This is a genomic window from Donghicola sp. XS_ASV15, assembly GCF_041224595.1.
In the GTDB taxonomy this organism is placed as follows: Bacteria; Pseudomonadota; Alphaproteobacteria; order Rhodobacterales; family Rhodobacteraceae; genus Donghicola.
In genome coordinates this window covers 56,294-111,990 of the sequence record NZ_JBGFGN010000126.1, presented here as the reverse complement: position 1 = coordinate 111,990, position 55,697 = coordinate 56,294, and the positions used below count along the sequence as shown (strand labels likewise).

General features: G+C 59.5%; 59 protein-coding genes, 1 pseudogene and 1 riboswitch (2 of these 61 running past the window's edge). Of the genes and pseudogenes, 24 read left to right on the top strand and 36 right to left on the bottom strand.

Annotated elements, in window-relative coordinates; translation table 11 throughout:
* Window positions 1-107: the beginning of a glycine--tRNA ligase subunit alpha gene (locus tag AB9K37_RS07830; RefSeq protein WP_293709019.1), read on the bottom strand. The gene continues 832 nt to the left of window position 1, outside the view; the window shows 107 of its 939 coding nt (coding positions 1-107); it begins with the start codon at window positions 105-107; the stop codon falls past the left edge of the window.
* Between the two features lie 158 nt (window positions 108-265).
* Here AB9K37_RS07830 and AB9K37_RS07825 point away from each other — a divergent pair, with 158 nt between their 5' ends.
* Window positions 266-2,059: a serine protease gene (locus tag AB9K37_RS07825; protein WP_369836819.1), complete on the top strand. Its 1,794-nt coding sequence runs from the start codon at window positions 266-268 to the stop codon at window positions 2,057-2,059.
* Between the two features lie 22 nt (window positions 2,060-2,081).
* Here AB9K37_RS07825 and AB9K37_RS07820 read toward each other — a convergent pair whose 3' ends face one another.
* From AB9K37_RS07820 to metZ, 3 genes are all read right to left on the bottom strand, one after another.
* Entirely contained in the window at window positions 2,082-3,530 is a 1,449-nt protein-coding gene (locus AB9K37_RS07820; protein ID WP_369836817.1) for a TrkH family potassium uptake protein, read from the bottom strand.
* Window positions 3,531-3,575: 45 nt separating this feature from the next.
* Window positions 3,576-4,679, bottom strand: a complete 1,104-nt coding sequence (folE2, locus tag AB9K37_RS07815; RefSeq protein WP_369836814.1) for a GTP cyclohydrolase FolE2 — start codon at window positions 4,677-4,679, stop codon at window positions 3,576-3,578.
* 104 nt (window positions 4,680-4,783) lie between these two features.
* Window positions 4,784-5,974 carry an O-succinylhomoserine sulfhydrylase gene (gene metZ / locus AB9K37_RS07810; RefSeq protein WP_369836811.1) on the bottom strand — a complete coding sequence of 397 codons (1,191 nt, stop codon included), beginning with the start codon at window positions 5,972-5,974 and terminating at the stop codon, window positions 4,784-4,786.
* Window positions 5,975-6,048: 74 nt separating this feature from the next.
* A riboswitch (SAM riboswitch) is annotated at window positions 6,049-6,126 on the bottom strand.
* Between the two features lie 108 nt (window positions 6,127-6,234).
* Here metZ and AB9K37_RS07805 point away from each other — a divergent pair.
* The 13 genes and pseudogenes from AB9K37_RS07805 to purF all read left to right on the top strand — a co-directional run bounded on the left by AB9K37_RS07805 (window position 6,235) and on the right by purF (window position 18,823).
* Window positions 6,235-6,949: pseudogene (locus AB9K37_RS07805) on the top strand (glutathione S-transferase family protein).
* Between the two features lie 299 nt (window positions 6,950-7,248).
* Window positions 7,249-8,208, top strand: a complete 960-nt coding sequence (locus tag AB9K37_RS07800) for a phosphoadenosine phosphosulfate reductase (protein ID WP_369836809.1) — start codon at window positions 7,249-7,251, stop codon at window positions 8,206-8,208.
* A 50-nt stretch (window positions 8,209-8,258) separates the two neighbouring features.
* Window positions 8,259-9,299, top strand: a complete 1,041-nt coding sequence (pyrC, locus tag AB9K37_RS07795; protein WP_369836806.1) for a dihydroorotase — start codon at window positions 8,259-8,261, stop codon at window positions 9,297-9,299.
* A 90-nt stretch (window positions 9,300-9,389) separates the two neighbouring features.
* Window positions 9,390-10,067 carry an orotate phosphoribosyltransferase gene (locus AB9K37_RS07790; protein WP_072706867.1) on the top strand — a complete coding sequence of 226 codons (678 nt, stop codon included), beginning with the start codon at window positions 9,390-9,392 and terminating at the stop codon, window positions 10,065-10,067.
* 232 nt (window positions 10,068-10,299) lie between these two features.
* Window positions 10,300-11,781 (top strand): replicative DNA helicase, encoded by a 1,482-nt coding sequence (locus AB9K37_RS07785; protein WP_369836802.1) that lies wholly within the window; start codon window positions 10,300-10,302, stop codon window positions 11,779-11,781.
* 78 nt (window positions 11,782-11,859) lie between these two features.
* The gene (alr, locus tag AB9K37_RS07780) at window positions 11,860-12,900 is read left to right on the top strand and encodes an alanine racemase (protein ID WP_369836799.1); all 1,041 of its coding nucleotides are present in this window, start codon (window positions 11,860-11,862) and stop codon (window positions 12,898-12,900) included.
* Complete coding sequence (locus AB9K37_RS07775) at window positions 12,897-13,673, top strand: MlaE family ABC transporter permease (protein ID WP_369836796.1); 777 nt, start codon at window positions 12,897-12,899, stop codon at window positions 13,671-13,673. Before alr ends, AB9K37_RS07775 begins: the two co-directional genes overlap by 4 nt.
* Complete coding sequence (locus AB9K37_RS07770) at window positions 13,670-14,416, top strand: ABC transporter ATP-binding protein (RefSeq protein ID WP_293709006.1); 747 nt, start codon at window positions 13,670-13,672, stop codon at window positions 14,414-14,416. Before AB9K37_RS07775 ends, AB9K37_RS07770 begins: the two co-directional genes overlap by 4 nt.
* A gap of 19 nt (window positions 14,417-14,435) precedes the next feature.
* Entirely contained in the window at window positions 14,436-14,822 is a 387-nt protein-coding gene (locus tag AB9K37_RS07765) for a hypothetical protein (RefSeq protein ID WP_369836793.1), read from the top strand.
* Window positions 14,804-15,274 (top strand): paraquat-inducible protein A, encoded by a 471-nt coding sequence (locus AB9K37_RS07760; RefSeq protein WP_369836790.1) that lies wholly within the window; start codon window positions 14,804-14,806, stop codon window positions 15,272-15,274. Before AB9K37_RS07765 ends, AB9K37_RS07760 begins: the two co-directional genes overlap by 19 nt.
* Window positions 15,275-15,287: 13 nt before the next feature.
* Window positions 15,288-16,655 (top strand): DNA repair protein RadA, encoded by a 1,368-nt coding sequence (radA, locus tag AB9K37_RS07755; protein ID WP_303961067.1) that lies wholly within the window; start codon window positions 15,288-15,290, stop codon window positions 16,653-16,655.
* 23 nt (window positions 16,656-16,678) lie between these two features.
* Window positions 16,679-17,245: a CvpA family protein gene (locus AB9K37_RS07750; RefSeq protein WP_369836787.1), complete on the top strand. Its 567-nt coding sequence runs from the start codon at window positions 16,679-16,681 to the stop codon at window positions 17,243-17,245.
* 120 nt (window positions 17,246-17,365) lie between these two features.
* Window positions 17,366-18,823, top strand: a complete 1,458-nt coding sequence (gene purF / locus AB9K37_RS07745) for an amidophosphoribosyltransferase (protein WP_369836834.1) — start codon at window positions 17,366-17,368, stop codon at window positions 18,821-18,823.
* 63 nt (window positions 18,824-18,886) lie between these two features.
* Here purF and AB9K37_RS07740 read toward each other — a convergent pair whose 3' ends face one another.
* Together AB9K37_RS07740 and AB9K37_RS07735 are read right to left on the bottom strand one after the other, a co-directional pair.
* Window positions 18,887-19,501, bottom strand: coding sequence for a glutathione S-transferase family protein (locus AB9K37_RS07740; protein WP_369836784.1), 615 nt, complete (start codon window positions 19,499-19,501; stop codon window positions 18,887-18,889).
* A gap of 15 nt (window positions 19,502-19,516) precedes the next feature.
* Complete coding sequence (locus AB9K37_RS07735; RefSeq protein ID WP_369836781.1) at window positions 19,517-19,660, bottom strand: hypothetical protein; 144 nt, start codon at window positions 19,658-19,660, stop codon at window positions 19,517-19,519.
* Between AB9K37_RS07735 and AB9K37_RS07730 the strand changes: the two genes are divergently transcribed.
* The 4 genes from AB9K37_RS07730 (at window position 19,659) to AB9K37_RS07715 (ending at window position 23,099) form a co-directional block, all read left to right on the top strand.
* Window positions 19,659-20,315 (top strand): SDR family NAD(P)-dependent oxidoreductase, encoded by a 657-nt coding sequence (locus tag AB9K37_RS07730; protein ID WP_369836778.1) that lies wholly within the window; start codon window positions 19,659-19,661, stop codon window positions 20,313-20,315. The two genes, AB9K37_RS07735 and AB9K37_RS07730, sit on opposite strands and share 2 nt — an antisense overlap.
* Window positions 20,316-20,381: 66 nt before the next feature.
* Window positions 20,382-21,173 carry a 5'/3'-nucleotidase SurE gene (surE, locus tag AB9K37_RS07725; protein WP_369836775.1) on the top strand — a complete coding sequence of 264 codons (792 nt, stop codon included), beginning with the start codon at window positions 20,382-20,384 and terminating at the stop codon, window positions 21,171-21,173.
* Window positions 21,174-21,175: 2 nt separating this feature from the next.
* On the top strand, window positions 21,176-21,817 hold the full coding sequence (locus AB9K37_RS07720) for a protein-L-isoaspartate(D-aspartate) O-methyltransferase (protein ID WP_369836772.1): 642 nt from the start codon (window positions 21,176-21,178) through the stop codon (window positions 21,815-21,817).
* A 73-nt stretch (window positions 21,818-21,890) separates the two neighbouring features.
* Entirely contained in the window at window positions 21,891-23,099 is a 1,209-nt protein-coding gene (locus AB9K37_RS07715) for a peptidoglycan DD-metalloendopeptidase family protein (protein ID WP_369836769.1), read from the top strand.
* Window positions 23,100-23,173: 74 nt separating this feature from the next.
* Here the strand turns inward: AB9K37_RS07715 and AB9K37_RS07710 are convergent, their stop codons facing one another.
* From AB9K37_RS07710 to AB9K37_RS07685, 6 genes are all read right to left on the bottom strand, one after another.
* Window positions 23,174-24,013 carry an ATP-binding protein gene (locus AB9K37_RS07710; protein WP_369836766.1) on the bottom strand — a complete coding sequence of 280 codons (840 nt, stop codon included), beginning with the start codon at window positions 24,011-24,013 and terminating at the stop codon, window positions 23,174-23,176.
* Entirely contained in the window at window positions 24,010-24,927 is a 918-nt protein-coding gene (gene tatC, locus AB9K37_RS07705; protein WP_369836763.1) for a twin-arginine translocase subunit TatC, read from the bottom strand. The genes AB9K37_RS07710 and tatC overlap by 4 nt, the downstream gene beginning before the upstream one ends.
* 12 nt (window positions 24,928-24,939) lie before the next feature.
* Window positions 24,940-25,401, bottom strand: coding sequence for a Sec-independent protein translocase protein TatB (gene tatB, locus AB9K37_RS07700; protein ID WP_369836760.1), 462 nt, complete (start codon window positions 25,399-25,401; stop codon window positions 24,940-24,942).
* A gap of 6 nt (window positions 25,402-25,407) precedes the next feature.
* On the bottom strand, window positions 25,408-25,620 hold the full coding sequence (locus AB9K37_RS07695) for a twin-arginine translocase TatA/TatE family subunit (protein ID WP_369836757.1): 213 nt from the start codon (window positions 25,618-25,620) through the stop codon (window positions 25,408-25,410).
* A gap of 182 nt (window positions 25,621-25,802) precedes the next feature.
* On the bottom strand, window positions 25,803-26,894 hold the full coding sequence (locus AB9K37_RS07690) for an ABC transporter ATP-binding protein (protein WP_369836754.1): 1,092 nt from the start codon (window positions 26,892-26,894) through the stop codon (window positions 25,803-25,805).
* Between the two features lie 132 nt (window positions 26,895-27,026).
* On the bottom strand, window positions 27,027-27,806 hold the full coding sequence (locus AB9K37_RS07685) for an SDR family oxidoreductase (RefSeq protein ID WP_369836752.1): 780 nt from the start codon (window positions 27,804-27,806) through the stop codon (window positions 27,027-27,029).
* A 149-nt stretch (window positions 27,807-27,955) separates the two neighbouring features.
* On the opposite strand from AB9K37_RS07685, the gene AB9K37_RS07680 reads away from it, so the two are divergent.
* From AB9K37_RS07680 to AB9K37_RS07655, 6 genes are all read left to right on the top strand, one after another.
* The gene (locus tag AB9K37_RS07680) at window positions 27,956-28,975 is read left to right on the top strand and encodes a Hint domain-containing protein (RefSeq protein ID WP_369836749.1); all 1,020 of its coding nucleotides are present in this window, start codon (window positions 27,956-27,958) and stop codon (window positions 28,973-28,975) included.
* 52 nt (window positions 28,976-29,027) lie between these two features.
* Window positions 29,028-30,635, top strand: coding sequence for a peptide chain release factor 3 (locus AB9K37_RS07675; protein WP_369836831.1), 1,608 nt, complete (start codon window positions 29,028-29,030; stop codon window positions 30,633-30,635).
* Window positions 30,636-30,866: 231 nt separating this feature from the next.
* Window positions 30,867-32,015 carry a GAK system CofD-like protein gene (locus tag AB9K37_RS07670; protein ID WP_369836746.1) on the top strand — a complete coding sequence of 383 codons (1,149 nt, stop codon included), beginning with the start codon at window positions 30,867-30,869 and terminating at the stop codon, window positions 32,013-32,015.
* 59 nt (window positions 32,016-32,074) lie between these two features.
* Window positions 32,075-32,827 carry a hypothetical protein gene (locus AB9K37_RS07665; protein ID WP_369836743.1) on the top strand — a complete coding sequence of 251 codons (753 nt, stop codon included), beginning with the start codon at window positions 32,075-32,077 and terminating at the stop codon, window positions 32,825-32,827.
* Window positions 32,824-33,804, top strand: a complete 981-nt coding sequence (locus AB9K37_RS07660; RefSeq protein ID WP_369836741.1) for a glycosyltransferase family 2 protein — start codon at window positions 32,824-32,826, stop codon at window positions 33,802-33,804. Before AB9K37_RS07665 ends, AB9K37_RS07660 begins: the two co-directional genes overlap by 4 nt.
* A gap of 137 nt (window positions 33,805-33,941) precedes the next feature.
* The gene (locus tag AB9K37_RS07655; RefSeq protein WP_369836738.1) at window positions 33,942-35,357 is read left to right on the top strand and encodes a DEAD/DEAH box helicase; all 1,416 of its coding nucleotides are present in this window, start codon (window positions 33,942-33,944) and stop codon (window positions 35,355-35,357) included.
* A gap of 117 nt (window positions 35,358-35,474) precedes the next feature.
* Here AB9K37_RS07655 and AB9K37_RS07650 read toward each other — a convergent pair whose 3' ends face one another.
* The 24 genes from AB9K37_RS07650 to AB9K37_RS07535 form a co-directional block, all read right to left on the bottom strand.
* Window positions 35,475-37,142 carry a ribonuclease J gene (locus AB9K37_RS07650; protein ID WP_369836736.1) on the bottom strand — a complete coding sequence of 556 codons (1,668 nt, stop codon included), beginning with the start codon at window positions 37,140-37,142 and terminating at the stop codon, window positions 35,475-35,477.
* The gene (locus AB9K37_RS07645) at window positions 37,132-37,914 is read right to left on the bottom strand and encodes a type III pantothenate kinase (RefSeq protein WP_293708030.1); all 783 of its coding nucleotides are present in this window, start codon (window positions 37,912-37,914) and stop codon (window positions 37,132-37,134) included. The genes AB9K37_RS07650 and AB9K37_RS07645 overlap by 11 nt, the downstream gene beginning before the upstream one ends.
* 12 nt (window positions 37,915-37,926) lie before the next feature.
* Window positions 37,927-38,676: a biotin--[acetyl-CoA-carboxylase] ligase gene (locus tag AB9K37_RS07640; protein WP_369836733.1), complete on the bottom strand. Its 750-nt coding sequence runs from the start codon at window positions 38,674-38,676 to the stop codon at window positions 37,927-37,929.
* A 19-nt stretch (window positions 38,677-38,695) separates the two neighbouring features.
* On the bottom strand, window positions 38,696-40,135 hold the full coding sequence (gene nuoN, locus AB9K37_RS07635; protein ID WP_369836730.1) for an NADH-quinone oxidoreductase subunit NuoN: 1,440 nt from the start codon (window positions 40,133-40,135) through the stop codon (window positions 38,696-38,698).
* 13 nt (window positions 40,136-40,148) lie between these two features.
* Window positions 40,149-41,696, bottom strand: coding sequence for an NADH-quinone oxidoreductase subunit M (locus AB9K37_RS07630; RefSeq protein ID WP_369836728.1), 1,548 nt, complete (start codon window positions 41,694-41,696; stop codon window positions 40,149-40,151).
* Window positions 41,696-43,825, bottom strand: coding sequence for an NADH-quinone oxidoreductase subunit L (gene nuoL / locus AB9K37_RS07625; protein ID WP_369836726.1), 2,130 nt, complete (start codon window positions 43,823-43,825; stop codon window positions 41,696-41,698). Before nuoL ends, AB9K37_RS07630 begins: the two co-directional genes overlap by 1 nt.
* Before the next feature lie 7 nt (window positions 43,826-43,832).
* Complete coding sequence (gene nuoK, locus AB9K37_RS07620; RefSeq protein ID WP_072706103.1) at window positions 43,833-44,138, bottom strand: NADH-quinone oxidoreductase subunit NuoK; 306 nt, start codon at window positions 44,136-44,138, stop codon at window positions 43,833-43,835.
* A 221-nt stretch (window positions 44,139-44,359) separates the two neighbouring features.
* Window positions 44,360-44,968, bottom strand: coding sequence for an NADH-quinone oxidoreductase subunit J (locus AB9K37_RS07615; protein ID WP_369836722.1), 609 nt, complete (start codon window positions 44,966-44,968; stop codon window positions 44,360-44,362).
* A complete protein-coding gene (locus AB9K37_RS07610; protein WP_369836719.1) occupies window positions 44,965-45,372 on the bottom strand; it encodes a carboxymuconolactone decarboxylase family protein in 408 nt (135 codons plus the stop codon). The genes AB9K37_RS07615 and AB9K37_RS07610 overlap by 4 nt, the downstream gene beginning before the upstream one ends.
* Entirely contained in the window at window positions 45,369-45,863 is a 495-nt protein-coding gene (nuoI, locus tag AB9K37_RS07605) for an NADH-quinone oxidoreductase subunit NuoI (RefSeq protein WP_072706100.1), read from the bottom strand. The genes AB9K37_RS07610 and nuoI overlap by 4 nt, the downstream gene beginning before the upstream one ends.
* Complete coding sequence (locus AB9K37_RS07600) at window positions 45,863-46,048, bottom strand: hypothetical protein (RefSeq protein WP_369836715.1); 186 nt, start codon at window positions 46,046-46,048, stop codon at window positions 45,863-45,865. The genes nuoI and AB9K37_RS07600 overlap by 1 nt, the downstream gene beginning before the upstream one ends.
* A 1-nt stretch (window position 46,049) precedes the next feature.
* Window positions 46,050-47,087 (bottom strand): NADH-quinone oxidoreductase subunit NuoH, encoded by a 1,038-nt coding sequence (nuoH, locus tag AB9K37_RS07595; RefSeq protein ID WP_369836712.1) that lies wholly within the window; start codon window positions 47,085-47,087, stop codon window positions 46,050-46,052.
* A gap of 6 nt (window positions 47,088-47,093) precedes the next feature.
* Complete coding sequence (locus AB9K37_RS07590; protein WP_369836709.1) at window positions 47,094-47,492, bottom strand: hypothetical protein; 399 nt, start codon at window positions 47,490-47,492, stop codon at window positions 47,094-47,096.
* Window positions 47,492-49,492 (bottom strand): NADH-quinone oxidoreductase subunit NuoG, encoded by a 2,001-nt coding sequence (nuoG, locus tag AB9K37_RS07585; protein ID WP_369836707.1) that lies wholly within the window; start codon window positions 49,490-49,492, stop codon window positions 47,492-47,494. Before nuoG ends, AB9K37_RS07590 begins: the two co-directional genes overlap by 1 nt.
* 4 nt (window positions 49,493-49,496) lie before the next feature.
* Window positions 49,497-49,889 carry a DUF5333 family protein gene (locus AB9K37_RS07580; protein ID WP_369836704.1) on the bottom strand — a complete coding sequence of 131 codons (393 nt, stop codon included), beginning with the start codon at window positions 49,887-49,889 and terminating at the stop codon, window positions 49,497-49,499.
* Between the two features lie 2 nt (window positions 49,890-49,891).
* Entirely contained in the window at window positions 49,892-50,287 is a 396-nt protein-coding gene (locus AB9K37_RS07575; protein ID WP_369836702.1) for a DUF5333 domain-containing protein, read from the bottom strand.
* Window positions 50,284-50,607 (bottom strand): hypothetical protein, encoded by a 324-nt coding sequence (locus AB9K37_RS07570; RefSeq protein ID WP_369836700.1) that lies wholly within the window; start codon window positions 50,605-50,607, stop codon window positions 50,284-50,286. Before AB9K37_RS07570 ends, AB9K37_RS07575 begins: the two co-directional genes overlap by 4 nt.
* Window positions 50,607-51,116 (bottom strand): DUF3291 domain-containing protein, encoded by a 510-nt coding sequence (locus AB9K37_RS07565; RefSeq protein ID WP_369836697.1) that lies wholly within the window; start codon window positions 51,114-51,116, stop codon window positions 50,607-50,609. Before AB9K37_RS07565 ends, AB9K37_RS07570 begins: the two co-directional genes overlap by 1 nt.
* A 7-nt stretch (window positions 51,117-51,123) precedes the next feature.
* Window positions 51,124-52,425 (bottom strand): NADH-quinone oxidoreductase subunit NuoF, encoded by a 1,302-nt coding sequence (gene nuoF / locus AB9K37_RS07560; protein WP_369836694.1) that lies wholly within the window; start codon window positions 52,423-52,425, stop codon window positions 51,124-51,126.
* Window positions 52,426-52,431: 6 nt separating this feature from the next.
* Window positions 52,432-52,659: a DUF5337 domain-containing protein gene (locus tag AB9K37_RS07555; protein WP_303966272.1), complete on the bottom strand. Its 228-nt coding sequence runs from the start codon at window positions 52,657-52,659 to the stop codon at window positions 52,432-52,434.
* A gap of 69 nt (window positions 52,660-52,728) precedes the next feature.
* Window positions 52,729-53,049: a hypothetical protein gene (locus AB9K37_RS07550; RefSeq protein ID WP_369836692.1), complete on the bottom strand. Its 321-nt coding sequence runs from the start codon at window positions 53,047-53,049 to the stop codon at window positions 52,729-52,731.
* A 27-nt stretch (window positions 53,050-53,076) separates the two neighbouring features.
* Window positions 53,077-54,243, bottom strand: coding sequence for an NADH-quinone oxidoreductase subunit E (locus AB9K37_RS07545; protein ID WP_369836689.1), 1,167 nt, complete (start codon window positions 54,241-54,243; stop codon window positions 53,077-53,079).
* Window positions 54,244-54,339: 96 nt separating this feature from the next.
* Complete coding sequence (locus tag AB9K37_RS07540; RefSeq protein ID WP_369836828.1) at window positions 54,340-55,560, bottom strand: NADH-quinone oxidoreductase subunit D; 1,221 nt, start codon at window positions 55,558-55,560, stop codon at window positions 54,340-54,342.
* Window positions 55,561-55,578: 18 nt separating this feature from the next.
* Window positions 55,579-55,697: the 3' portion of an NADH-quinone oxidoreductase subunit C gene (locus tag AB9K37_RS07535; protein WP_369836687.1), read on the bottom strand. It continues 490 nt past the right edge of the window; the window shows 119 of its 609 coding nt (coding positions 491-609); its start codon lies off the right edge, out of view; its stop codon occupies window positions 55,579-55,581.

Below are 55,697 nucleotides of genomic sequence, written 5' to 3'. Positions count from 1 at the left end.
TCCATGTCGTAGGGTTGCAGGACGGCGCATCCTTTGCTGCCCCAGTAATTCTGGAGACGAAGGATGATTTCCTGAAAGCTACGGGGTTTTTCAAGCGGTGCTGACATGCTCATTCCTCTAGGGCTCGTGCGCAACACTCTCTAGTCGCGTAGGCGGTCAGGGTCAATTATATGACCCGCATTATTGACGTATGCCCCGAACGCAGATTTGTTGGGCGTCAAAAGCGCGCAAGCGGACATAACAAAAGACTTTTCAAGGACACTGTATGAATCGGTATCTTTCGCTTCTGACCTCGGTTTCGGTTTTTGCTGCCACGGCCGCGATTTCCCAAGAGGTCGCGTATATCCAGATCGAAGCACAACCCACCCTGAATGAGGCACAATTCCGTGCGCAAGCCTACGCGGGCGCCCTGCCCCAAGTGAACGGTTTCTCTTTGGGATCAGGATGGTACGCGATCAGCCTGGGTCCGTTCGACCGCGAACAAGCCGAGCAGTTGCGCCGTGAATACCTGCGCAATGGGCAAATCCCCCGCGATGCTTACATTACGGATGGCCGTGAGTATCAGAATGCGTTCTGGCCCGTAGGCGCAACTCCCCTAACAACTCAGGAAACTGAGGTTACAGGAGAGCCCCCAGCCCCCGAGGTCGAGGTGACACCTCTGGATGCTTTGCCGCAGCTCGACGACGCTCCGGCCGATGCCGCACCCGAAGTCGTGGCAGAACCCGAGCCCGTTATTATCGACGAAACACCCTATCAAGCCCGCCAGAGCGAAGCGCTTTTGACCGCAGAAGAGCGCAACATGCTGCAAGTGGCGCTAAAATGGGCAGGCTTTTACAATGGGCGGATCGATGGCGCATTCGGTCAGGGCACCCGCGGTTCCATGGCGAACTGGCAGGCCGCGAACAATTTCGAAACCACCGGAATTCTGACCACCCTTCAGCGTGCGGAACTCTTGGCGCAGTATAATGCTGTCTTTGATGGTTTGGGCTTCGAGACAGTGCGCGACGACAAAGCGGGCATCCAGGTCGAACTGCCGATGGCTGCCCTGCGCTTTGATGGGTACAGTGCTCCTTTCGCGCGCTACCTGCCTGTTGGAGAACCAGCGGTGCAAGTCCACCTGATCAGCGAGCCGGGGGATGAGCGCACCCTTGGCGGGCTATATGAGATCATGCAAACGCTGCAAATCATTCCATTGGATGGTCCGCGTTCACGGAACCGTCGCGACTTCACCATCGAAGGGACGAATGACGAGATCGCCTCGTACACCGAGGCGACCTTGGTGGACGGCGAGATCAAGGGCTTTACGCTGGTATGGCCCGCTGGCGACGAGGGTCGTCGCACCCGCGTGCTAGAGCGCATACAGGCCAGCTTCTCTCGGACACCCGGCGTCCTGAGTGGTGCGCTGAATTTGGATGTCGAGCAAAGCATCGATCTGGTTGCCGGTCTCGAAGTGCGCAAGCCGTCCTTTACACGCTCCGGCCTCTGGGCAGATGGTTCGGGCAATGTTGTGACCCTGGCCGAGGGACTCGACACCTGTACCAGCATCATTCTGGAAAGCGAACACGAGGCTACTCTGGCCGCTGTTGATGCGCAAAGCGGTCTGGCGCTTTTGCGCCCCACAGAATCCTTGGCCCCTGCTGGATCAGCGCTCTTGCAGAAATCCCCCCCGCGCCTGCAGACCGAGGTAGCTGTGGCGGGCTACAGCTTTGGCGGTCAGCTTGGCGCACCTTCGGTCACCTTTGGCACCATCGAGGACATGCAAGATCTGGCTGGTGACACCGAAAAGATGCGCCTCAGCGCCCACACAACGCCCGAAGATCTTGGCGGCCCGGTTCTGGACATGAGCGGCGCAGTGATCGGCCTTCTGGTCGACCAAAACGACCCGAACCGTACTTTGCCCGAGGATGTTCGTTTCGCGATCAAGGAAAGCGGGCTTGAAGCGTTTCTTGCGGCACAGGGCGTGACTGCACAAGTCACATCAGACGTTGGACGCATGGCCGCCGAAGACCTGCGCCTTGCCGCCGGCGACCTGACCGCACTGGTAGAGTGCTGGAAATGATGGAACTTGCTGGCGCGCTGCTTCAGGCGCGCCAAAACCGCAGGGTAAACAGGGTATAGACTGCCAAAAGCTCGAGCCGCCCTGCCAACATACCAAAGGCAAGCAACCATTTGGCAACGTCATTCAGGCTCTGGAAATTGCCCGCAGGACCGATCGTGTCGCCAAGCCCCGGTCCGATATTCGCGAGCGCCGTCGCAGCCCCCGAAATCGCCGTGACCAGATCGAGCCCCGTCAAAGACAGGGCCAGTGTCAGAATACCCAAAGACACCACGAACATAACAAAATAAGCCATCACCGAACTGATGACATCCTCGGACACCGGACGTCCGTCATACCGAGGCAAAAACACGCCGGACGGCGCATAGATTTGCCGGATCTGCACCTTGAGCGAGGACAGCAGCAGCTGATAGCGGAAAATTTTGATCGAACAGGCGGTCGACCCCGCGCAGCCCCCGATCAAACCGATGAAAAAGAACATCGTGATCAGGAACGGACCCCATTGCATGTAGTCCACACTGGCGTAGCCTGTGCCACTGATGATTGAGGTGATATTGAACAGTCCCTCTCGGAACGCATCCTCCCAGTGGTGGGGAAAGACCGACGTTAGTACCGCAGTGGTCATCAGGGTCAAAAACAGAATGACCCCGAGAAAAGCCTTGACCTGACTATCCTGCCAGATCGCTCTGCTGTTGCCATTCAAGAGCTGCACATACCGCACGAACGGCAAAGCCGCGAGGATCATGAAGATTGACGCGATATACTCTGGCGCACCAGAAAATGTCCCGAAGCTCTCGTCATAATTGGCGAAACCCCCGGTCGAGATCGTGGTCAAAGAGTGCACTGTCGCGTCGAACGGTGACATTCCCAGCACGAGATAGCACATGCCACACAGCATCGTCAGGCCAAGGTAGATCACGGAAATCTGCGCGGCAATCGCACTTGCGCGCGGCAGGATCTTCCCCATGGTATCAAACGCTTCAGCGCGAAAGATCTGCATCCCGCCAACACGGAGCTCTGGCAGGAAGACCATCGCGACGACAATGATTCCGATCCCGCCAAGCCATTGCAGCGTACCCCGCCACAGCAAGATGCCCTTGGGCAAGGTGTCCAGCCCCGAAAGCACAGTCGATCCTGTGGTGGTCATACCCGACATGGCTTCGAAAACCGCATCCACGAACCGAGCGTCTGTTGCCCCCAGCATAAACGGGATCGCTCCGAACAGGGGAAGCACGACCCAGACAGATGTGGTGAGCAGGAATGTCTGTTGTAGGCTCAGACCTTCTTGGACCGCATTTGCGCAGGCCAAGGCAAGCAACGCCCCGAAGGTCATTGTAATAAAGGCACTTTCGAGAAAGACAAAGCGGTGCCCCTGCCCTTCGGCCAAATCGACCAGAAAAGACGGAAGCATGGTGACGCCAAGAGCCAACACCAAAAGGCCGATCACATATCCAACGGGTCGCAAGTCAAACATAGGTGCGACCCTTGGGCTTCGGCCCGCAAACTGTCAAGCGCCCTCTCAGCCGACGTGGAAGAGAGAGGCAAACATTTTCGGATCGATGGACGCGCTGGCGAAAGTCTCACCTTCCGTCAGCACACTGACGGCGTCGTGGCTGTGCAGGCTTTCCTGATGGCTGGCGATCACGCGGAAATCGCCAATGCGCGGATCTTTCTGCATCTGCTCGCAGAAAAGACGTGCGGCATCTTCCACAAAAATCGGGTTGGCGGCATTCAGTTCGGCAAAGGCCTGTTCATCTTCGCGCTTGACCATCACCTGCGTTTCGGTCGGCACCGCGTCGCGACACAGGCCAATCAGATCTTCGAACCACAGGCAGTCCTGCTCTGGCTCTAGGACCACCGAAACCCGCGCAACGGACCGCTGAGAGTGCGGCGTCGCCAACTGACCGCGCATCATACGAGCGTGTTCGGACAGTTCCAACGAACACGGGCAGGTCGAGCTGTAGACGTAATCTAGGTGAACGATCTTGCGGCGCACACCGTTCTGCTCAATCAGTTCGAGCGCGATATCGTAATACTGGTAGCCCGACAAGCAAGAACGCAGACTCTCAACTTTCACAGGATAGCTCAGGCGCATCTGAATGCGGGCATCAAAGCTCTCGAGGTCCGATTTGTAGTCGTCCAGCGCTGCCTCGATCACCTCGAAGCTAAATGTCTCGTCCGCGTGCTTGTAGAAGCTGCGCATGATGCGGGACATGTTGATGCCCTTTTTCTCGGCATCGAGGCTCACTGTACCCGTGACGCTGGTTTCCAGCATCAGGTCACCGTTATCACGGGTGTGATAGCGGATCGGCAGGCGGAAATTCGAAATGCCAACATGCTGGATTTGCTTGCGGGCGCCCTTGATCAGGCTCGACGGGCCATTTTGCAGGTCCGGCAGGTCGGCGCGGTATTCGGCATCAACCGCGAAATCCTGCGGATAGACGCGGGATAGGACGGGGTAATCCACGGGGCGCGCCTCGGGCAGCAGGGCACGCAGCTCGGGGTCCAGAGCGGCAATCTCGGTGTCAGAGGCATGCACAGCCCAACGGCGCAGCACAGCCAAAGCTTCCTCTGCCTGACGCTCGGTCGGTTGCTGGTCCAACTGCGGAGTATGAATATTCATGGACGTCGTCCCTCGCATTCTGGTGCCTAATACAATGTAGGAGCGCCGCCCCTACATTGCCATGATCGACCCATTATACGCCCCAACCGTCATGCCAGATCAGTTTACGCCTGCTCAAGTGCTTGCAGAACGTCGTTGATCAGATCCTGACTGTCTTCGAGGCCGGCGCTCATACGGATCAGTCCAGTAGTAATGCCCAGATGGTCTTTTTGTTCCTGCGGCAGGCGCTGGTGTGTGGTGGTGAACGGATGGGTGATGATGGTTTTGGCATCGCCCAAATTATTCGAAATGATGCACACTTGCAGCGCGTTCATAAAGCGGAACGCAGCATCGCGGCCACCCTTGATCTCGTAGGCGACCATGGTACCGCCCGCGCCCATCTGCAACATGCACAGGTCGTGCTGCGGGTGGCTCGGCAGACCGGGATAGCTGACACGTTTTAGCTTCGGGTGGCCGTTCAGCGCCTCTGCGATCGCTTTCGCAGTTGCCGCTTGCGCTTTGACACGCAGATCCAGCGTCTCCAGGCCTTTGAGCATGATCCACGCGGTGAACGGGCTCATCGCCGCGCCGGTGTGCTTCATGTAGGGCTCCAGCGTGCCGCGGATGAAATCCTTGGACCCCAGAACCACGCCGCCCAATGCACGGCCCTGACCGTCGATGTGTTTGGTGGTCGAGTAAACGATCACGTCTGCGCCCTGCTGGACCGCGTTGGAAAAGACCGGGGTCGCGAAAACGTTATCCACGACGACCAGCGCGCCGACCGCGTGGGCCAGCTCGGCGACGGCTTTCAGGTCCACCACTTCGAGGGTCGGGTTCGAGACAGACTCAAAGAAGACAGCTTTGGTGTCGGGGCGGATCGCCGCCTTCCACTGCTCCAGATCGGTACCATCTACGAATGTGGTTTCGACACCGTAGCGGCCCAGAATTTCTTCGATGATATAGAGGCACGAGCCGAACAGAGCCTTGGCGGAGACCACGTGATCGCCTGCCTTGAGCATCGACATCATTGCGCCGTTCACAGCTGCCATGCCGCTGGCGGTGGCAAAGGCGTCTTCGGCCCCTTCGAGCGCGGCAATCCGCTCTTCGAACATTGCGACGGTGGGGTTGCCGTAGCGGGCATAGATAAACTCGTCGTCCCCCAGCGCGAGGAAGCGCTGCTCTGCGGCTTCGGCCGTGTCGTAGACGAAGCCTTGGGTCATGAAAATGGCCTCGGAGACTTCATTATACTGGCTGCGGCGCGTGCCTGCATGCACGGCCTTGGTCCGAGCGCTCCAGTGCGAGGTGTCCTTTTTCATACCGTCTCTCCTTCGGCCCCGCGAGAAGAGCACGCGAGGCAATAAAAAATCCCCCGGTCGCGGTCAGCAACGGGGGACGCCCTATTCTGACCTCTTTAGCGGCTTGTTTAACGTGGCCCGCAATCCGGTAACAAAGCGCCACTTGGTGCCCGCATACGCGCCTTGGTCCGTTGCGTCAAGATATCCGACAGGGTGGCAGCCTTGACGAGAGCGGGACAATCGCCACCTGATAAAGGCTGAGTTTGGCGGAGAAGACCCTGATGAGCGCACCGATTGATCTGTACTACTGGTCCACGCCCAATGGCTGGAAAATCTCTGTCGCTCTCGAGGAATTGGACCTGCCCTACACGGTGCACCTGATCAACATCGGCGCAGGGGATCAGCACACCGACGATTTCAAGGCGCTGTCACCAAATGGCAAGATGCCCGCGATTGTCGATCCTGACGGGCCGGATGACACGCCCATCAGCATTTTTGAGTCCGGAGCGATCCTGCAGTATTTGGCGCGGAAGACGGGGCAGCTGTACGGTCAGACAGAACGCGACCGGATCACGGTCGACCAGTGGCTCATGTGGCAAATGGGCGGTCTGGGCCCCATGGCGGGCCAAGCGCACCACTTTCTGAAATACGCCCCCCCAAATGGAGCCACCGCAAGTCATCCCATATGCCAAGGCCCGCTATCGCAAAGAGGTCTCGCGGCTTTATGGCGTGCTGGACGCGCAACTTGGGCAGCATCGGTATGTGGCAGGCGACTTCTATTCGATTTCCGATATCGCGATCTATCCGTGGGCCAGCCTGTGGGAAGGGCAGCAGCAGACGCTGGACGATAAACCAAACCTGAGCCGCTGGCTCGAAGAACTGGCCGCGCGCCCCGCGGTCGCCAAGGGGATGGCCTTGCACCTGGACAAACGCACAGCGCTACAATCCAGCAAAGCAGCTGTACAAGGCATGTTCAGCAGCCCCAAGAGACGCTGAAACTACTTCTCCGCATCAAAACACCCATCGCGGTGCCAACCCGCGCGCCCTGCAAGCCGATACACCTCAACCACCCGCAAAAGTCGATCTATATTTTTGCATAACACTCTTAAGGTGCATACTTACGCCAAAGTGGGTGTACGCACCCCCTTAAAGCGATATAGACATGTCTTATCGAGAGGTTAAACCACACTTTATTTGTAAGCTTGTCTTTGATTTAACCTTCGATTTTCGCAATTCTGCCCCAATTGGGAATTAGTGCCGTTACAAAAGAGCAGAAACCGGCCCAGGAGAGCGCAATGCAAGACACAGCCAGTGCATTTGACGATTCAATGCTCGACTTGTCAGATGACGAGTGGCTGGCAAGGCTGGTCGAGATCGGAGAGGAACACGGGTACTTCCAACCATTGGGAGACCGGCACGTTTCTGTGTTCATCGACAAAAAGCCCCAGCTTCTGGTCACTTTCGAAACACTGAACAGTGCGCAAACCTCGACAGATCTTGGGCAGCCGATGGGATTTGACCTTGTGCGTGCTTTGGGCTGGTCCCACCTTGCGCTTATCAGCGACGGCGACACATGGTTCCGTGCTGACCCTGTCTATGGTCTTTTTGACCGCCTCATCGACGACGGGTTCTTCGAAGAATTCGAGAACGTCGTCTTCTATGGCAAAGGAAGTTGCGGCTACGCAGCGGCGGCATTCTCGGTTGCCTGTCCGGGCGCGACCGTCATTGCCATTCAACCCCAAGCCACCCTAGAGCCCCGTCTGACCAACTGGGACGAACGCTTCCATCCGATCCGGATGACATCCTTTACGGATCGCTACGGCTTTGCGCCGGATATGCTCGAAGCGGCAGAGCGTGGATACGTCATCTACGATCCGTCTAATACCTTTGATGCGATGCACGCCGCCCTGTACCGGCGCCCCAATGTCACCCCTATTCGTATGCACCACATGGCAGATGATCTGGAAAGCCATCTGGTCGAGATGCAGATCCTTTACCGCATTCTCGCCAAAGCAATGTCCGGCAAACTCACGCCGCAAGCGATGTACCAATTGGTGCGGGCACGCCGCGAGTATTTGGTCTATTTGCGCGCCCTGGCGCTGGACTTGCGCCACCGCGAACGCCACGCCTACGAGGCATTGGTCCTGCGCAACATCACGCGCAGGATGCGCGCGCCGCGCCTGGCCCAACGCCTGCGCGAGCTAGAAGCCGAAGCAGAAAAGGGCAAGCTCCACATCCCCGGCCTCGTGGTCTGAACCCTGTATTTGGACTAGCGCAACAGCCCGACTTGGGCTAATCCGCGCCCATGACCCAGAGCATCACGATCCGTCGCCCCGACGACTGGCACCTGCACCTGCGCGATGGCGCTATGCTGCAGGGCATCGCACCCGAAAGCGCCCGCCACTTCGGTCGGGCGATCATCATGCCAAACCTCGTGCCCCCTGTGGTCACGGGCGCTCAGGCCGCTGCGTACCGCGAGCGGATCATGGCAGCGATCCCTGCGGGCGCGGATTTCAAACCCCTGATGACCTGCTACCTGACCGAGGACACCGACGCGGATGACCTGGCGCAGGCCCACGCGGATGGCATCATCTCCGCCGTCAAACTCTACCCCGCAGGCGCGACCACCAACTCGGCCAGCGGCGTGACCGACTTTGACAAGGTCCGACCCGTTCTGGAAAAGATGGCAGAGATCGGCCTCCCCCTCTGCGTCCACGGCGAAGTCACCGACCCCGCCATCGACATCTTTGACCGCGAAGCTGTGTTCATCGACCGCGTTCTGGACCCGATCCGCAAGGCCACCCCTGACCTGCGCGTGATCATGGAGCACATCACCACCAAGAACGGCGTCGACTACGTGCGTTCGGGCGGCGATAACCTTGGCGCGACGATCACCACGCACCACCTGATCATCAACCGCAACCACATCCTCGTGGGCGGGATCAAGCCGCACTACTACTGCCTGCCTGTCGCCAAACGCGAAGAGCACCGCATCGCCCTGCGCGAAGCCGCCACAAGCGGCGAGGCCAGCTTCTTCCTTGGCACAGATAGCGCCCCCCACGCGGACGCCGCCAAAGAATCCGCTTGCGGCTGCGCGGGCTGCTTCACGGCCACCAACACAATGTCCCTCCTCGCCCACGTCTTCGAAGAGGACGGCGCGCTGGACAAACTCGAAGCCTTCGCCTCGCTGAACGGTCCTGCCTTCTATGGCCTGACGCCCAACGATGCGACGCTCACCCTGACCAAACTGGACGCCCCCGTCGAGTTCGCGGACAAAATTGACACCGGCGCAGGCCCCGTCACCGTCTTCCAGCCCGGTTTCCCGGTCTTCTGGGCAGCCAGCTAACTCTTTCTTGGCCAAAATACCCTCGGGGGGAGGCGCGCCAGCGCCGGGGGGCAGACAGCCCCCCCTCCGCAGCCACAAGGACCCACACCGATGATCCCCACTTCCTACCCCACCCGCGAAGAGATCGCCCGCCTGACCGCCCGCATGCTGCTGGAGATCAAGGCCGTCCACTTCAACGCGCGCGAGCCCTTCACTCTGGCGTCCGGCCTGCCCTCGCCGACCTATATCGACTGCCGCAAGCTGATCAGTTTCCCCCGCATCCGCTCGACCCTGATGGACTTCCTGACCGTCACCGTCATGCGCAACGCAGGGTTCGAGGCATTCGACAACATCGCTGGCGGTGAAACCGCAGGCATCCCGTTCGCGGCTCTTGTCGCGGAACGCATGGCCCTGCCCATGACTTACGTGCGCAAAAAGCCCAAAGGCTACGGCCGCAACGCCCGCATCGAAGGCGCCATGACCGAAGGCGAACGCGTTCTGCTGGTCGAGGATCTGACCACCGACGGCGGCTCCAAGCTGTCCTTCGTGGATGCGATCCGCGAAACCGGCGCGACCTGCGGCCACACTGCGGTGATCTTCTACTACGGCATCTTCCCCGAGACAGAAAAAACCCTCGGCGATCACGGCGTGGACCTGCACTATCTCTGCACCTGGTGGGACGTTCTGGCCGAGGCCAAGGAAAGCGGCGCGTTTGACGAGGAAACTCTGACCGAGGTCGAAAAATTCCTGAACGCGCCCCGCGAATGGCAGGAAGCCAACAAGAAATGATTCCGCCGCGCTCCAAAAGCGCAGGGACAACATCGTAAATCAGACAGACCGGCGATCCCCCGCCGGTCTTTTCCGTTCCGGCACGCCGGACTGCCTACGCCTTGCCCCAAAAGGTCAGAAGCCCACCACATCTGGTAGGCAGCTATTCACAACTTCTCCACAGACTTATACAGTTTGCCTGACAGGTCCGGCTTCGGTTAACACGGGGCCTCACTATCATTCGAGGATCACGATGAACGAGATTGCAGCCATCAAAGCGCAAGTCGACGACTCAAACGGTCTGCCGCACTCGATCGAGGCAGAACAGCAGCTGCTTGGGGCGATCCTGACGAATAACGAGATTTACGATCGGGTTGCGACCCTGATCAAACCCCACCATTTTCACGACCCTGTGCACGCCCGCATCTTTGAAGTGGCCGCAGCGCGGATCGCGAAAAACACCCTCGCCTCGCCTGTGACGCTCAAGGCGTTCATGGAAAATGACGAAGGGCTAAAAGAACTGGGGGGCGCCGCCTATCTGGCCCGTCTAGCAGGCAGCGCTGTGGCCGCCTATGCGGCGCGCGACTATGCCCAGATGATCTATGACATGGCGATCCGCCGCGAGCTGATCCAACTTGGCGAAGAGATCAAGGGCAAGGCCTCCAAGGTCGAGGTCGAATCCGATCCTCGCGCACAGATCACCGATGCCGAGCAAAAGCTCTATAAACTCGGCGAACAGGGTAAATCGGAAACGGGCTTCCAGTCGTTCTTGCGCGCCGTGACCGAGGCTGTGAACACCGCCAACATCGCCTACCAGCGAGAAGGTCAGTTGGCCGGTATTTCAACGGGTCTGATGGACTTGGACGGCAAGATGGGCGGCTTGCACAAGTCTGACCTTATCATTCTAGCGGGTCGTCCCTCGATGGGGAAAACCTCGCTGGCTACTAACATCGCTTTCAACGTGGCCAAGGCGTTCCGGCGCGGCACGCGCCCCGACGGGACTGATGGCACTTTGGACGGCGGCGTCGTCGGCTTCTTCAGCCTCGAAATGAGCGCCGATCAGCTGGCGGGCCGTATTCTGGCCGAAGCCTCGGAAATCAGTTCGCACAAAATCCGTCAGGGTGACTTTACCGAAGAAGAGTTCCGCCGGTTCGTCGAGGCCGCAAAAAGCCTGGAATCCTGCCCCCTGTTCATCGACGACACCCCCGCTCTGCCCATTTCGCAGGTCGCCGCCCGTGCCCGCCGTCTAAAACGGACCCATGGTCTGGACGTGCTGATGGTCGACTATTTGCAGCTGCTCCGCGGATCGCAGTCGGAAAACCGCGTGAACGAAATCTCGGAAATCACGCAGGGCCTGAAGGCCATCGCCAAAGAACTCCAGATCCCCGTAATCGCTCTGTCCCAGCTGTCGCGTCAGGTGGAAAACCGCGAAGACAAACGCCCGCAGCTGTCGGACCTTCGTGAATCGGGTTCGATCGAACAGGACGCCGACGTGGTGATGTTCGTGTTCCGCGAAGAATACTACAAAGAGCGTGAGAAACCCGGCGAACACGATCTAGAACGCTTGCAGGTGTGGCAAGAAGAGATGGAGCGCCTGCACGGCAAGGCCGAAGTCATTCTGGGCAAACAGCGTCACGGTCCGATTGGCACGGTCGAGCTGTCCTTCGAGTCGCAGTTCACCCGCTTTGGCAACCTTGTGAAGCCGTGGCAGCAGAGCCAGCAGGACAATTATTAAGCTGTCGCACACATCTTTGTGGATCAACCCATCTGCGATTTCACTTGACCCTATCATAGGGCATGGCATCTAGGCGCTATGGCACGCTCTGTACTCAAGATTGATCTCGACGCCCTCGCGGCGAACTGGCGCGACCTCGCTGCAGCTTCGGGCTCTGCCGAAGCTGGCGCGGTCGTCAAAGCTGATGGATACGGGCTGGGGGCCACACAGGTCGCCACCCGACTGGCGCGCGAAGGCGCCAAGCGTTTCTTCGTCGCTATCGCCGAAGAAGGCATTGAGGTGCGCAAGGCCGTTGGCACCGACGCAACCATCCATGTTTTCGGCGGACATATGGCAGGCGACGCGGCCGTTCTGCGCGACAACGGTCTGATCCCCATGCTGAATTCTGGCGAGCAGTGGCAGCGGCATCAGTCCGAGTGCCCTGACCTGCCTTTTGGCATTCAGCTGGACAGCGGCATGAACCGTCTAGGCCTAGAGCCTGAGGACTGGGCCGACATCCGCGACGCCGTGATGGCCAAGGGCCCCGAACTGGTGATGAGCCACCTTGCCTGCGCGGATGAACCTGATCACGCGATGAATGCACAGCAGCTGGAAGCTTTCCGCGATATGACCGCTGGCATCGACGCGCCCAAGTCTCTGTCTGCAACCGGCGGCATTTTAATGGGCCGCGATTTTCATTTCGACGTCACCCGCCCAGGTATCGGCATGTACGGCGGCGAGCCCTTTACCGGTGCGCGTCCTGTGGCCTACCTCAACATCCCCGTGATCCAAGCCCGCACCGTCGGCATTGGCGAAAGCGTGGGATACGGCAACACGTGGGTCGCCCACAAAGAAACCCGTGTCGCGACCATCGCTGCAGGTTACGCGGATGGCATCATCCGCGCGCAGTCTGGCAAAGGTCAGGTTTTCGTGGGCGAAACGCCCTGTGACATTCTGGGGCGCGTGTCGATGGACCTGATCGGCATCGATATCAGCGAATTGGACCACACCCCCGAAAGCGTCACCTTCCTTGGTTTGCGTCAGACTGTGGACACAGTTGCAACCTATGCGGGCACCATCGGGTATGAAATCCTGACCTCGCTCGGCGCGCGGTATCAGCGGGAATACCTCGGCGCATGATCCAATTTCTGGCATCCATCGGTCGCGCGGTCATGGCCGCGCTGGCCAAGGTCGGCTCGGTCGCGCTCTTTGCGCTGGAAACCATTAGCCACCTGTTCCGCCCGCCCTTCTATGGGCGCGAGTTCTGGCACGCGCTGATCCAGATCGGATGGCTGTCTTTGCCCGTCGTTGGCCTGACCGCATTCTTTACCGGCGGCGCGCTGGCGCTGCAGATCTTTGCAGGTGGATCGCGCTATGGCGCCGAAGCGGTCGTGCCCTCAATCGTGGCGATCGGCATGGTGCGCGAACTTGGCCCCGTTTTGGGCGGCCTGATGGTTGCGGCACGTGTGGCCAGTTCGATCGCCGCCGAGATTGGCACCATGAAGGTTACCGAACAGATTGACGCGCTTGTCACCCTGTCCACCCACCCGATGAAGTACTTGACCCTGCCCCGCGTTCTGGCGGCCACTCTGGCCGTACCGGTGCTGGTGGCTGTTGGTGACTCGGTCGGCATCATGGGCGGCTATCTGGTCGGCGTCGGACGTCTGGACTTCAACGCGGCGACCTACCTGAAAAACACCGTCGATTTCCTAGAGCCTTGGGACATCACCAGCGGCCTGTTCAAAGGCGCAGCCTTTGGCTTTATCGTTGCGACCATGGGCTGCTATCACGGCATGCAATCAGGCCGCGGTGCCCAAGGCGTTGGCGCGGCCACAAAATCTGCTGTGGTCTCGGCCTCGGTGTTGATTTTCGCGGCCAACTACATTCTCACTGAACTGTTCTTTGCCGCATGATCGAGCTTCGCGATATCCACAAGACCTTCGGGGCCAACCACGTTCTGCGCGGGGTTGATTTGACCGTGACCAAGGGCAGCTCTTTGGTGATCATTGGCGGGTCCGGCACGGGGAAATCCGTGACGCTCAAGTGCATTCTGGGTCTGATCAAACCCGATCAGGGCCAGATTTTTGTGGACGGGCAGAATGTCGAGGACGCGAGCCGCGACGCCTTCCTTGCTCGTTTCGGGATGTTGTTTCAAGGCGCTGCCCTGTTCGACAGTATCCCTGTCTGGCAAAACGTGGCCTTTCGCCTGATGCGGGGAGCATTGAAACGCCCCAAAGACGAAGCCCGCGAAGTTGCGATTGAAAAGCTGCGGCGCGTGGGCCTGAAGCCCGAAGTCGCGGACAAGTTCCCCGCTGAACTTTCTGGCGGCATGCAAAAACGTGTTGGCTTGGCCCGTGCGATTGCCGCAGATCCCGAAATCATTTTCTTTGACGAACCCACCACTGGCCTCGACCCGATTATGTCGGGTGTTATCAATGACCTGATCCGTGAAATTGTGACGGAGATGGGGGCCACCGCGTTAACGATCACCCATGACATGACCAGTGTGCGGGCCATTGCCGATAACGTGGCGATGCTGCACGATGGCGTTGTGAAATGGACCGGACCCGTTAACGATATGGACACGTCTGGCGATCCATATGTGGACCAGTTTATTCACGGCCGTGCCGAAGGGCCTATTGCCGCGGTGCGCTAACTACCGAGGAGGGCGCATATTGCTAGAGCCCAGTTATCCAGTTCTGATTTTCTTTGCCCTGCGAAATGGTCTGTACCTCGCTGGTCTTTTACCCATCGCTCTGGCCAAGGCGATCGTTTGCCGCAGCCCCGCCCGTTTTTGGGCCATTGGTGCGCTGATCCTCTGCCTCATTAGTGCGGTCGCGTATTATGTCGTCCCCGCGCTCGGGCTCTACACCGCACCGATTGCGGTCTGGGCCTCTTCGATCAAAACCTACGGCGGCGGTGTCATGGTGCCCTTGTCCGCGTCGGTGATGATGCTGGCCTGCGCCACATCCCACGGGTCGCGCTGGCCTTGGTTCGATTACCTACACGGGATTGGCTTCGTCGTCTGGCTGGTGCTGTGGGGATGGACCACTTGGTTCTGATCCGGCGGTGGGCCAATCTGGCCTGCCTGTTCCTGTACCCCGTGGCGTGGTGGGCTCCGCTGGCCCGCGCGGGGGTCCTGCCGCTCTTTGGTCTATCAGAAATCTCAGTGCTGTCCGGCATTGCCAGCCTCTGGTCAACAGACATTGTCCTAGCCGTTGTCGTCGCGCTGTTTGCAATGGTCGCACCGATGGCCAAGTCTATTGCAATCGCTCTGGCCGATTTTGGCATCGTTCGCGGTGCCCCACGCTGGGTTACTTTGCTGGGGCGCCTCGCCATGGCCGATGTCTTCCTGATCGCCCTATACATTACTCTGGCCAAAGGCATCGGGATCGGCCGGCTTGAGACCGGGTGGGGCCTCTATCTCTTTACAACGCTTGTGATAATCCAGTTCATTCTAACGCTCACCAAATCGGAACATAAAAAGAACACTTGCGCTTTGCCCCCTGAATAGGCACATCTGCACTATGGCAAAGAAAGCGATTTTCAAATGCTCCGAATGCGGGGCGTCCTACACAAAATGGTCGGGCCGCTGCGATGGCTGCGGTGCATGGAACTCCATCGAAGAAGAGGTGCCCCTGTCCACTGCGGGCCCCGCTAAGAAAACCCTTGGCGCGATGAAGGGACGAAGCATCCCCCTAACCGACCTGGGCACGACCGAAGCCCCCCCGCCCCGCACCATGAGCGGGATGAGCGAATTGGACCGCGTACTCGGTGGCGGACTGGTGGATGCCTCGGCGATTCTGGTGGGCGGCGATCCGGGCATCGGGAAATCGACCCTGCTGCTCCAAGGGGCCGCGCGTTTTGCCGAAGCAGGACTGAAGGTCGTGTATATCTCGGGCGAGGAAGCCAGCGCTCAGGTTCGTATGCGCGCTCAACGCTTGGGCCTGTCCCACGCGCCGGTCCTGCTCGGGGCAGAAACCAACCTGCGGGATATCCTGACCACTCTGGAAACCGAAAAGCCCGATCTGGCCATCATCGACTCGATCCAGACCATGTGGGCCGATCATGTTGAGAGCGCACCAGGAAGCGTGAGTCAGGTTCGGGCGGCCGCGCATGAATTAACCACCTTCGCAAAACAACGCGGCATGGCGGTGATTCTGGTGGGCCACGTGACCAAAGAAGGTCAGATCGCAGGCCCCCGCGTCGTGGAACACATGGTCGACACCGTTCTTTATTTCGAGGGCGAGCGCGGTCATCAATTCCGCATCCTGCGCAGCGTAAAAAACCGCTTTGGTCCCGCGGACGAAATCGGTGTGTTCGAGATGACCGGCGGCGGTCTGTCCGAAGTGTCCAATCCCTCTGCCCTGTTTCTGTCCGAACGCGGGGAACCGACGCCCGGTTCTGTTGTGTTCTCTGGGATCGAAGGGACGCGTCCTGTTCTGGTCGAAATGCAGGCGCTGGTCGCCCCCAGTCCGCACTCCCAACCGCGCCGCGCAGTGGTCGGATGGGATTCGGCCCGCCTCGCCATGATCCTCGCCGTTCTGGAGGCGCGATGCGGCATCGCCTTTGCAGGACTGGATGTTTACCTGAATGTTGCGGGCGGGATGAAGATTTCTGAACCAGCCGCAGATTTGGCCGTTGCAGCAGCGCTTTTGTCTGCCAGAGAAGACGCGGCCCTGCCCAAAGACACTGTGGTATTCGGGGAAATCAGTCTCTCTGGCGCCATACGTCCCGTAGGTCAGACGGAAAACAGGTTGAAAGAAGCCCAAAAACTTGGTTTTTCAACCGCAATCGTCCCTAATGCGAAAAAGGACGGGGACACAGCCGGCATGCAAACCCGCACCTTTGCGGATTTGACCGGATTTGTTGGTGACATTTTCGGCGCTGGATAACGCGCCCAAGGCGGGGAATACGCATGGAAGGTTTCACGATAATTGACGCAGTCGTCGCGGGCGTGGTGGTCCTATCGGCGCTGCTGGCATTCTCTCGTGGGATCGTCCGCGAAGCGTTGGCCATCGCGGGCTGGATCGCGGCCGCGGTTCTAGCGTTCATCTTTGCTCCTGCGGTCGAACCATTAGTCACCGAAATCCCTGTTGTCGGCGACTTCTTGTCGGACAGCTGCGAGCTCTCGATCATCACGGCCTTTGCTTGCGTCTTCGCGCTGGCTTTGGTCGTCGTGTCCCTATTCACCCCCCTCTTTTCCAGCCTCGTGCAGGAAAGTGCCCTTGGCGGTGTTGATCAGGCGCTTGGCTTTGTGTTCGGCGTTGTGCGCGGCATCCTTCTCGTGGGGATCGCATTCTTCCTCTATAACACGGTCATGACCACCCAAACCGTCGAGGTGGTAAACAATTCGCGTTCGGCCGTTGTCTTCAGCAAGATGACTGGCCAAATCGAAGAGCAGAACCCCGAACAGGCGCTTGGCTGGATCACCCAGCAGTACGAAGGTCTGGTTGGTCGCTGTGGCGCCCCCGCGGGTAACTGAACACGAAATGATAAACTTCTATTCACGAATGTAATCCTTTCGTGACACTTCTGCGCACGGCCCTTATATGGGGCCGTGCTAGGCCATTCTTGGATTCGGAGACCCCTCTTGACCGCCCAGATGCCCCCCGCCCATCCGTTCGATGATGACAAACTGCGCGAAGAGTGCGGTGTTTTCGGTGTTGTTGGTGTAAAAGATGCAGCAAACTTTGTTGCTCTTGGCCTTCATGCGCTGCAGCACCGTGGTCAGGAAGCAGGCGGTATTGTCAGCCACGATCCGGAACAGGGTTTCAATTCGGCACGCCGCTTTGGCTATGTCCGTGACAACTTTACAAAACAGAGCCTCATGGAGACGCTCCCCGGTCCGCTCGCGATCGGCCACGTGCGCTACTCTACCGCTGGCTCCAAAGGCAACACCGCGATCCGCGACGTGCAGCCGTTCTTTGGTGAATTCTCGATGGGTGGCGCTGCCATTGCCCACAACGGGAACATCACCAACGCAAACGCCCTGCGCCGCGAACTGATCGAGCGTGGGTCGATCTTCCAGTCCAGCTCGGATTCGGAATGCATCATCCACTTGATGGCCCGTTCGCTGCAACAGAACGTGCCCGAGCGGATGAAAGACGCTCTGCGCCGAGTCGAGGGCGCGTTCAGCGTCGTCGCCATGACCCGCACCAAACTGATCGGTGTTCGTGATCCCTTGGGCGTGCGCCCGCTGGTGATTGGCCGCATTGGTGATGATGGCTACGCGCTGTCCTCGGAAACCTGTGCGCTGGACATCATCGGTGCAGAGTTCGTCCGCGAAGTCGAACCCGGCGAGATGGTGGTGATCGAGCATGGTCACCTGAAGTCGCACCGCCCCTTCGAAGCCGCGAAATCGCGCTTCTGCGTGTTCGAGCAGGTATACTTCTCGCGCCCCGACTCGATCCTTGGGGGCCGCTCGGTTTATGAGACCCGCCGCCAGATCGGTGTGGAACTGGCGCGCGAAGCGGCCGTTGATGCAGATCTGGTCTGTCCCGTTCCGGACAGCGGCACCCCCGCTGCAATCGGGTTCAGCCACGAATCTGGCATTCCCTACGGCATGGGCATCATCCGCAACCAGTACATGGGCCGGACGTTCATTGAGCCGACAGAGCAAATCCGGAACATGGGTGTGCGCCTGAAGCTGAACGTGAACCGTGCCCTGATCAAAGGCAAACGCGTCATCCTCGTGGACGACTCGGTTGTACGCGGCACCACCAGCCGCAAGATCAAGGACATGCTGCTGGACGCAGGCGCGGCCGAAGTGCACTTCCGCATCGCGTCGCCGCCCACCGCGTGGCCCTGCTTCTACGGTGTGGACACCCCCGACCGAGAGAAGCTGCTGGCGGCCCGCATGAGCGAAGAGGAAATGGGCGACTACCTCGGTGTCGACAGCCTCAAGTTCATCTCTCTGGATGGTCTGTACCGCGCTGCAGGCGAACCCGATGGCCGCAACAACAGCTGCCCGCAGTTCTGTGACGCGTGCTTCTCGGGCGAATACCCTGTGCGCCCGCGCGACATGATCGAAAAAGGCTTCGAGCTGAAGGCCGCTGAATAAGTCCTTTTGATCGCAAGACAATCCGCCCTTGGCCTTCCGGCCGAGGGCTTTTTTGTTTGAACATTAGGCCGGAAAGAAATCCGCGGGCGCGCGCATCGCGGGCAGTGCCAGCATCTGGTCCATCCACTCTTGCATCTTTTCGGTCGGCTCTTGGCCCGCCTCGCGCACCCACTGCACATAACCCCAGACCTGCACATCACCAAAACCCGGCGCATCCCCGTGCAGAAACGGCGCATCCCCCAGCAGCACATCGAAATTCGCCGCATCGACCGCAAAGCGCCCTTCGAGCCATTTGATCACCGCAGGGTCCCAGCCCACGAACTGATCCACGTGGGCCTGCTTCAGTTGGGGCAAGCACATCCCGATACGGTTCGCCTCCCACATCAGGATGCTGCGACCGCGCGCCGTGCCTTCGGCGCTTTCTCCGCCCAAAACACCAAAACGTTCCGCGATCTGCATCAGGATCGCGCCTGACTGGAAGTACGGCGTGCCGTCAATGACCAGCACCGGCACCTCGCCCAAGGGGCTGACCGCCAGAAAATCGGCGGGCCGCGTGGCGCGTTCGGCCCAAATATCCACAAATACAGTCCGGTGGGGAATGTCCGCCAGCGACAGGGCCAAGGCGACTTTGCAGGCGTGGCCGGAATCAGGATGGCCGTAGAGAACAATTTCAGTCATTGGGAATTTCCGCAGTTAATCTGTGGCGTTCAGTTCCGCGCAGGCCAGCGCTTGTGTCAACCAAAGAGCGCGGTTCGCCGCTCTTTTCGCCGCAGGGCCGACAATTTGCAGCAATGCCATCTTGATCCCGCCGCCAAAGCCTGAAATCTGATCGCCCATGGAACAGACCAACGCACCCAAGATCGCCCTTGTGACCGGCGCCTCGCGCGGCCTCGGGGCCGCCCTGTCCGAGCTCCTCTCGGCCGAGTACCACATTGTTGCCGTGGCCCGCACCACCGGCGCGCTCGAAGAGCTGGATGACCGCATTCAGGCTCGGGGCGGCAGCGCCACGCTGGCCCCGATGGACATCACCAACCGCGACGCGATGGCCCAACTGTGCCGCAGCATCTATGACCGCTGGGGCAAGATCGACCTATGGGCACACACTGCGGTGCACGCGACCGCGCTGACCCCCGCTGACCACATCATGGCCAAGGATTGGGACAAGTCGATGGCGGTCAACGCCACCGCAACCGGTGTGCTGATCCCTTACATCTCGCCGCTTCTGGGTGACAAAGGCACGGCTGTGTTCTTTGACGACCCCAAGGCGGGCGAGAAGCTGTACGGTGCCTATGGCGCGACCAAAGCCGCGCAGATCGCCCTTGCCCGCAGCTGGCAAAAAGAGACTGAACGTCTTGGCCCGCGTGTCGTAATCACCCAGCCCGATCCGATGCCAACTGCCACCCGTGCGCGTTTCCACCCGGGCGAGGATCGCGAAGCGCTGAATGCGCCAATGGATGTTGCCAAAAAACTGTTGGATCAGCTTTTCGCCTGACCCACCGCTGGACCTGCCCCTTTGCCTGAACTATTCACAAATTAAGAAACAGTTCAGGGGCAGGTCATGCGCATTCTCATTACCAACGACGACGGCATCAACGCGCCCGGTTTGGTCGTGCTTGAAGAGATTGCCGCCACACTCGCCGGAGCTGATGACGAGGTCTGGGTCGTTGCCCCCGCATTTGAACAGTCGGGTGTATCCCACTGCATCAGCTACACCCATCCCACGATGATCGCACAGATGGGCCACCGCCGGTTCGCGGCAGAGGGCAGCCCAGCCGATTGCGTGCTGGCCGGTGTGCACCATGTTCTGAAAGATACGCCTCCGGATCTGATCCTGTCTGGCGTTAACCGTGGTAACAACTCGGCCGAGAACGCGCTGTATTCTGGCACCCTTGGCGGCGCGCTCGAAGGCGCCCTTCAGGGCATACCGTCTTTTGCCCTGTCCCAGTACCTCGGTCCAGAAAACTACGACATCGAAGACCCGTTCGAGGCATCGCGCACCCACGGCGCCGCGACCATCCAGAAAATTCTGGACGCCAGTCTGCCCGATGGCCCCACCTACCGTACGTTCTACAACGTCAACTTCCCGCCCGTGCCGGCAGCAGGCGTCAAAGGCGTGCGCGCGGCCCCCCAAGGTGTGCGCCTTGGCACCAGCTTCGCGGTCGAGCCGCACAAGTCGCCCTCTGGCCGGATGTTTCTGTGGGCCCGTGGCGGCGACCAGCGCGCTATGACCCAAGAGGGCTGCGATGCGGATGTGAACCTGAACGGCTACATCTCGGTCACCCCCATGCGCGCGGATTTCACCGCCCATGACATGATGGGCGCGCTCGGCGACGCTCTGAATCAGGGATGATGATGGACGAATTAGCTCAGCAGAAGATGCAGTTCATGTTCGCCCTGCGCTCGCATGGCGTGACGGATATGCGCGTGCTGTCCGCGATGGAGGCCGTCGACCGCTCTTACTTTGTCAAAGGCATCTTCTCGTCTCGCGTCTACGAAGACACCCCCTTGCCCATCGCCTGCGGCCAGACAATTTCCCAGCCCTCCGTCGTCGCAATGATGACCCAAGCGCTAAAGCTGTCCCCGCGCGACAAGGTTCTGGAGATCGGAACAGGCTCTGGCTATCAGGCAGCGATCCTGTCGCAGCTGGTGCGCCGCGTCTATACCATCGACCGCCATGCGCGGCTGGTGAAAGATGCGCAAAACCTCTTTAGCCGACTTGATCTAAACAACATCACGGCTCTGAACGGCGATGGCAGCTTTGGGCTTCCCGAGCAGGCCCCTTTTGATCGGATCATTGTGACCGCAGCGGCCGAAGATGCCCCCGGTCCGCTCTTGGCGCAACTCAAGGTCGGCGGTATTATGGTGTTGCCCGTGGGGCAATCGGATGCGGTCCAGAGCCTGATCCGCGTGACCAAGGCCGAAGACGGCCTGCACTACGATGAATTGCGCCCTGTGCGCTTTGTGCCTCTCGTCGAGGGGCTTGGAAAAGACTAGGCTATTTTTTAGTACCCAAGGGCCCTGCTATTTGGCCGCAGACCACAAGAGCCCGCACGAGAGGATGATCGAGATGACCCGCTTCACCCAAACGCGCTTTCCCAGAGCGTTGACCGCCGTTCTCGGCGTCGGACTGCTGTCTGCCTGTGATCCGAACAGTCTGGATCTGGATATGCGCAGCGTCGGCAAGGGGTTTGATACCTCGTCCGCCGTCACCAGCGGTACCCTAAGACGCCCCACGCCCGACTCGCGCGGCGTGATTTCCTATCCCAGCTACCAAGTTGCCTTGGCCCGCAACGGCGAGACCGTGCAACAAGTGGCAGATCGACTAGGCCTGAATGCGCAGGAGCTTGCCTCGTATAACGGTCTGACCGTGGGCGACAACTTGCAGCGCGACGAACTGCTTGCGCTGCCACGCAAGATCGACGCCACCGTCAGCGCACCCTCAGGCATCGAGACCACATCGCTTGGTGCGCCTTCATCGGTAGACATCACAACGCTTGCTGGAAATGCTATCGACAGCAGCCCGAACGCCATCTCGCCGCCAGCAAACGCAGCCCCTGCCCCCGCACCAGTGATGCCTGCAGGGCAAACGCCTGTTCGCCACAAAGTCGTGCGCGGCGAAACCGCCTTTATCATCGCGCGCCAGTATGGCGTGTCGGTCCGGAGCCTTGGCGAATGGAACGGTCTGGACAGCAATTTCACCGTCCGCGAAGGTCAGGTTCTGTTGATCCCCGTCTCCGAACAATCCGCTGCGGCCCGCACAACGTCCACCACAGCCGTTGCCTCGAAACCCCAATCGCCTGGCAATGGCTCGCCGACTCCGACCCCGCCGTCGGCCACCACGCCATTGCCCAAAGAGCAGACCAAGCCCGCCGCTGAACCGGTTGAGGCCCCAGCAGCACCCAAAGTCGAGCAGACGGCCAAAACCGGTGGCCGTCTGGGCTGGCCGGTTCAGGGCAACATCGTGCGTGACTACAAAAAGGGCAGCAACGAGGGTATCGACATCGCCTCGTCCGCAGGCACATCAGTCAAGGCTGCCGAATCCGGCACCGTCGCTGCGATCACCGCAGACGCGAACCAAGTACCGATCCTTGTGGTTAAGCACGCCAACAACCTGCTGACCGTCTACGCCTATATCGATGACCTGCAGGTCAAAAAAGGTGACACAGTCAGCCGTGGCCAGACCATCGCCAAGGTCCGTGCAGGCAGCCCTGCGATCCTGCACTTCGAGGTCCGCGATGGCTTCGAGAGCGTCGATCCGACAGATTACCTGAACTGATCTGGCATCACCCAGAGATGCAAAAGGCCCCTTCACTACGAAGGGGCCTTTTTGTTTGAGAGCTGAGGTAACGGTCAGAGCGAAACGCCGTGCCGTCCTGCCAGATCGGTAAAGAACTGCCACGCCACGCGGCCAGAACGGGCCCCTCGTGTTGCTGTCCATTCAATCGCCTCGGCGCGCACGGTCTCTTCGTCTACGGTCATGTCATGGGCCGCCACGTAGCCAAAGATCATCGACATGTACTCGTCCTGCGAACAGGGATGGAAGCCTAGCCACAGGCCGAAACGGTCCGACAGTGAGACCTTTTCTTCGACCGCTTCGGCGGGGTTTATCGCGCTAGAGCGTTCATTCTCGATCATGTCCCGCGGCATCAGGTGACGGCGGTTCGAGGTCGCGTAGAAAATCACATTGTCCGGACGCCCTGCGATACCGCCATCCAGAACGGCCTTGAGCGATTTGTAGTGCTGGTCGTCGTGGCTGAAGCTGAGGTCATCGCAGAACAGAATAAACCGATGCTGTGGCGCGTCGCGCAGCAGGTCCATCAGACGCGCTACGGTGGGCAAGTCCTCGCGGGCGAGTTCGACCACTTTCAGTGGCAAGCCTTCGTCCAGCAGCTTGGCGTGCACAGCCTTGACCAGACTGGATTTACCCATGCCCCGCGCGCCCCAAAGCAGCGCGTTGTTCGCAGGATAGCCCTTGGCGAACTGGCGGGTGTTCGCCAGCAACGTGTCGCGGCTGCGGTTAATGCCGACCAGCAGGTCGAAATCCACGCGGGACACTTTGTTCACGGGGGTCAAACGCTCTGGCGCAGTCTGCCACAAGAAGGCATCGGCACTGTCAAAGTCCGGAGCGGCCAGCGGCGCCGGAGCCATCCGCTCCAGCGCCGCTGCTATACGTTCCAAAGGATCGGTCACTTGCGGTCCTCTTCGTCCTCGTCGAATTCTTTCATCAGAGGATCATTGGTGTGCAGGGGATCTTCGGCCAGATCCTCTTCTTCTTCGTCGTCATAGTAGCCTTCGGCCCGCAGACGCGCTTCGCGCTTCTTCTCAACACGGGCAACAAGGAAGATCGAGATTTCGTACAGACCGTAGACCACGACAAACAGGATCACCTGCGTGATAATATCCGGCGGCGTCACCACAGCGGCGAGGATCAGGATCGCCACCACCGCGTATTTCCGCACCGCACCAAGGCCCTCTGCGCTGACAATGCCGGCCTTCCCAAGCAAGGTCAGCAAGACAGGCAGCTGGAAACACAGACCAAACGCCACGATGAACTTGATGGTCAGGCTCAGGTATTCCTGCGCAGAGCCCATAAAGGCGATCGCGCTGTGCTGGGTCTGCTGCACTTCGCCATCTGTCACGAGACTGCCATCCTGTTGGAAGCCAAGGAAGAAGTCGAATGCCAAGGGCGTTACGACGAAATAGGCAAAGGACGCACCCAGAAAAAACATAAAGGGCGACGCCACCAAGAACGGCAGAAACGCGCCCTTCTCGGATTTATACAGGCCGGGCGCAACAAAGCGCCACAGCTGGTAGCTGATCATCGGGAAGGACAGCACCAAACCGCCCAAGAGCGAGATCGACACAGCCACAAAGAAACCCTCTTGCAGCTTGATCAGGACAAGGCCGCAATCCTCCTGCCCGCGCGCCGCGAGCGCCGAGCACAGAGGTTCGGTCAGGAAGTTGAAGATCGGGTTCCACACGGTGAAACAGATCACCATGCCAACCACAAAGGCGAGCATGGCGCGGATCAGTCGGGTACGAAGCTCAGCCAGATGCTCGATCAGCGGGGCCGAGGAATCTTCGATCTCGTCGGTTTTGGTCATGTACGGGGTCCGTTATTCCCTGTCGCCGCTGGTGCTGGCCGGTGCTGGTGCAGGGCTGGCAGGCGCGTCGGCGCTGGCGGCATCTGCTGCGGCCTTGGCTTCGGCGTCCTGACGGGTCTGCGCTTTGCGGGCAGTTGCGTCATGGATCTTGCGTGCGGCGTCCGCCCGCTTTTCGTCCATGCCCCGCGCCTCGGCGTCAGGGTTCCAGTCGGTGAAGCTCTTGGCCGCATCTTTGACGCTGTCGAGGCCCATGTCCTTGTAGGACGCGGCATTCTTGAAGCTGTTGGCAGCATCTTTGACGCCAGCGTCGTCGGCAGCCTGTTCCATCGCCCGAGAGAATTCGCGAGCCATGCCTTTGGCCTTGCCCACGAACCGTCCAACGTTGCGGAACAGAACAGGCAAGTCCTTGGGACCGACGACGATCAGCGCCACGATTCCGATCAGCAGCAACTCGCTCCAGCCAAGGTCAAGCATGTGGGCTTACGCCTTGTCTTTTTCTTCGGCGGGGGTCACGTCGCGCGCTTCGTCGCTTTTGTCATCCAGCTCTTCAGAGCCGTCTTTGACGCCCTTTTTGAAGGCGGTGATGCCCTTGCCAACTTCGCCCATCAGCGAGCTGATCTTGCCGCGTCCAAACAGGACCAGCACAACAACAGCGATCAGAAGAAGACCGGGCAGCCCGATGTTATTCAGCATGTATTCTCTCCCTTGCAGGGGCCCGATCCATTATTTCGCCGAGCCTCGCACAAACATCGAAATAATATGTATGGAGTCTGTCGCAGGGTTAAAAGCGCGAAACGGTCCAAAAGGTCGGTTTTTTTGCATTTGTTTCGCCAGCCCCTTGATACGGGCAACTTTTTGCTGGCACGCGACTGTCTTTAGGTGGTTGCCGGGTAGACGAAACACCGGTCACGGCGCAGCATAAGCCACAGGGGTTTGCCCGGCTTAGGCAGGAACACACCCGGCACAGTGGCCCGCATGATCGACCCGTCGAAATCCATTCGAAATTCTACCAAACTTTCTTTGCCCATAAATCTGGCACGCTCGACCACACCGCGCGCTGGCGTGCCATCTACAGGGGTCGGATTCGGCCCGCGTCCCCCGCGATCTAGGTCAATCCGGATGTGCTGAGGGCGGATCACAATGTCCACCTCTGCGCCATCAGGCACACCGGGCGCAAGGAACTGGCCAAAGGGCGTCTCGGTCAGGGCTCCGTTCACAACGCCTCGGATTACGTTGATATCACTAAAAAAAGAGACCGCCCGCTTGTCGATCGGATTGTTGTAGATGTTATAGGGCGCGCCCTGTTGAACGATCACCCCATCGCGCATCAACGCGATCTCGTCCGCCATGCGCATCGCCTCTTCGGGCTCGTGGGTCACGAGCAAGACGGCGGTATCCTCGTCCTTGAGAACGGCCAAGGTTTCATCACGAATATCATCGCGCAGACGGTTATCGAGGCCCGAGAATGGCTCGTCCATCAGCATGATCTTCGGGCGCGGTGCCAAGGCGCGGGCCAAGGCCACGCGCTGCTGTTCCCCGCCCGACAGTTCGTGCGGATAAGAGTCGTAGTAGCGGTCCATCGCGACCTTGCTCAGCAGTTCTTCAACACGACCACGCTTTTCGTCTTTGCTGCCCTTCAGCCCGAAAGCAACGTTTTCGGCCACGCTCAGATGCGGGAACAACGCGAAGTCCTGAAACATCAAACCGATCGAGCGGCGTTCTGGCGGCACGCGAAAGACCGTGTCACAGATCAGGTTTCCATCCACGTAGATTTCGCCGCTGTCCTGCATCTCGACGCCCGCGATCATGCGCAGGGTCGTCGATTTGCCACACCCCGACGGGCCAAGCAAACAGGTGACCTGACCTGGCAGGACCGTCAAAGAGACCCCTTTCACGACCTGCTTTCCGTCAAAGCTGCGGATCAGGTTACGGATTTCAAGGCGGGGTGTCGGAGCGGGGTGATGCAAAGGGAACCTCGTACGTTTCCGACAATTTCTGTCGGGTCATCTGCTGATAGCAAGCCGCCCCCTACCCTGCAAGCAATCCAGCAGGTTAGACCGCACCACGGGGGTGCGGCCAATCAGAGCAGGTTGCGCCGTTTACATCGTGACGTTTGTCGCGCCGCCATCCAGCAGAACGTTCTGCCCCACCATGAATTTTGCGTACTGAGAACACATAAAGGCGCATGTGGCGCCGAAATCTCGGGCATCTCCGTAGGTGCCAGTAGGAATACCGCCCAAGCGACGCGCCTTGGCCTCGTCGGCGGTGATACCCTCTGCTTTGGCCGTGTTGCTGTCGAGCGAGGTCATGCGGTCCGTCGCATGGATGCCCGGCAGCAGGTTGTTCATGATCACACCGCTCGGTGCGACCTGACGCGAGGTGCCTGCCACATAACCGGTCAGACCCGCGCGAGCCGAATTCGACAGACCCAAAACTGCGATCGGCGATTTCACCGAAACGCTGGTGATGTTGACCACACGGCCCCAGCCGCGCTCTTCCATACCCGGGACGAGCGCTTTGATCAGCGCGATCGGTGCCAGCATGTTGGCATCCAGCGCCGCGATGAAGTCTTCGCGATCCCAGTCCTTCCAGCTGCCTGGGGGCGGTCCACCCGCATTGTTCACCAGAATGTCGACCTGTCCGGCCACTTCCAACAGTTGTGCGCGGCCCTCTTCGGTCGTGACATCCGCTGCGACGGTCTCGACACTCACGCCATAGGTTTCGCGAATCTGTGCGGCAGTGGCCTCTAGGGCCTCTGCACCGCGAGCGTTCAGGACCAGATTGACCCCCGCCTCAGCCAGCGCTTCGGCGCACCCGCGCCCCAGACCTTTGCTGGATGCACAGACCAGAGCACGTTTCCCTGCGATACCTAAATCCATTATTCTCTCCCCTTGAGCTTATTTGAGCGGACATCTCGTCGTTATTTAAGGGAACTTCAGGGGTTCGCCCTGTTCCATCATAAAGCTGACCTAGATTCGCCCTCATTCCTTGAATAAGTAATCAGAAGCGAGACAAAGGAAACCGTCCTATGGGCAATTCGTCCCGAGTTATGTCACTGCCTCCTCAGAGTTTGCCCGTTTACCGGAGCGAACAGTTCATCGTGGTTTCTGGGGCGAACATCGGTGACACGCTTTCTTTTGCCGAAGATCTAACTCTCGATGACGTATACTGCCTTGAAAAAGGGGTAGCAGAGCGCCTGTCGATCCTTCCCGAAACCCGCAACAGAGCGCGGATTGCGCCGGATACCGAGGTCGGACTGGCGGGAAACCTGACCGTGCTAGACAGCTCGATCACCCTGATGTCTCCGCGCGGCGACACCACCGAAGCACTGATTCTCGTCGAACTGGACGAGGAGATGAATGTCCAAGAAGTCTACCTGCTCCCATTGGCGCGGCTGGTTCCGGGCGATGATTACGCGCTGGTGGGCATCAACACCGACGATGCGGCGCAGAAACTGGCACAAGTGGCCTGTGTGGCGTTTTCACGCGGCACCCATATCACTCTGGCATCGGGCAAGCAGGCCCGCATCGAGACCCTGCAAGTGGGCGACCGCGTCCTGACCCGTGACGCTGGCATTCAGCAGATTCGCTGGATTGGCCAGAGCACCGTGCGCGCTGCCGGAGCTTTTGCACCAATTGTCATCACCGAAGGCACATTGAACAACGAACACGACTTGGTTGTCAGCCCAGAGCACCGGCTCTTTATCTATCAGCGTCAGGACCATCTTGGCGCGGGCCGCTCGGAAGTGCTCATCAAAGCGCGCCACTTGATCAACGGCGACACGATCTTTTGGCGCGAGGGAGGCTTTGTGGATTACTTCCAGCTGCTGTTCGACGAACATCAGATTATTTACGCAGAAGGCATCGCGGCAGAGACGCTGCTGCTGGACCTGAGGACCGAAGCCGCCCTGCCCGAAGACGTCATCCAAAGCGTGACCGAAAACGCGCTTGGCGATGCGGGCCTCACGACGCAATCTCTGGAAGTGCCCGAAAGCCTGCTGCAAGCGCCGGACATCCTGAAACGCATTCGCAGCGCCTCTTCGGGCTAGGGGCTGCAAGGCAGGCTTGCCGAAATCCAGCGGGCGCTGTATGCGCGAGGCCATGCTGGATACATCGACCAATCGCCCCGCCCTACCCCCTGAGATCGCCCGCCGCCGGACGTTTGCGATTATTTCGCACCCCGACGCCGGCAAGACGACTCTGACGGAAAAATTCCTGCTATACGGTGGTGCGATCCAGATGGCCGGTCAGGTCCGCGCCAAAGGCGAAGCGCGCCGCACGCGTTCGGACTTCATGAAGATGGAACAAGATCGCGGGATTTCGGTCAGCGCCTCGGCGATGTCGTTCGATTTCGAAAACTATCGCTTCAACCTGGTCGACACCCCCGGTCACTCGGACTTCTCCGAAGACACCTACCGCACCCTGACGGCGGTGGACGCGGCGATCATGGTGATCGACGGTGCGAAGGGCGTGGAAAGCCAGACCCAGAAGCTGTTCGAGGTCTGCCGTTTGCGCGACCTGCCCATCCTGACCTTCTGTAACAAGATGGACCGCGAGAGCCGTGACACCTTCGAGATCATCGACGAGATTCAGGAAAACCTCGCCATCGACGTGACGCCTGCCAGCTGGCCGATCGGCGTGGGCCGCGATTTCTTGGGTTGCTACGACATGATCAACGACCGGCTGGAACTGATGGACCGTGCCGACCGGAACAAGGTCGCCGAGTCGATCAAAATCCAGGGTCTGGACGATCCCAAACTGGGCGAACACATCCCCGCCGACATGCTGGACCAGCTGTGCGAAGAGGTCGAGATGGCCCGCGAACTGCTGCCTGCGCTCGACCCTCAGTCGGTGCTCGAAGGGCACATGACCCCGATCTGGTTCGGCTCTGCGATCAACAGCTTTGGCGTCAAGGAATTGATGGACGGGATTGCCAACTACGGCCCCGAGCCCCAACCCCAGAGCGCCGATCCCCGTCAGATCAGCCCCGATGAAACCAAGGTCGCCGGCTTTGTGTTCAAGGTGCAGGCGAATATGGACCCCAAGCACCGCGACCGCGTGGCGTTTGTGCGCTTGGCCTCGGGCCACTTCAAGCGTGGCATGAAGCTGACCCATGTGCGCACCAAGAAGCCCATGGCAATCTCGAACCCTGTGCTGTTCCTTGCCTCGGACCGCGAGCTGGCCGAAGAGGCTTGGGCTGGTGACATCATCGGCATCCCGAACCACGGCCAGCTGCGCATCGGCGACACTCTGACCGAGGGTGAGGCGATCCGCGCCACCGGTATCCCCAGCTTTGCGCCTGAACTGCTGCAAGGCGTCCGTGCGGGCGACCCGATGAAGGCCAAGCACCTAGAAAAGGCGCTGATGCAATTCGCCGAAGAAGGCGCGGCCAAGGTGTTCAAACCGAACATCGGCTCGGGCTTTATCGTTGGCGTTGTCGGCGCGCTGCAGTTCGAAGTTTTGGCCAGCCGGATCGAGCTGGAATACGGCCTGCCCGTGCGTTTTGAAGCGAGCCAGTTCACCAGCGCCCGTTGGGTGTCCGGTGCCAAGGCTGACGTGGACAAGTTCGTCAACACGAACAAGCAGCACATCGCGTTCGATCACGATGGCGACGTCGTGTACCTGACCCGCATGCAATGGGACATCGACCGCGTGGTCCGAGATCACCCTGAACTGAGCCTGACGGCAACCAAAGAAATGATGGTCTAAGTCACGAAAGCCCCGGGCACTGCGCCGGGGCTTTTGCTTTTTGCAGCGTCGACGGCATTTCCAAATCTATTTTTCGCAACACGCAGCCGGACGCGCGTCAGAAAACCTCCCGCCCTTTGGCTTTCTCGTTGCCCAACCCGAAACGGCTGGCTAGGGATAAAGGCAAACCCCATCGGAGTGCTGTGGAGTAGCAGGAAAATGCAGGGAATTTCTCTGACGCGAAGCGTTTCCATGCCGGATGAACTTCGCGTCTCACGCTGCCTGAGCGCGCCGCACAAAGGGCCACGACTGCTCTTTTTCAGCGGCGGCAGCGCGCTGAACAGCATCTCGCGCAGGCTGAAATCCTACACCCATAACTCCGCCCATCTGATCACGCCATTCGACAGCGGCGGCAGTTCCGAGGTGTTGCGCAACGCGTTTGGGATGCCCGCAGTCGGTGATCTGCGCAGCCGGATCATGGCGCTGGCCGAAGAAACCGATCTGGGACAGCCTGACATTGTGCGGCTTTTCTCCCACCGCTTTCCGTCGGACGCCGCACCGCAGGCGCTGGAACGCGAAGTCGAATTGGTACTATCGGGCGAGCATGACCTTGTCCGCGCCGTCCCGCAGCCCATGCGGATGCTCGTCATCTCTCACCTTCGGTCCTTTGCGCAGCGGGCACCGATCGATTTCGACTATGCCGGAGGCAGTGTCGGGAACCTCGTGATCGCGGGCGGCTATCTAGAGCATGAACGGCTTATGGAGCCCGCGCTGTTCATGATGTCCAAGATGATGGATGTTCTGGGCACCGTGCGATCTGTTATCGACGCCAATCTTCACATCGGTGCAGAGTATGACGATGGCCGCATGGTGATTGGTCAGAAACAGATCACCGGCAAAGAACTGGACGCGCCCAAAGCGCGGATCACGCGGCTCTTCCTGTCGGACGGAGATCGCGAGGTTCCAGCCAATGAGATCACGTTACCCAAGCGCAACCGACGATTGATCGGCAAGGCCGACTTGATCTGCTACCCGCCCGGAAGCCTGTTTTCGAGCGTCGGCGCGAACCTCTTGCCCGCGCGGACGGGCAAGGAAATTGCCGCGCGTCAGGTCCCGAAAATCTATGTCCCAAGTCTGGGGGCCGATCCGGAATGCTATGGAATGGATCTCGCTGATCAAGTTGGGGCGCTGCTTTCGATCCTAAGACAGGATGCTGGCAAGAGCGCGGCGGCAACAGACCTGATCACCCATGTGCTGTGTGACCTGTCGGTGCAGGAACAGCAGTGCGCCCATGTCACCGACACTTTCGGCATCCCGTGCGTTCGGCTGCCCTTGGCCGATGAAAGTGGCGCTCGCTACGATACAACCGCATTTTGCGAAATGCTGGTTTCTCTGGTCTAGCCTCTCTCAAAAAGCAATGCGGGCTTGCGCCAGAGACGCGCAAATCGCACCATGAGCTTATGGCCAAAGAACTTACATATCCCGAAGGATTCGAAGGCGTTACGACCCGATGGGAAGAGCGCCGTGATCCTTTGACCGCCCGCGATGACGAAGGTTTGCCACCGCTGAACTGTGACCTGGCAGCGATGGTCCAGCGCAGAATGCCCGACCCAGCAGACCCTCTGATCAAACCCGCCTCACGGTTTGGTTTCAAGTCCCATGCGCTGGCTGTGGAACTGGCTGGAGCATCGGAACTGGCTCATCTGAATGCTCTGCTGATCGCCTATTTGCGGCGCAGACAATGGCCGGACCATGCGCCCGCCCTGTTCTGCCGGATTTGGGCAGAGCATTCGGATGTTCTGTTGGCAGAGCTGAACGCACGCTGGCTGGTCTCTTCGTTGCAGACCTTCGCCGATCATGGCCAAACCGAAGAGCAGCGCCGCACGGGTGCCTCTCTTGGTCTGCTGTTCTCAATGATGAAGCTCTACGAATTTGAACGCACCTTTGGCGGAACAAGCCCGACCGAGGCCTATCGGCTCGGGAAGCGGGTCAAAGAACCGCTTCCCCTAGAGATGGATGACTTTTCGCTGAAATCAGGCGGGCTTGACTACAACATGCTCGCACCTCTCTGGCGCGATGCCGGCGCGGACCCTGTCACCGCACCGCTTGCAAGGCATCTGCTTGAGATGCTGAACCGCGATCCCGGAACGGTCTTTCGCCGCATCCAGACCATGCGCGAACGCCTCGCCCGCCGCGAGGAGCGAAAGAAATGACGCGCTGGGGTATCGTCGCGACGATCAAAGCGACCGCGAAAGAGATCATGAGCTTTGCTGCCCACCATTTGGAACTAGGCGCGGACGAGCTGCATCTTTACCTTGATAGCCCCTGCCCGCGCGCAGATCAGGCATTGTCCGGCCACCCGAAGGTCACTCTCATCAACACCGACACCAAGTATTGGCGAATGCGCCGCCCCAGAGAAGAACACCAGCGCCCGCCCATGCATCAGGCCCGCCAATTCGCAAACGCCAAGTGGGCCTACATGCACAATGATGTTGATTGGTTGTTTCACATCGACGTCGACGAGTTTTTGTGGGCTGACATCGATGTTCGCACACAACTGGCGGCTCTGCCCCCAGAAGCACTCTGTGCCCGCATTCGCCCCCTCGAGGCGCTGTCGACCGAGGCGCAGGAGTTCCCTGACGGTCAGCTGCCCTTCAAGTCTGCGGCGCTAGAATGGGATCTGCGGCGCCGGCAAACCCGCGAAATCTACCCAACCTATGGCGATTTCCTGAATGGCGGGTTCCTGTCGCACCTTGCTGGGAAAATGGCCGTCCGAACCAAACAGCCCGACATGATGGTTCGGATCCATAATGTCATCCAGAACGGCGTTCACAATCCCGGAGAAGCAGAACTGCCCGACCTGACGCTCTGCCATCTCCATGCGCACACTTGGGATCAATGGCGAAAGAGCCTGTCCTATCGCCGCCGCAAAGGGTCCTACCGCGCTGAACTTGCGCCTCCTGTCGCCCCGCCGGGTACGAAACCGGATCCCGATGCCCCAAACCTGAACCGTCTCTTTGACGAGATCGAGGCCAGCGGTGGTGAAGCTGCGCTAAAGGCCTTTTACAACGAGGTATGCCTCGCCACGCCCGAACTCCAGAGCCGTCTGGAACGCTTTGGCCATTTCCATTTACGAAATCTGGGCCTACAGGCCGCCCGCATCCGTCAGTTTGGTCAGGATTGGGGATAAAAGCCGCTCTCATTGACCGCTTTGGCTTTTTCGGCTATGTCGCCCACGGAAACTGCCCTCACCGGGGGGCGTTTGGCACGATTGGTGCCTCCTGAAACCGCTACGGGCCCAGTTGTGTCCGTAAACCACGGATACACATGACGAAATTTTCTGACCTGTCGCTCGACCCGAAAGTCCTGAAAGCTATCGACGAGGCCGGCTACGAAACGCCGACGCCGATTCAGGCCGGAGCGATTCCGCCCGCTCTCGAAGGGCGTGACGTTCTTGGGATCGCCCAAACAGGCACAGGCAAGACCGCCAGCTTCACGCTGCCGATGATCACCTTGCTTGGCAAGGGCCGCGCACGTGCGCGTATGCCCCGCTCCTTGGTTCTGGCGCCGACCCGCGAACTGGCGGCACAGGTGGCCGAGAACTTCGACACCTACACTAAGCACATGAAGCTGACCAAAGCGCTGCTAATCGGTGGTGTGTCGTTCAAGGAACAAGAGGCCCTGATCGACAAGGGTGTGGACGTTCTGATCGCGACCCCGGGCCGTCTGCTCGACCACTTCGAGCGTGGCAAGCTGCTGTTGACCGGCGTACAAATCATGGTGGTGGACGAAGCTGACCGTATGCTCGATATGGGTTTCATCCCCGACATCGAACGCATTTTCAGCCTGACGCCTTTTACCCGCCAGACCCTGTTCTTCTCGGCGACCATGGCGCCCGAAATCGAACGGATCACCAACACCTTTCTCTCGGCCCCTGCCAAGGTCGAAGTCGCCCGTCAGGCCACTGCGTCAGAGCGGATTGCGCAGAACGTCTGCATTTTCGAAGGGGCCAAGCGGGACCGTTCCGGCACCCGCAAACGCGCCCTGCTGCGCAAATTGATCGATGCCGAAGGCGATAACGTGGACAACGCCGTTATCTTCTGCAACCGCAAGTCGGACGTGGATATCGTGTCGAAATCGCTCAAGAAGTATGGTTACGACGCAGCGCCTATCCACGGTGATCTGGACCAGTCGCAGCGGAACCGTACGCTGGATGAGTTCCGCGAAGGCAAGATCAAATTCCTCGTAGCATCTGATGTGGCTGCCCGTGGTCTGGACGTTCCCAGCGTGACCCATGTGTTCAACTTTGACGTTCCGACCCACGCGGAGGACTATGTTCACCGCATCGGCCGGACCGGTCGCGCAGGCCGTGATGGCAAAGCTGTCATGATCAGCGAGCCCCGCGACGACAAGAACTTGGCGGCAATCGAAGCGCTGCTGCAAAAAGAAATTCCGCGTCTGGAAAACCCGCTCGCGGACGAACCAGAAGAGCAAACCAAAGAGCCGCGGAACAGCCGCTCCAAGTCGCGCTCGGATGATCGTCCCAAGGCAGCGGCAGACGCCGCACCCGAAGGGCAGCCCAAGCGCAACCCGCGCAGCAGCAAGTCGCGCAAGCGCGGTGGCAGCCCTGCCGATCAAGTGGCCGAGAGCAACAAAGGCCGCGGCGTGATCGTTGGCATGGGCGACCACATGCCGAGCTTCATCGCCATGAGCTTTGACGAGCGCCGCGCAGCCGGCCTCTGATCAAGCCACCAAAGTGAAACGCAAAAAGCGCCCCCGTTTCGGGAGGCGCTTTTTTCTTGTCCGTGTCTCTGACACAAAGCACATGAAAAAGGCCGCCAGAGGCGACCTTTTCTAATCTTATGCGAGGCGGCTGATGACCACGGTGACCTCGGGCTTCTTGCCGATCTCATCCAGAGCGGACTTGCGGGCGGCACGGCGCAACGCCTCTTCCAGCGCGTCATCATCGACCAAGGTTTTGTTCCCTGCCCGTCCGATGGCCTGCGATAGGTCCTCTTCCAGAACGTCGACTAGCGGCGCACCGCTACGCCCCATCTGAGGCAAGCCTTTGATTTCGCACCAAGGTTCGCCAAGAGGTTCATCCTCTTCGTCCATAATCACAGTCACAGTGACATGCCCGTTCAGCGCCATGCGGATACGGTCACGAACGACGCCGTCCATCGCGCCGATCTGCACGGAGCCATCCAGATAGGTACGGCCGGTGTCGATGTACTCGGCGACCTTGGGCGCATCGCCGGTGAGATCCAGCATCATGCCGTTAACCGCAACGATCCCTTGTAGGCCACGCTCGGCGGCGACCTTCACATGCTCTCGCAGGTGGCGGTGTTCGCCGTGCATCGGCACCAGCATCTGGGGTTTCACCAGATCATGCATGGTCACCAGATCGGGGCGGTTCGCATGGCCCGACACGTGATACAGACCACCTGCATCGTCCACGATGTCCACGCCCATCTCAGAAAACTGGTTCATGATGCGGATCACGCCGCGCTCATTTCCCGGAATGACTTTGGACGAAAAGAGGAATGTATCGCCCTCTTTCATAGTCAGGCCCAGATACTTGCCCTGCGCCAGCTGCGCGGTTGCGGCCCGGCGTTCGCCCTGCGATCCGGTCACGATCAGCATCAGGTTCTCGCGCGGAATGCTGTTGGCATCTTCGGCGCTTACCGTCTTGGGGAAGTCCGTCAGAATACCGGTTTGCACGCCCGTTTCGACCATGCGGCGCATGGCGCGGCCCAGCAGACAGATAGAACGCCCCGCAGCCTGACCCGCTGTCGCAAGCGACTGGAGACGGGCGATGTTCGACGCAAAAGTGGTCGCAACGACCATGCCTTTCTGCGCCGCGATCAACTCTTCGAGGTTCGGCTTCAGGGTTGCTTCGGAACGGCCAGGATTGTCACTGAACACGTTGGTGCTGTCACACATCAGCGCCTTGACGCCCGAAGCGCCAATCTCGGCCCACATCTGATGATCAAAGGGGTCGCCGATCACTGGTGTCGTGTCGATCTTGAAATCGCCCGAGTGCACGATCCGGCCTGCGGGGGTATCGATCACAAGACCCGAGCTCTCTGGAATCGAGTGCGAAATCGGGGCAAAGCTGACCTTGAACGGACCAATCTCGGTCGTCTCGGGATAAGCCGACGCAGTACGGACCGCGCCTTCGTGCACGCCGTATTCCGCCAGCTTGTGACGTGCAATCGCCGCAGTAAATGCACGCGCATAGATCGGCGCGCCCAACCGGCCATAGAGGTGCCCCACCGCGCCCACGTGGTCTTCGTGCGCGTGGGTGATAAAGATCGCGTCCAGCTGGTTCTTGCGTTCTTCGAGCCACTGGATGTCGGGCATGATCAGGTCGACACCGGGGGTGCTGTCCATGTCCGGAAAGGTCACACCCAGATCAACGAGGATCAGGCGCTCGTTGTCCTTGGGGCCGTAGCCGTACACATAGGCGTTCATCCCGATCTCCCCCGCGCCACCGAGGGGAAGATAGATCAGTCTCTCACTGCTCAAGCGTTTTATCCTTGTTGTAGTCATGGATGACGGTCAGGCCGTGCATCGTCAGAAATTCGTCAAACACGTCAAATAGGGTATCACCCTGCTGGAACAAGGGTGCAAGCCCACCCGTGGCAATTACTTTCATCGGGCGTGCTCTTTCTGCCTTGATCCGGCTGGTTATGCCGCTCACCAGACCAATATAGCCCCAAAACACGCCGGACTGCATACACGCGACTGTGTTCGTCCCAATAACACGATCAGGCTTGCTGACGTCCACATGGGGCAGTGCTGCGGCGGCTTGGTGCAAGGCTTCAAGGCTCAGGTTCACGCCGGGCGCAATCACACCGCCGATATAGGCACCATCACTGTCGACCACGTCAAAGGTCGTCGCAGTTCCGAAATCAACCACGATCAGATCGCCGCCGTAGCGGTCATAGCCCGCAACCGTATTCACCAGACGGTCTGGACCGACTTGGGTGCCGGCGTCCACGCGGGCCTCAACCGGCAACTCACATCCCGGCTTACCGACAACCAACGGGCGAGTGTTGAAATACCGGTCTGCAAAGACGCGCAAATTGAAAACAACCCGTGGCACGGTGGTCGAGATAATCACATCGGTGATGTCAGCCTCGATCCCACGATGCTTCATCAGTGTGGTCAGCCAGACATAGTACTGATCGGCAGTCCGCTGGTGTTCAGTGGCAGTGCGCCAAGTGGCGATGAATTCGCTACCGTCCCAGATCGAAAACACGGTGTTTGTGTTTCCGCAGTCAATCGCAAGGAGCATACGCTGGTCCTCTTAGAAAAAGACGTCGGCAGCGGGGATCGCTTCGCGCCCCTGTGCGGTCCTTAGAACCAAGTTGCCGTGTTCGTCCAAAGTCTCGAATGTGCCGACCCGCTCGGTATTGCCGGTGCGGGCGGTAATGACGTCGCCAAGCTTCGCCGCGCGCGCAAGCCACGCTTGGCGGATGGGCTCAAAGCCATAAGTTTTAAACTGTGCCTCGTAACTCGCGTAGGCCTCTGCCAGCGCGTCCAAGAATTCTTCTGGCGTGACTTGCGCCCCGGTCCCTGACAAAAGGGACACAGGCCCAACAGCGCGCCCTTCGACTTGAGCTGCAGACGGGGCAGAGATCAGATTCACTCCGATCCCGATGGCCAAATAGCTGGCGCCACGGAATGCCCCAAGGCTTTCAAGAAGAATCCCTGCGACCTTCCCACCGTTCAAAAGCACGTCGTTCGGCCATTTCAGCGCAAAGGCTTCGGGACGGCCACTGACAGTCACAAACGCATCATGAAGCGCCAAGGCCGCTACGAAAGACCGAAGGGCAGTCAGATGCGGTGCTTCGGTCGGATGAAGAACCAATGTCGCGGCGAAATTTCCGGGTGGGTCCGTCCATGGCCGCCCTCGCCTTCCGCGCCCGGCGGTCTGCTCTAGCGCAAGGATCCATGTGGGTTGGGTCATGTCGGGCGCGATCCGCGCCGCTTCGGCGTTGGTGCTGTCTACTGTGGACAGCACCCGCCTTGCGTATTCAACGGGCCAGCCGCTCATGCACTCTGGCCCGCGATCATTAGTTAACCAGCGACGCGGCGGCTGCCGCTGCTGCACCATCGATGCCGAACATGTTCAGCAGGACAGCGGCGATCATCACGACAGCCGAACCAACCAGCAGACCCGACAGAATGGGGTTGCGGGGTGTGTCCAGCTCTTCGGTTTCTTCGCCAAAATACATGAAGAACACGATACGCAGGTAGTAGTAGGCACCGATCACCGATGCGACCACACCAGCCACGGCCAGCCACGCCAGACCACCCTCGTAAGCGGCACGCAGCACGTAAAGCTTACCGAAGAAGCCGAGCATCGGCGGGACGCCGGCCAAGCTGAACATCAGCACGAGCAGCGAGAACGCGCGGCCGGGTGCATAGCTGGACAGGTTGCTAAGCGATTTGATGTCGGTCACGGGGGTGCCGTTGCGCTCCATCGACAGGATGAAGGCAAAGGTACCAACGTTCATGGTAACGTAAATCGCCATGTAAACCAGCATCGATTCAACACCGAGCGCGGTGCCCGACGCCAGACCCATCAGGGCATACCCCATATGAGCGATCGACGAGTAGGCCATCAGACGCTTGATGTTCGACTGACCGATCGCAGCGACCGAACCAAGGAACATCGACAGAACTGCAAGGAACGCGATGACCTGCTGCCAGTCGCCTACAGCACCGCCAAAGGCATCGTGCATGACGCGCGCGAACAGACCCATCGCAGCCATCTTGGGCGCGGTCGCGAAGAACGCGGTGACGGGGGTCGGCGAACCCTCATAGACGTCAGGGGTCCACATGTGGAACGGAACTGCCGACACCTTGAACGCCAGACCCGAGGTAATGAACACCAGACCGAACAGTACGCCGAGCGACAGGTGATCGCCCTGCACCGCTTGGATGATGCCCGAGAACGATGTGGTGCCAGAGAAGCCATAGGTCAGCGATGCACCGTAGAGCAGCAGACCGGAGCTAAGCGCGCCGAGGACAAAATACTTCATGCCCGCTTCGGTCGACTTTGCGCTGTCGCGGCGCAGCGATGCCACAACGTACAGTGCCAGCGATTGCAGCTCGAGACCCATGTAAAGCGCGATCAGGTCACCAGCAGAGACCATCACCATCATGCCCACTGCAGATAGCGACACGAGGATCGGGTATTCGAAGCGCAGGATGTCCCGGCGCTTCATGTATTCCTGGCTCATGACCAGAACGATGGCCGCCGAAATCAGGATCACGACTTTGGAGAAACGGGCGAAACCGTCATTGATGAAAGTGCCGTCGAATGCGATCTGGGTGGTTGCGTCCCCCAGACCGATCCACGCGGCCAGCACCAGCATCACGGCGCTGGTCAGCCAGACCAGAGCGGATGCCATTTTGTCCTTGCCGGTGTAGACGGCAGCGAGCAGTGCAGCCAGAGCGAACAGCGACAAGAGGATTTCGGGCAGAAGGATTGCTAGGTCAGCCTGCATCGGGCCACCCTCCTCAGTGTTGGGCCACTTGGCCGGCGGTCTCAAGGGAAACCGCTGCCAGTGCCGTGTCGTAGTTGTCGATCAGAGCCGAAACGCTCGGCCCGATGATGTCGGTGATCAGTGCAGGGTACACACCCAGCAGCAGGGTCATGATGATCAGCGGCGCGAAAATGGCACGCTCGCGGGTCGACATGTCGGTGATCGCCTTCAGGCTCTCCTTGATCAGGGCGCCCATGACAACGCGGCGGTACAGCCACAGCGCATAAGCCGCCGAGAAGATCACGCCCGATGCCGCAACTGCCGCAACCCAGGTGTTCTCTTGGAAAATGCCCATCAGGACTAGGAATTCACCGATAAAGCCCGAGGTGCCCGGCAGACCCACGTTCGCCATGGTGAACAGCATGAACACCAGCGCGTATTTGGGCATACGGTTCACAAGGCCGCCGTAAGCGTCGATCTCGCGGGTATGCATTCGGTCATAGATCACACCAACGCACAGGAAGAGCGCGCCAGAGATGAAGCCGTGCGACAGCATCTGGAAGATCGCGCCGTCGATACCCTGCTGGTTCGCAGCAAAGATACCCATGGTCACATAGCCCATGTGCGCGACCGACGAGTACGCGATCAGCTTTTTCATGTCTTCCTGCACCAGCGCGACCAGCGAGGTGTAGACGATCGCGATGGCCGACATCCAGAAAACCACAGGGGTCAGGATTTCAGCGCCAACGGGGAACATCGGCAGGCTGAAGCGCAGGAAGCCGTAACCACCCATTTTCAGCAGGATCGCTGCCAGAACAACCGAACCAGCAGTCGGCGCCTGCACGTGTGCGTCGGGCAGCCAGGTGTGGACGGGCCACATCGGCATTTTCACCGCGAATGACGCGAAGAAGGCGATGAACATCAGTGTCTGCATGCCGCCGATGATCTGGAAGCCAAAGAGGTTCAGCGTCTCAGAAGCAAAGGTGTGGTTCAGCAGGGTCGGAATGTCGGTGGTGCCCGCGTCGGTGTACATCGCAACCATCGCCACCAGCATCAGCACCGAGCCGAAGAAGGTGTAGAGGAAGAACTTGAACGATGCGTAGATGCGGTTCGCGCCACCCCAAATCCCGATGATCAGGAACATGGGGATCAGCGAGGCTTCGAAGAACAGGTAGAACAGAACCAGGTCCAGCGAAACGAATACGCCGATCATCAGGGTTTCCAGCGCAAGGAACGCAATCATGTATTCCTTGACGCGCTTGGAGACGTCCCAGCTGCAGGCAATAACCAGCGGCATGATGAAGGTTGTCAGCAGGACGAACAGAACCGAAATCCCGTCCACGCCCACTTTGTATTTCAGGCCCAAGAGCCAGTCACGCTCTTCAACATACTGGAAGCCGGTGTTCGCAGGGTCGAATTCGGCCAAAATGAAGAGCGAGATTAGGAAAGTGACAGCGGTGGCAACGAGCGCGAGCCATTTGGCATTGCGCTGCGCAGCCTCGTCATTGCCCCGGAGGAAGACGGCGAGAACAATTGCCGCCACCAGAGGCAAGAAGGTTACGATTGAGAGTAGGTTTCCCATTAGTTCGCTCCCCCGGTGAGCGTCATCCAGGTGATGAGTACGGCGATACCCAGCACCATGGCGAAGGCATAGCCAAAGATGTAGCCAGACTGCGCACGGCCAGCGAGACGGGTGAAGAACGGAATGATACCCATCGCCAGGCCATTGATGGCCCCGTCGATGACCGTCCCGTCACCCTTCTTCCAGAAGAAGCGGCCGATGGCTTTGGCAGGCTGAACGAAGATGAAATCGTAGATTTCGTCGAAGTACCATTTGTTCAGCAAGAACTGGTAGAGCGGACGCTGGTTTGCAGCCAAACGGCCAGGCAGCGACGGGTTGATCAGGTAGAACCAGACCGCCATCAGCAGACCACCGAGCATTGCGACAAAGGGGCTAACCTTGACCCAAGCCGGAACAGCGTGCGCGTCATCCAACACAGTGTTGTCTGCACCGATGTAGATCGCGCCCTCGCCCGGTTGACCGGTGAATGCATAGTGATGCTCGCCCTCGGCCGCGTCGCCATGATGCTCTTCGGCTTCGGCGGCGTGATCGTCCGCAGCGTGGGTTTCGTCCGTGTGACCGTCCATCTCATGCTCACCCTCGGCAGCATGTGCCGAAGCCTCTGCTACGGGGATGCCAAAGAACTTACCAACCTGATCGGCATGGCCGAAGAAGCTGTTGTACCACAGCATACCAGCGAAGACCGCACCAAGGCTCAGGACACCAAGCGGAACCAGCATGACCATCGGGCTCTCGTGAGCGTGGTCGTGGGTGTGCTTGTCGCCGCGAGGCTTGCCGTAGAAGGTCAGGAACATCAGACGCCAGCTGTAGAACGAAGTGAACGCAGCAGCGATGACCAGCATCCAGAAGGCATACATGTTGCCGCCCGCAAATGCGCTTTCGATGATCGCGTCTTTTGACAGGAAGCCAGCGAAACCGATGTGGGTCAGCGGGATACCGACGCCTGTGATGGCGAGTGTACCAATCATCATCGCGTAGAAGGTCATGGGGATCTTCTTACGCAGACCGCCGTATTTCATCATGTCCTGCTCGTGGTGCATCGCGTGGATGACCGAGCCGGCACCAAGGAACAGCATCGCCTTGAAGAAGGCGTGCGTGAAGAGGTGGAACATCGCCGGACCATAAGCGCCTACACCAGCGGCAACGAACATGTAGCCGAGCTGCGAACAGGTCGAGTACGCAATCACGCGCTTAATGTCGGTTTGAACCAGACCAATGGTCGCGGCAAAGAAAGCAGTGGTGCCACCAAGGAAGGTGATGAAGGTCGTCGCGTTGGGCGCGAATTCCATGATCGGCGACATACGGCAGACTAGGAAAACACCCGCGGTCACCATGGTCGCCGCGTGGATCAGAGCCGACACAGGTGTCGGGCCTTCCATCGCGTCGGGCAGCCAGGTGTGCAGCAGCAGCTGAGCCGACTTACCCATCGCGCCGATGAACAGCAGGAAGGCAATGATCTCGGCCGCGTTCCAGTCCTGCCAGAGGAAGGTAATCGTGGTCTGCGAGATGGTCTCGGCGTTAGCGAAGATGTCGTTAAAGTTGATGCTGTCGGTCAGCATGAACAGCGCGAAGATACCCAGAGCGAAACCGAAGTCACCAACGCGGTTCACAACGAACGCTTTCATGGCCGCCGCGTTTGCCGAAGGCTTGCGGAAGTAGAAGCCGATCAGCAGGTACGAGGCCAGACCCACGCCTTCCCAGCCGAAGAACATCTGAACGAGGTTCGAAGCGGTGACGAGCATCAGCATCGCAAAGGTGAACAGCGACAGGTACGCAAAGAAGCGCGCCTTGTAGTGCTCGTGGTGGAAATTCTCGTCATGCGCCATATATCCAAGGCTATAAAGGTGCACGAGCGACGAGACGCTGGTGATCACGATCAGCATGATCGCGGTCAAGCGGTCCAAACGGATGGCCCAAGATGTATCGAGCGAGCCGGACTGAATCCAGCGCAGCACATTGATGGTCTCGGTGGTGCCATCGAAGCTAAGAAATACGATCCACGAAAGAAGCGCGGTGAAGAACAGCACACCTGTTGCGAAGTAACAGGCGATTTGTTCGCCGATGAAGCGCCAGCCGAAGCCGGCGACAATCGCCCCCACTAGCGGGGCAAAGAGAATGATGGTTTCCATTGGCCCCTTAGCCTTTCATCACATTGACGTCTTCCACGGCGATGGTGCCGCGGTTCCGGAAGAAGCAGACCAGAATGGCCAGACCAATCGCGGCCTCGGCTGCAGCAACCGTGAGGATGAAGAGTGTGAAGACCTGTCCGACGAGATCGCCCAAGTGGCTGGAGAAAGCCACCATGTTGATGTTCACGGCCAGCAGCATCAGTTCGATCGACATCAGCAGAATGATGACGTTCTTCCGGTTGAGGAAGAGGCCGAAGATGCCAATGACGAACAGCGTCGCCGCGACCACCAGGTAATGTTCCAAACCAATCATGTCGTCCCTCGGGTCTTGTCCTTGGTGGTGCCCGCCGTTCGTTGCGGCGGACGTTTCAGTTCTTGGTATGGGCGCCGACCTCAGCCGACGCGCCGTCTATTTCTAAACCAGCGCAAACCAATCCAAGTTGCGCCCGCTTTCAGAGCCCACATCGCTGCCACACCAACCACGCCAAACGTAGCCCAAAAGCGCTCGAGCAGCAGCGCAAGCTCGTGCATGTATCAGAGCCCTTGGCCGGGCTTCACGTCCTTCAGTTCCATCGCCTTTGCAGGGTCGCGGTACATCTGGGCCAGAACGTTCTGGCGCTTAACGTCCGGACGGTGGCGCAGGGTCAGCACAATCGCGCCGATCATCGCGACCAGCAGGATCAGGCCCGCGAGTTGGAACAGCAGGAAGTATTTGTCGTAGATCAGACCACCGAGTTGCGCGGTGTTCTGCGTGTCAGCGGCAACTGGAGCTGCGCGCAGCCCCTCGGCCAGTTCGCTGCTGTCCCACGCACCGAACGCCATGGCGAACTGCATCATCAGGATCACAGCGATCAGAAGGGCGACCGGCAGATACTTGGCCATTCCGGCCTTCAGCTCTGCAAAGTCGACGTCCAGCATCATGACCACAAAGAGGAAGAGCACGGCGACCGCGCCCACGTAGACGATGACCAGCAGCATCGCCACAAACTCAGCGCCCATCAGTACAAACAGCCCCGCCGACGAAATGAACGCCAGAATGAGCCAGAGCACCGAGTGAACAGGGTTGCGTCCAAGCACGGTCATCAGACCGCCGATCACGGTGCTTAGCGCGAAGAGGTAGAAGGAAAGTTCAGCTACGCTCATTTCGGTTCGTCCTTTATCTCTGCCATGACCTCTTGGGCGATGGACGCCGCTTTGGACATGGCGGGAATACCCGCGAACATCGCCATCTGGCCAATAGCCTCGGCGATCTCCTGTTTGGTTGCGCCTGCCTCGAGCGCGTGGCGCACGGACAGACGAATTTGGGGTTCGGCCACTGCGCCCTGACAGGTCAGGCCTGCCAGCGTCAAAAGCAGCCGCGTCTTGCTGTCCAGCCCTTCGGGATTCATGGTCTTGCCAAAAGCAAGTTCCATCATATCCCGCGGGACCGTCGGCCACATTGCCTCGAAGTCTTTGGGCGAGAAGTTCTCAAGCGCGGGGTTGATGGCCTTCGCCATTTCCAGCGATTGAGCCATCATCTGCTCGAAGATATTCTTGGCGTCGGTCATCGGTAAGGTGCATCCAGCTCGAGGTTACGGGCGATCTCTGCTTCCCAGCGTGCACCGTTCTCAAGGAGCTTTTCCTTGTTGTAGAACAGTTCTTCGCGGGTCTCGGTCGCGAATTCGAAGTTCGGGCCTTCGACAATGGCATCCACCGGGCAAGCTTCCTGACAGAAACCGCAGTAGATGCACTTGGTCATGTCGATGTCGTAGCGCGTGGTGCGGCGGCTGCCGTCATCGCGGGGCTCGGCGTCGATGGTAATAGCTTGGGCGGGGCAGATCGCTTCGCAGAGTTTGCAGGCGATGCAACGTTCTTCGCCATTAGGATAACGGCGCAGAGCGTGTTCACCGCGGAAGCGGGGCGACAACGGGCCCTTTTCGTGGGGGTAGTTCACGGTCGGCTTGGGCGCGAAGAAGTACTTCATACCCAGTTTGAACCCTTTGAAGAAGTCCGCGAGCAGGAAGTATTTGGCTGCGCGGGTGTAGTCGATATCCGCCATTAGCTCTCTCCGTGTGTGCCGGTCATCGCTGCCCAACGAAAGATGGCAGCGGCGAGTTCAGATTGTTGCGGCAGTGGATTGCCGTCCTTGTCCTCGGCCGGAAGGTTGCAGTCGGTGACAATGAAATCGGCCAGCGAGATCATGTCTTTGTATTTTGCGTCGATGATTGCGTCACGAAGATCCATATCAGCCCCCTACTGTCCAGCGCGCATAGGCGCCCCAGAACAGTTCGAACTTGGCAAAGAAGGAGACGATCACGACCCAACCCAGCGACAGCGGCAGGAAGACTTTCCAGCCCAGACGCATCAGCTGGTCGTAGCGGTAACGCGGGGTGATCGCCTTGACCATTGCAAAGAGGAAGAAGAAGAACGCCATCTTCGCAACCATCCACAGAACGCCATCGGGCAGCCCGGGGATCGGCGACAGCCAGCCACCAAAGAACAGCAGCGAGGTCAACGCGCACATCAGGAAGATCGCGATGTATTCACCGGCCATGAACAGCAGGAACGGGGTCGAGCTGTATTCTACCTGATACCCGGCAACCAATTCGGATTCCGCTTCGGGAAGGTCGAACGGAGGACGGTTGGTTTCGGCCAGCGCCGAGATAAAGAACAAGAAGACCATCGGCAGGTGCGGCAGCCAGTACCAGCTGAAGAAACCAAAGCGTCCATCCTGAGCCGCGACGATGTCGCCGAAGTTCATCGAACCGGTCGAGATGATCACACCGATGATGATCAGACCGATAGAGACCTCATAAGAAATCATCTGCGCCGCCGAGCGCAAAGAGCCAAGGAACGGGTACTTTGAGTTCGACGCCCAACCGCCCATAATCACGCCATAAACTTCGAGCGAGCTAACGGCGAAGACATATAGGATCGCGACGTTGATATCCGAGATCACCCAGCCATCCGCGAAGGGGATCACCGCCCAAGCAATCACCGCCAGAACAAAGCTGGTCAGCGGGGCCATCATAAAGACGACCTTGTCCGAGCCCGCCGGAATGACGATCTCTTTGGTGACGTATTTCAGCGCGTCAGCCACCGACTGCAGCAAGCCAAAGACGCCCACCACGTTGGGGCCACGGCGCATCTGGACCGCAGCCCAGATTTTACGGTCGCCGTAAACGAGAAAGAGCAGCGAAACCATCACGAACCCCAGCACGGCAAGGCACTGAGCTAGGATGATGACGAAGACGCCCAAAGGGGTGGTGAAAAAGTCAGCCATAGGTCCTCACACCGTCGGTATTCCGTTTTCTGCGCAGTTCTGCACGGTGACTTCGGCGTCAATCGTGCTTAGGCCGCGCGGCAGCGCCGGCGAGATCGTGTAAACCGCATCTGCTCGCCAAAGGCTACCCTGATTATCTACATTCGTCCGCACATGGCGGGCAAAACCATATCCGCGGATCAGCGCATATTGCGCGGCCGCACACTCTGCATAGGCTTCCACATCACTTGCGCCCCGCGCACCCTTCATTTCGACCAAGAAATTCACTAGGTCGCCCTCGAGTAGCGCGGTGCGAACACCGCTATACTCGGGGGTAAAGGGCACAGGTGCAGCCGCGTCGGTCGAGGCACAGGCCGCAACCGACAGGGCCATCAGGCCGCAGGATATGGCAACCGCGCCGCGCATTACTCGGCGGCGATCTTCTGGTCGCGGCGCGCTTTGGCATTGGCCGACAGTTCGGCCATCAATGCGCTTGCGCGGGCAATCGGGTTGGTCAGGTAGTGATCCTTGACCGCGTAGACGAAGGTCGCTTCGCCCTTGCCCAATGGTTTGTCCTCGAGGCTCGGCGCTTCGTTTTCAATCACCTGATCCACCATCGCGAGGTGCGGCACTTCACCGACAAGCGCCTGACGCAGCTGAACAAGTGTGTCCCACGGCTGGGTTGCATCCAGATGCGCGGAGAGCGCACGCAGGATGGCCCAGTTTTCTTTGGCTTCACCCGGAGGGAAGGCTGCGCGCAGCGCCAACTGCGGACGACCTTCGGTGTTCACAAACAGGCCCTGCTCTTCGACATAGGCTGCACCGGGCAGGATGATGTCCGCGCGGTGAGCCCCGCGGTCGCCGTGGCTGCCCTGATAGATCACAGTCGCGCCCGCGTCGATTTCGACTTCGTCTGCGCCAAGGTTATAGATCACCTCCGCGCCTTCCAGAGCCGCCTTCAGGCCGCCCTCGGTCACAGCGTTCACGTCCATCGCGCCAACGCGCGACGCTGCGGTGTGCAGAACCAGAACCTTTGCGCCGGATGCAGCGGCCATCTTGAAGACTGTCGCCAGAACCGCTTCGCCGTCCAACTCGTTCAGAGCGCCCTGCCCCACGATGATCACGCCACCGTTGACAGACGCACCGGCCAGAGCCGCGCGGTCGGTGCCGACGTGAGTGTAGTCATAGGTCAGGTCGACACCTTCGCCGATCACCGACACGTTCGCGCCGCGCAGCCAAGCCTTGCGGATGCGTGCATTCAGAACTGGTGCTTCGGCGCGGGGGTTGGTGCCAACCAGCAGGATCTCTGCCGCGTCATCCAGATCCTCGATTGCTGCAGTACCAGCATAGGCGCCGCGAACGCCTGCGGGCAGTTTCGCACCATCGGTGCGGCATTCAACGTTGCCACCCAGACCTTCGACCAATTGCTTCAGAGCGTAGGCAGCTTCGACGGGAACCAGATCACCGATCAGACCAGCAACCTTCTTGCCCTTCATCGCTTCGGCAGCAGCGCTCAGCGCTTCTTCCCACGATGCGGGGCGCAGCTTGCCGTTCTCACGGACATAGGGCCGATCCAAACGCTGGCGGCGCAGGCCATCCCAGACGAAACGCGATTTATCCGACAGCCACTCTTCGTTCACGCCGTCGTTGTTGCGCGGGATAATGCGCATAACTTCGCGACCTTTGGTGTCCACGCGGATGTTCGAGCCCAGAGCGTCCATCACGTCGATGGTTTCAGTCTTGGTCAGTTCCCAAGGACGAGCGGTAAAGGCGTAGGGCTTCGAGGTCAGTGCGCCAACGGGGCACAAGTCGATGATGTTGCCCTGCAGCTCGCTGTCCAGCGTCTCGTTCAAGTAGCTTGTGATCTCTGCATCTTCGCCGCGGCCGGTTTGGCCCATCTGGGTGATACCAGCGACTTCGGTGGTGAAGCGCACGCAGCGGGTGCAGCTGATGCAGCGTGTCATTGCGGTGCCGACAAGCGGCCCAAGGTTCAGGTTGTCCACGGCGCGCTTGGGCTCGCGATAGCGCGAGAAGTCCACACCATAGGCCATCGCCTGATCCTGCAGATCACACTCGCCACCCTGATCGCAGATCGGGCAATCCAGAGGGTGGTTGATCAGCAGGAATTCCATCACGCCTTCGCGGGCCTTTTTGACCATGGGCGAGTTGGTTTTCACGACGGGCGGCTGGCCTTCGGGGCCAGGACGCAGGTCACGCACCTGCATCGCGCAGCTTGCTGCGGGCTTCGGCGGACCGCCAACAACCTCGACAAGGCACATGCGGCAGTTGCCCGCGATGGTCAGGCGCTCGTGATAGCAGAAGCGCGGAATTTCGACCCCAGCCTCTTCACAGGCCTGAATCAAGGTCATGGCGGGATCGACCTCGATCTCTTTGTCGTCAATGATGATCTTGCGAAGTTCCGTCATCTTCTCACCTGCTTTCCAGAACAGCGCCCACTGGGCTGCCCTTCGTCATCTCTTCGGTCCCGAACGCGCAAAGGTCCTTGGCCTTTTGCGGGTCGAAGCCACGTTCCTTGATCTGGGCCACAGCGGCCTCTTCGATCTCTTCGTTGAAGGCAGCGTCCTGCAAAGGCGCTGCTTCCTCTACGGTGTAATTCTCTGCTTCAATATGGGCAGTCACATCCAGCTGGAGCGCCAGAAGACCCTCTGTGGAAACAGAAATCTTTTTGCAGCCCTGCGCGACTTTGGCGGCCAGAACCGATGTTGTTACGAACCCACGAACAGTTTCGTCCGTTGTGATGTCCCGCGCCTGCGCAGCCAAGGGCACGAGTACAGCAGCAGAGATCAGGATCAGCTTGCGCATTCTCAATTCTCCCTCAGAAGTTGGCCAATGGGCGAATTTGCGGCGATCTCGGCACGGCCCAAGGCGCAAAGGGTTTTGGCATCTTTGGGTTCGGCATCGTGGGCACGGATGTAATCGGCCGCCAAGCCCGCTACGCGCTTCTTTTCAGACTTGTCAGTGACGAAATCCTCGATCTCATCTTCCGAGTATCCCATCGACTTGGCTTGATCTTCGAGTTGACCGATATAGCGCCACGCCACCACGAGGCGGGCAGAGATGTCATCGCAGTTCACACGGATATGGTCCGCGATCGCGACAGCGGTCAGCCCGTCGTTTATCGGATTCACATCGCTAAGGGGGACTTTGGCCTGCGCCGGCCCTGCCGCGAAAAGTGTTGCTATGAGGATGGCTGCTCTCACGCGGCGCACTCCCCAGAGAACGTCACGGTTTCGCCGTCGATCGGAAGCTGATCGTCTGGGGTGGTTGGACCAACGGTCCACACAATGTCCGAGGTACCGTAATAATGGATGCAATGGCGCGTGGCTTCAAATTCAGCCGCAGCGCGCGCGCCGTCAAGCCCGTCGGACACGTTTTTGGTAGGGATAACCATCACGGCGCGATCCGCCCGAGCGGTTTTCACCTTGGCGCGATGGCTGGAGCCCGCGTATTCAAAGGCGCCTTTTCCGCAGGCCGAGAGGGCCAGAGCGGAAATCAGAAAGGTTGCTGTCAGACCACGCATTACATTAACTCCGCAGCACCGGCGCCGCAGCGCCCTGCCTTGTATAGTTTCGCCTGTTCGAGCCAAGCCCAATCAAACGCAAAATCGCTGGCACCGTGCTTGCGTAGGTGGGCCAGCTTTTCCAGCCCCTCTTCGAGCGTCGGCCGATGCCCCTCGGGCACCCACCACATCACGAAATGCATCTCGCCAAGCACTTCGAACCATTCGGTCCGGCGCTCGTAAAACTGGCGATGCACGGTGTTCCAGACAAAATTTTCCAGTGTCTCGACGTTTTCCCAAACAGTCAGGTTGCTGACGTGCTGGGGATCGCCGTCGATCTTGGCTTCGGTATTACCAGTCGCAGGTTCACCCGACCCTTCCATCATCCAGACATAGCCGGGCATCCGCTTGCCAAGGCCATTGATGCGGTCAATCGCCCCCATGAACTCGGCCACGCGCGGATCGTCGGTCGGCGCAACAAGGCGCCCGACGTTCAGCTCTGCTAGATGGTGGTTGAGGGGCTGCTGCACTGGGGTCTTACTCCGCCGCAACCGCTGCACTGATTTTGCCGGCCTTCTGGGCCTTGATGCGATCCTCGATTTCCTCGCGGAAGTTGCGGATCAGACCTTGGATCGGCCAAGCCGCCGCGTCACCCAGAGCACAGATGGTGTGGCCTTCGACCTGCTTGGTCACTTGGAACAGCATGTCGATTTCTTCGACCTCTGCCTCGCCGCGAACCAGACGGTCCATGACGCGCATCATCCAGCCCGTGCCTTCGCGGCAAGGGGTACACTGGCCACAGCTCTCGTGCTTGTAGAACTTGGACAGGCGCCAGATCGCTTTGACGATATCGGTCTGCTTGTCCATGACGATGACCGCCGCAGTACCAAGGCCCGAGCCCAGTTCGCCGCGCAGGTAGTCGAAGTCCATGACCGCATCGCGCATCTTTTCACCGCGCACACAAGGCACGGACGAGCCGCCGGGGATCACCGCCAGCAGGTTGTCCCAGCCGCCACGAATGCCGCCGCAGTGCTTTTCGATCAGCTCTTCAAAGGAGATCGACATCGCTTCTTCGACGACGCAGGGGTTATTCACGTGACCAGAGATCGCGAATAGCTTGGTGCCCGCGTTGTTGGGGCGACCAAAGCCTGCGAACCACTCGGGGCCGCGACGCAGAATGGTCGGCACGACCGCGATGGACTCAACGTTGTTCACAGTGGTCGGGCAACCGTACAGACCAGCCATCGCAGGGAATGGCGGCTTCATACGGGGCATACCCTTCTTGCCTTCAAGGCTCTCGATCAGAGCAGTCTCTTCGCCGCAGATGTACGCGCCTGCGCCGTGGTGCAGGTAGAGGTCAAAGTCAAAGCCCGACTTTGCTGCATTCTTACCCAGCAGGCCCGCGTCGTAGCATTCGTCAATCGCCGCCTGCAGCGCCTCGCGCTCGCGGATGTATTCGCCGCGGATGTAGATGTAGCAGGTGTTTGCGTTCATGGCGAACGAGGCAATCAGCGCACCCTCGATCAGGGTGTGCGGATCGTGACGCATGATCTCGCGGTCTTTACAGGTGCCGGGCTCGGATTCGTCCGCGTTGATGACCAGATAGGCAGGGCGGCCATCGCTCTGCTTGGGCATGAACGACCACTTCAAACCGGTGGGGAAGCCCGCACCCCCGCGACCGCGCAGGCCGGATGCCTTCATGCGCTCGATAATCTCATCGCGACCCAGCGCGATCAGATCAGCGGTTTTGTCCCAATGGCCGCGCTTCATTGCGCCCTTCAGGCTACGGTCTTGCATCCCGTAGATGTTGGTAAAGATGCGGTCCTGATCCTTCAGCATGAGAGATCACCTTTCATTGTCGTGACGGTTGGTACGCCAGATCCGGAATGCCACGACGATGGCCCAGACAAAGGCCGCCAACGCAGCGAAATCAAACAAGAAGACGTATCGCACTGGCAATCCCAAACGGGGACCAACCCACTGCGCCGCCATCCAAACCAGCATGGTGCCGGCAACAACCAAGGCCAGGGTCCGGCCCTGACGGGCGGTATGTTGGTCTTGATGGCTGCTCATGCGCCCATCTACTCCTTGCTCGGGGGCCCTACCCCCACATCTGTGCCGCAGAATGCCCTGCGACGCGACTTACCCCTCTGCGCCGGTCCCCTGCTCCGCGCTGTCGCGGAACGTGGAGCCAACCGGCGAGACGGGTGACATTTCAGATCCCAGCACTGTCGACTGGGAAACATGGGACAACTCAGCAACGCCGACGCCCAACTCCTCGGGGCAAAGCATCCACATCAGGTAGAGCCCTGCGCTCAGGAACATGATGCCAGACCATGCCAGCGACACGATGACCGAGAATTCCGCCATCCCCAAGGACATACCGAACACAATCACAGCCAACACACCCGCAATGCCCCAGCATGCGGCGGTATGGTCCATCTTGTCGGTTTCGGTGGTCATGGCGAAAGCTGTGTCCCGGTCAGTCGATTAGTTGTCGTAAAGGCCGTCTTTCTTAGCGCGCGAAGCGAATTCTGTTTCTTCGCCAGCAGCCAGCTTCTTGGCCTGAGAAACCCATTCATCACGGCTGGCCCGGCCCTTGAACCCTTCGAGGTTCTGATCGACCCAAGCCAATTCTTTGTCGGTCCAAGCGGCAACCTGATCGAAGTGGAAGAAGCCCATGCCGTTCAACATTTTTTCAAGCTTCGGTCCGACGCCTTTGATCAGTTTCAGATCGTCAGCCTGACCATCACGTGCCGCGTCCAGAGTTGCGGGCTTGTCAGCGTCGGTCGAGACAGCCTCATCCTTGCTGTCTGTAGTGACCGGCTTGGTGGTGTCTGTCTCGGGCTTCGCAGCGCTGTCATCTGCGACCGGTTTCGTCGCGGGTGCTTCGGCTGCGGCTTCACGCTGGGTCTGCGGACCACCAGCCAGACGCGAGCCGTGGTCAGCCGCGCGGTCAAGCCAAGGGGCCGAGAACGGAACTTCGGTCCCGTCGATGCGCTTTAGGGTGTCGCCGATGTCGTGGGCCAGCTGAACCGAGCCGTTGTACTCGTGCTCACGCTCGCCCTCGGTCAGAGCAGTCAGACCGCCCTTGGGCTCCGACGTATAGCGGCCGTTCGCGGGACCGGGCAGCGGCACCTCGCCATTGGCCATATCATCGATCATCTTCGACAAGTCAGCCGCGGTCAGATCTTCGTAATAGTCTTTGCCGACCTGAGCCATGGGCGCGTTGGTGCAGGCACCAAGGCACTCGACCTCCTCCCAGCTGAACTTGCCGTCTTCGGACACCTGATGCGCTTTGGCAGCGATCTTTTTCTTACAGACCGATACCAGTTCTTCTGCGCCCATGATCATGCAGCTGGTGGTGCCGCAAATCTGGAAGTGTGCAACAGAACCAACGGGTTGCAGCTGGAACATGAAGTAGAATGTTGCGACTTCAAGCGCACGGATGTACGCCATCCCCAGCATCTCGGCCACGTGTTCAATCGCAGGGCGGCTCAGCCAGCCTTCCTGTTCCTGAGCACGCCACAGCAGAGGGATGATGGCACTGGCCGCACGGCCGTCGGGGTACTTCTGGATCTGCGCTTCGGCCCACTTCTGGTTGTCAGGCGTGAACGCAAAGCTCTCGGGTTGTTCAGGATGCAGACGGCGAAGCATATCTTTACGGTCCTTACGGGTCTTGCGGCGCGCCAGCGCTGGGGCCGCGATGTAGCAGTATGTCGCCCGCCCCGTCGGGACAGGCGCGAAATTAGGTCAGCGGTCGATTTCGCCGAACACGACGTCCATGGTTCCGATGATCGCCGCCACGTCAGCCAGCTGGTGGCCGCGGGTCAGGTGATCCATCGCCTGCAGGTGCAGGTACCCCGGCGCGCGCAGCTTGGCGCGGTAGGGTTTGTTGGAACCGTCGGACTTGATGTAGACGCCAAACTCGCCTTTGGGCGCTTCGACAGCCGCATAAACCTCACCTTCGGGCACGTGGAAGCCTTCGGTGTAGAGTTTGAAGTGGTGGATCAGAGCCTCCATCGAGGTCTTCATCTCGCCACGCTTCGGCGGGGTCATCTTGCCGCGTGCCAGCACGTCGCCTTGGTTTTCCGGCATCCGAAGTTTTTCAACAGCTTGCAGGATGATGCGGATCGACTGGCGCATCTCTTCCATACGGACGAGGTAGCGGTCGTAGCAGTCACCGTTTTTGCCGACAGGGATCTGGAAGTCGAATTCGTCGTAGCATTCGTAGGGCTGCGCGCGGCGCAAGTCCCAAGCCAGACCTGTGCCACGGACCATTACACCCGAGAAACCCCACTCCTGAATGTCTTCTTCGGTCACAACGCCGATGTCGGCGTTACGCTGTTTGAAGATACGGTTCTCGGTCAGCAGGGCGTCGAGATCCTCCATAAACTGGGGGAATTCGTTCTTGGCCCAATCCTCGATGTCGTCGATCAGCGCAGGAGGCAGATCCTGGTGGACACCACCGGGACGGAAGTACGCCGCGTGCAAGCGCGCACCACAGGCGCGCTCGTAGAAGATCATGAGCTTCTCACGCTCTTCAAAGCCCCACAGCGGCGGCGTCAGCGCACCAACGTCCATCGCCTGCGTGGTGACGTTCAAAAGGTGGTTCAGAATACGGCCGATTTCCGAGAACAGAACGCGGATCAGGCTCGCACGGCGAGGCACCACAGTGCCAGTCAGCTTTTCGATCGCCAGACACCATGCGTGTTCCTGGTTCATGGGCGCCACGTAGTCGAGGCGGTCCAAGTACGGCAGGTTCTGCAGGTAGGTCCGGCTTTCCATCAGCTTTTCGGTGCCACGGTGCAGCAGGCCGATGTGCGGGTCAACACGCTCTACAATCTCGCCGTCCAGTTCTAGAACCAGACGCAAAACGCCGTGCGCCGCAGGGTGCTGCGGGCCGAAGTTCAGGTTGAAGTTGCGGATCTTCTGTTCGCCGGTCAGGGCGTCGTCGAATTTTGCGCCATCCATCATGTCACAAGCCTTCCCTTAACCGTTCGCCTTGGACTTCTCGTCGCCGGGCAGGATGTACTCGGCACCCTCCCAAGGAGACATGAAGTCGAACTGGCGGTATTCCTGAACCAGTTTCACAGGTTCATAGACGACGC

Excerpts from the sequence above, each read along its gene's own strand:
- AB9K37_RS07550 (WP_369836692.1), bottom strand. The coding sequence starts at position 53,049 with ATGACCACCGAAACCGACAAGATGGACCATACCGCCGCATGCTGGGGC.
- AB9K37_RS07555 (WP_303966272.1), bottom strand. The coding sequence starts at position 52,659 with ATGAGCAGCCATCAAGACCAACATACCGCCCGTCAGGGCCGGACCCTG.
- AB9K37_RS07730 (WP_369836778.1), top strand. The coding sequence starts at position 19,659 with ATGGAACAGACCAACGCACCCAAGATCGCCCTTGTGACCGGCGCCTCG.
- folE2 (WP_369836814.1), bottom strand. The coding sequence starts at position 4,679 with ATGAATATTCATACTCCGCAGTTGGACCAGCAACCGACCGAGCGTCAG.
- AB9K37_RS07785 (WP_369836802.1), top strand. The coding sequence starts at position 10,300 with ATGAACGAGATTGCAGCCATCAAAGCGCAAGTCGACGACTCAAACGGT.
- AB9K37_RS07735 (WP_369836781.1), bottom strand. The coding sequence starts at position 19,660 with ATGGGCGATCAGATTTCAGGCTTTGGCGGCGGGATCAAGATGGCATTG.
- AB9K37_RS07580 (WP_369836704.1), bottom strand. The coding sequence starts at position 49,889 with ATGCGCAAGCTGATCCTGATCTCTGCTGCTGTACTCGTGCCCTTGGCT.
- AB9K37_RS07570 (WP_369836700.1), bottom strand. The coding sequence starts at position 50,607 with ATGCGTGGTCTGACAGCAACCTTTCTGATTTCCGCTCTGGCCCTCTCG.
- AB9K37_RS07685 (WP_369836752.1), bottom strand. The coding sequence starts at position 27,806 with ATGGATTTAGGTATCGCAGGGAAACGTGCTCTGGTCTGTGCATCCAGC.
- nuoF (WP_369836694.1), bottom strand. The coding sequence starts at position 52,425 with ATGCTGAAGGATCAGGACCGCATCTTTACCAACATCTACGGGATGCAA.
- pyrC (WP_369836806.1), top strand. The coding sequence starts at position 8,259 with ATGACCCAGAGCATCACGATCCGTCGCCCCGACGACTGGCACCTGCAC.
- AB9K37_RS07540 (WP_369836828.1), bottom strand. The coding sequence starts at position 55,560 with ATGGATGGCGCAAAATTCGACGACGCCCTGACCGGCGAACAGAAGATC.
- AB9K37_RS07695 (WP_369836757.1), bottom strand. The coding sequence starts at position 25,620 with ATGCTGAATAACATCGGGCTGCCCGGTCTTCTTCTGATCGCTGTTGTT.
- AB9K37_RS07750 (WP_369836787.1), top strand. The coding sequence starts at position 16,679 with ATGGAAGGTTTCACGATAATTGACGCAGTCGTCGCGGGCGTGGTGGTC.
- tatB (WP_369836760.1), bottom strand. The coding sequence starts at position 25,401 with ATGCTTGACCTTGGCTGGAGCGAGTTGCTGCTGATCGGAATCGTGGCG.
- AB9K37_RS07660 (WP_369836741.1), top strand. The coding sequence starts at position 32,824 with ATGACGCGCTGGGGTATCGTCGCGACGATCAAAGCGACCGCGAAAGAG.
- surE (WP_369836775.1), top strand. The coding sequence starts at position 20,382 with ATGCGCATTCTCATTACCAACGACGACGGCATCAACGCGCCCGGTTTG.
- nuoH (WP_369836712.1), bottom strand. The coding sequence starts at position 47,087 with ATGGCTGACTTTTTCACCACCCCTTTGGGCGTCTTCGTCATCATCCTA.
- AB9K37_RS07545 (WP_369836689.1), bottom strand. The coding sequence starts at position 54,243 with ATGCTTCGCCGTCTGCATCCTGAACAACCCGAGAGCTTTGCGTTCACG.
- AB9K37_RS07770 (WP_293709006.1), top strand. The coding sequence starts at position 13,670 with ATGATCGAGCTTCGCGATATCCACAAGACCTTCGGGGCCAACCACGTT.
- AB9K37_RS07760 (WP_369836790.1), top strand. The coding sequence starts at position 14,804 with ATGGACCACTTGGTTCTGATCCGGCGGTGGGCCAATCTGGCCTGCCTG.
- nuoN (WP_369836730.1), bottom strand. The coding sequence starts at position 40,135 with ATGCAGGCTGACCTAGCAATCCTTCTGCCCGAAATCCTCTTGTCGCTG.
- AB9K37_RS07600 (WP_369836715.1), bottom strand. The coding sequence starts at position 46,048 with ATGGATCTTCGTGACGCAATCATCGACGCAAAATACAAAGACATGATC.
- nuoG (WP_369836707.1), bottom strand. The coding sequence starts at position 49,492 with ATGACGGAACTTCGCAAGATCATCATTGACGACAAAGAGATCGAGGTC.
- AB9K37_RS07825 (WP_369836819.1), top strand. The coding sequence starts at position 266 with ATGAATCGGTATCTTTCGCTTCTGACCTCGGTTTCGGTTTTTGCTGCC.
- tatC (WP_369836763.1), bottom strand. The coding sequence starts at position 24,927 with ATGACCAAAACCGACGAGATCGAAGATTCCTCGGCCCCGCTGATCGAG.
- AB9K37_RS07640 (WP_369836733.1), bottom strand. The coding sequence starts at position 38,676 with ATGAGCGGCTGGCCCGTTGAATACGCAAGGCGGGTGCTGTCCACAGTA.
- radA (WP_303961067.1), top strand. The coding sequence starts at position 15,288 with ATGGCAAAGAAAGCGATTTTCAAATGCTCCGAATGCGGGGCGTCCTAC.
- AB9K37_RS07590 (WP_369836709.1), bottom strand. The coding sequence starts at position 47,492 with ATGCGCGGCGCGGTTGCCATATCCTGCGGCCTGATGGCCCTGTCGGTT.
- AB9K37_RS07715 (WP_369836769.1), top strand. The coding sequence starts at position 21,891 with ATGACCCGCTTCACCCAAACGCGCTTTCCCAGAGCGTTGACCGCCGTT.
- AB9K37_RS07800 (WP_369836809.1), top strand. The coding sequence starts at position 7,249 with ATGCAAGACACAGCCAGTGCATTTGACGATTCAATGCTCGACTTGTCA.
- AB9K37_RS07775 (WP_369836796.1), top strand. The coding sequence starts at position 12,897 with ATGATCCAATTTCTGGCATCCATCGGTCGCGCGGTCATGGCCGCGCTG.
- AB9K37_RS07820 (WP_369836817.1), bottom strand. The coding sequence starts at position 3,530 with ATGTTTGACTTGCGACCCGTTGGATATGTGATCGGCCTTTTGGTGTTG.
- AB9K37_RS07655 (WP_369836738.1), top strand. The coding sequence starts at position 33,942 with ATGACGAAATTTTCTGACCTGTCGCTCGACCCGAAAGTCCTGAAAGCT.
- AB9K37_RS07680 (WP_369836749.1), top strand. The coding sequence starts at position 27,956 with ATGGGCAATTCGTCCCGAGTTATGTCACTGCCTCCTCAGAGTTTGCCC.
- AB9K37_RS07720 (WP_369836772.1), top strand. The coding sequence starts at position 21,176 with ATGGACGAATTAGCTCAGCAGAAGATGCAGTTCATGTTCGCCCTGCGC.
- AB9K37_RS07615 (WP_369836722.1), bottom strand. The coding sequence starts at position 44,968 with ATGAGCGTAGCTGAACTTTCCTTCTACCTCTTCGCGCTAAGCACCGTG.
- AB9K37_RS07645 (WP_293708030.1), bottom strand. The coding sequence starts at position 37,914 with ATGCTCCTTGCGATTGACTGCGGAAACACAAACACCGTGTTTTCGATC.
- AB9K37_RS07790 (WP_072706867.1), top strand. The coding sequence starts at position 9,390 with ATGATCCCCACTTCCTACCCCACCCGCGAAGAGATCGCCCGCCTGACC.
- AB9K37_RS07675 (WP_369836831.1), top strand. The coding sequence starts at position 29,028 with ATGCTGGATACATCGACCAATCGCCCCGCCCTACCCCCTGAGATCGCC.
- nuoI (WP_072706100.1), bottom strand. The coding sequence starts at position 45,863 with ATGGCGGATATCGACTACACCCGCGCAGCCAAATACTTCCTGCTCGCG.
- nuoL (WP_369836726.1), bottom strand. The coding sequence starts at position 43,825 with ATGGAAACCATCATTCTCTTTGCCCCGCTAGTGGGGGCGATTGTCGCC.
- AB9K37_RS07630 (WP_369836728.1), bottom strand. The coding sequence starts at position 41,696 with ATGGGAAACCTACTCTCAATCGTAACCTTCTTGCCTCTGGTGGCGGCA.
- AB9K37_RS07610 (WP_369836719.1), bottom strand. The coding sequence starts at position 45,372 with ATGACCGACGCCAAGAATATCTTCGAGCAGATGATGGCTCAATCGCTG.
- AB9K37_RS07740 (WP_369836784.1), bottom strand. The coding sequence starts at position 19,501 with ATGACTGAAATTGTTCTCTACGGCCATCCTGATTCCGGCCACGCCTGC.
- alr (WP_369836799.1), top strand. The coding sequence starts at position 11,860 with ATGGCACGCTCTGTACTCAAGATTGATCTCGACGCCCTCGCGGCGAAC.
- nuoK (WP_072706103.1), bottom strand. The coding sequence starts at position 44,138 with ATGATTGGTTTGGAACATTACCTGGTGGTCGCGGCGACGCTGTTCGTC.
- AB9K37_RS07665 (WP_369836743.1), top strand. The coding sequence starts at position 32,075 with ATGGCCAAAGAACTTACATATCCCGAAGGATTCGAAGGCGTTACGACC.
- AB9K37_RS07670 (WP_369836746.1), top strand. The coding sequence starts at position 30,867 with ATGCCGGATGAACTTCGCGTCTCACGCTGCCTGAGCGCGCCGCACAAA.
- purF (WP_369836834.1), top strand. The coding sequence starts at position 17,366 with ATGCCCCCCGCCCATCCGTTCGATGATGACAAACTGCGCGAAGAGTGC.
- metZ (WP_369836811.1), bottom strand. The coding sequence starts at position 5,974 with ATGAAAAAGGACACCTCGCACTGGAGCGCTCGGACCAAGGCCGTGCAT.